This is a genomic window from Arthrobacter sp. P1_D12 (assembly GCF_056406175.1).
The window spans coordinates 56806-113853 of sequence record NZ_JBFUAR010000012.1 but is presented as its reverse complement, the minus strand read 5'-3'; the positions used below and the strand labels follow the sequence as shown (position 1 = coordinate 113853).

Genomic DNA, 57048 nt, shown 5'->3' with positions numbered 1-57048 from the left:
CCGGTCAGCAGCGGCGACAGGATCGCGCCGATCGGTCCCGGGTAGGTGGATCCGTAGGCGTGCCCGCCGGTGCGTTCGTAGACGGGGCAGACGTTCATGCAGGCGCTGCAGCGGATGCAGTGCAGCGCGGAGCGGCCCATCTCGTCGGCCAGGGCGGCGCTGCGTCCGTTGTCCAGCAGGACCAGGTGGACGTTCTGCGGCCCGTCGTCGGGCGTGACGCCGGTCCACAGCGAGGTGTAGGGGTTCATCCGCTCGCCGGTGGAGGACCGCGGGAGCAGCTGCATGAACACTTCGAGGTCCTCCCAGCCCGGCAGCAGTTTTTCGACGCCCATGACGGTGATGAGCGTTTCCGGCAGCGTCAGGCACATGCGCCCGTTGCCTTCGGATTCGACGACGGCGAGGGTCCCGGCGTCCGCAAGGGCGAAGTTCGCGCCAGACACGGCCACCTTGGCGCTGAGGAACTTGCGGCGCAGGTGCGCCCGGGCGGCCGCGGCGAGGCGGGCCGGCTCGTTGGTGAGCTCCGGATCCACCCCCTCCATTTCGCGCAGGAAAATGTCCCGGACCTGGCTGCGGTTCTTGTGGATGGCCGGGACCAGGATGTGGCTGGGCTTGTCGTGGTCCAGCTGGACGATGAGCTCGGCGAGGTCGGTCTCGTAAGCCGCGATGCCCTGTTCTTCGAGGTATTCGTTGAGGCCGATCTCCTGGGTGGCCATGGACTTGACCTTGACTACCTCGGTGGCGCCCTGGTCCCGGATGAGGGCGGCGACAATGCTGTTGGCTTCGCCGGCGTCGCGGGCCCAGTGGATGGTCCCGCCGCGGGCGGTGAAGTTCGCCTCGAACTCTTCGAGCAGTTCCGGCAGCCGGGCCATGACGGATTCCTTGATCGCCCGGCCCGCCTCGCGCAGCTCCTCCCAGTCGGGGAGTTCGGACACGACGGCCAGCCGCTTGTCCCGGATGGTCCGGGTGGCGTGGCCGAGGTTGACCCGCAGCTGGGGGTTGCCGAGCTCGCGGCGGGCGGCTTTCGGGAAGGGCTCGTGTTCGTGCAGGTTGCCGATGCCGAAGACCGGCAGGGACGGCATCCCCAGGAATGTGCCGCTCATCGTGCGGTCCTTCCGGTGGTGAGGCGGACGTCGCCGGAGACGGCGGCGGGATTCTCGAGGGTGCTGGCCAGGATCTCGGCGAAGTGCATCGTGGTGACGCCGCTGCCCTGCCGGGACAGTCCGCCGCCGATGTGCATCAGGCAGGACGCGTCGCCGCCGGCGCAAAGGTCGGCGCCCGTGCCGCAGATGTTGGCGGTCTTGTCCGCCAGCATCGCCGAGGACACGTCCGCGTTCTTCATCGAGAAGGTGCCGCCGAAGCCGCAGCACTGGTCCGCCTCGGGCAGTTCGGCCAGTTCGATGCCGCCGACCGAGCGCAGCAGGTCCAGTTGGCGGTCGCCGAGCCGGAGCAGGCGCATGCCGTGGCAGCTGGGGTGGTAGGTGATCCGGTGCGGGAAGAACGAGCCCAGCTGTGCCGCTGCGTCGGTGACGCCCAGGACATCCACCAGGAGCTGGGAGAGCTCGTAGGTTTTGGCTCCGACGGCGGCGGCCCGGGCTTCCAGCCCGGCGTCCCCGCAGCGGCGGGCGACCATGGGGTGCTGGTGCTTCACGGAGGCGACGCAGGAGCCGGACGGTGCGACGGCGACGTCGTACTCATCTCCTTCGAACGCCTTCACATGGTTGGCGACGACGGGCAGCGCCTCCTTGAGGTAGCCGCTGTTGACGTGCATCTGCCCGCAGCAGGCCTGGCCGGCCGGGAAAATGACCTCATGGCCGAGGCGTTCCAGGATGGACACCGTGGCGCGGGCCGTGGCCGGGTACATGGCGTCAACGATGCACGTGGCGAAAAGCGCGATCCTCACTGGGTGCCTCCGCTGGTGACGGGGCTGGCGGCGGCCCGGGCTGAGGGCACGTACCCCGCCGGGTGCTGGGAGGCACGCACCACGGCGCGCAGCTCCCCCAGCCCGCCGCTGAGCACGCCGGCGGCGCGGGCCTGGACCAGGACGTTGCCCAGGGCCGTGGCTTCCACGGGTCCGGCGATCACGCGTTTGCCGGTGGCGTCGGCGGTGAGCTGGCATAGGAGCCGGTTCTGGGATCCGCCGCCCACAATGTGCACGACGCCGGCCCGGACGTCCGCGAGCCGTTCGGCGTCGGCGATGGTCCGGGCGTAGCCGGCGGCAAGGCTGTCCAGGATGCACCGCACGATGTGCGCGGGATGCTCCGGTAAGACAGCGCCGGTGTTGCGGACCGCGGCCCGGATCCGTTCGGGCATGTTGTCCGGGGCGATGAAATAGGGGTCGTCGGCGTTGATGACCGGGCCGCCGGGCGGAAGAGTCGCGGCCGCGTCGAGCAGTTCCACCAGTTCCGGCCGGTAGCCTTCGGCGGCCCAGGTGCGCTGGCATTCGCTGAGCAGCCAGAGGCCGCCGACGTTGCGCAGGTAGCGGATGGTGCCGTCCACGCCGCGTTCGTTGGTGAAGTTCGCGGTCCGGCTGGCCTCGGTCAGGACCGGGTGGGACAGTTCGACGCCGACCAGGGACCACGTGCCGGAGGAAACGTAGGCGAAATTCCCGGTAGCACCTCCCGCGCCAGCACCTCCGGCGTCCGCCGGTACGGCGGCGACGGCCGAGGCGGTGTCGTGCGAGCCGACGGCTACCACCGCGGTGGTTTCGGGAAGTCCCAGGCGTGCCGCGACGTCCTTGGTGAGGGTCCCGACGGTCTCGCCGGGCTGGATCAGCGGCGGAAACAGGTTCGTGGGGAGGTCCAGCGCGGTGAGGAACTCCGTGGCCCACTCCCCCGCGACGGCATCGAAGAGCCCGGTGGTGGAGGCGTTGGTGGCCTCGGTGCGGCGCTGGCCGGTGAGCAGGAACCCGATGAGGTCCGGGATGAGCAGCGCCTGCAGCCCCTCCAGCGCCGGCTCCGTGGCGAGCTGGTAGATCGTGTTGAACGGCAGGAACTGCAGCCCGGTGGTGGCGTAGAGCCGGGCCGGATCGAGTTTTTCGTGGACCCGGGAGATGGCGGCACGGGACCGGTCGTCGCGGTAGCTGAACGGCGCCGCGACCAGGTCACCGGCGTCGTTGACCAGCCCGTAGTCCACGGCCCAGGTGTCGATCCCGATGCTGGCGATGCTCTCGCCGCGGGCCGCGGCCGCGCGGGCGGCGGCCGCGAGCCCGGCGAGGACCTCGGCGAACAGCGCGTCGAAGTCCCAGCGGAGGCCGCCGTCGAGCTCCTTGACCCCGTTGGGGAACCGGTGCACGGTCTCCAGCTCGGCCCTCACCCCGCCGGGGCTGCCCGCGACCCGGCCCAGGATGACCCGGCCCGAGGACGCACCGATGTCGATTGCGGCAAAAGCCCTGCCGGCAACGACATTCCCGGCGTACAGGCCGCCGCTGGGTGCGGTATCCGCTGGTGGCGCCGTGTTCAGCGCAGGAAGGTTCATCCCAGGAAGGCTCATCGCAGGAAGGCCGCGGCCACGCCGGCGTCCACGGGGATGTGGAGCCCCGTGGTGTGGGAGAGCTCGCTGCCGGTGAGCACGGCGGCGGCGTTGGCCACGTTTTCGGGCAGCACTTCGCGCTTGAGCAGGGTGCGCTGGGCGTAGTACTTGCCCAGTTCCTCTTCCTGCACGCCGTAGACGGCGGCGCGCTTGGCGCCCCAGCCGCCGGCGAAGATCCCGGAGCCGCGGACCACGCCGTCGGGGTTGATGCCGTTGACCCGGATCCCGTACTCGCCCAGTTCCGCGGCGAGGAGCCTGACCTGGTGGGCCTGGTCTGCCTTGGTGGCGGAGTAGGCGATGTTGTTCGGGCCGGCGAACACGGAGTTCTTGGAGGAGATGTAGATGATGTCCCCGCCCATCTCCTGGCCGATCATCACCTGCGCGGCCGCCTTCGCCACCAGGAACGAGCCCTTGGCCATGACGTTGTGCTGCAGGTCCCAGTCCTTTTCCGTGGTTTCCAGCAGCGGCTTGGAGATGGAGAGCCCGGCGTTGTTGACCACCAGGTCCAGGCCGCCGAAGGCCAGGACGGCTTCCTGGATGGCGGCGGCGATCTGGGCTTCGTCGGTGACGTCGGCCTGGACCCCGATCGCGACGTCGGCGCCGCCGAGTTCCGCGGCCACGGCCCGGGCGTTGTCCAGGTTCAGGTCAGCGATGACCACGCACGCGCCGTCGGCGGCGAAGCGGGTGGCGATCGCCTTGCCGATGCCCGACGCCGCACCGGTCACCAGGGCGATCCGGCCAACATGGGATTTCGGCTTGGGCATCCGGGCCAGTTTGGCCTCTTCCAGGGCCCAGTATTCGATCCGGAACTTCTCGGCTTCCTCGATCGGGGCATAGGTGGAGACCGCCTCGGCGCCGCGCATGACGTTGACGGCGTTGAGGTAGAACTCCCCCGCCACCCGGGCGGTCTGCTTGTTCGCGCCGAAGGAGAACATGCCCACGCCGGGCACCAGCACAATCGCCGGGTCCGCGCCGCGCAGGGCGGGGCTGTCCGGGGTCGCGTGCCGGTCGTAATACCCCAGGTAGTCCTCGCGGTAGGCGGCGTGGAGTTCCTTCAGCCGGGCCACGGAGTCCTCAATCGGGGCGTCGGCGGGCAGGTCCAGGACCAGCGGCTTGACCTTGGTGCGCAGGAAGTGGTCCGGGCAGGACGTGCCCAGGGCCCCGAGCCGCGGATGTTCGGCGCTTTCCAGGAACGCCAGGACGGCGGGGTCGTCGCTGAAGTGCCCCAGTTGCGGCTTGTCGGTGGAGGCGAGTCCGCGGATCACGGGCGCGAGGGCGGCGGCCTTCGCGCGGCGCTCGGTTTCCGGGAGGGCGGCGTAGCCGGGCAGCTTGGGACCGAACGGTTCGTTCTTGCCGTGGTCCTTGATGTACTCCTCGGCCTGCTCGATGATCCACAGCGAGTTGGCTTCGGCTTCCTCGCTGGTGGCGCCCCAGGCGGTGATGCCGTGCCCGCCCAGGATGGTGCCGACGGCCTGCGGGTTGGCGTCCTTGATCGCGGCGATGTCCAGGCCCAGCTGGAAGCCGGGGCGACGCCACGGCACCCACGCCACCTTCTCGCCGAAGATCTCCTTGGTCAGGGCCTCGCCGTCGGCGGCCGTGGCAATGGCGATACCGGAGTCCGGGTGCAGGTGGTCCACGTGGGCGGCGTCGACCAGGCCATGCATGGCGGTATCGATCGACGGCGCGGCGCCGCCTTTGCCGTGCAGGCAGTAATCGAACGCGGCGACCATTTCGTCTTCACGCTCGACGCCGGGGTACACGTTCCTAAGCGCCTGCAGCCGGTCCAGCCGCAGCACGGCAAGGCCCTCGGCCTTCAGCGTGCCCAGGTCCCCGCCGGAGCCCTTGACCCACAGGAGCTCGACGTCCTCGCCGGTCACGGGGTCCTTTTCGGTACCCTTGGCGGAGGTGTTGCCGCCGGCGAAGTTGGTGTTCCGCTTGTCCGCGCCGAGGCGGTTGGAACGGGAGATCAGTTCTTCAACAGTCTTATTGGTCATTATTTAAGCGCCCCATCCGGCCTGGTGGCCGCCGACGCGGTCCTCGTTGATCTTCTTCTGGTAACCGCTGGCTTTGAAGGCGGCCATCGGGTCCGCGGGCAGGCCGCGGGATTCACGCCACTGCGCCAGCGCGGGGCGGACATCGGTGTAAAAGGCATCGTTGAAGATGCCGTTGGCGGCCAGGACGTCGCCGCTGCGCTGGGCCTCGGCCAGCGCATCGGTGTCGATCAGCAGGGCGCGGGCGGTCATTTCCTGGACATTGAGCACGGACCGGATCTGGCCCGGGATCTTTTCCTCCAGGTTGTGGCACTGGTCCAGCATCAGGGCGACGGCTGAATTCTCTCCTGCGGACTTGCCGAACCCGCCGCCGCGGATAACCTCGTGCATGATGCGGAAGAGCTGGAAGGGATCCGCCGCACCGACGATCAGGTCATCGTCCGCGTAGAAGCGGGAGTTGAAGTCGAAGGAGCCGAGCTTGCCCAGGCGCAGCAGCTGCATGACGATGAACTCGATGTTGGTGCCGGGGGCGTGGTGGCCGGTGTCGAGGCAGACAAAGGCTTTCTCGCCCAGGGCCAGGGTCTGGGCGTAGGAGGTACCCCAGTCCGGAACGTCGGTGTGGTAGAAAGCCGGCTCGAAGAACTTGTACTCCAGCACCAGGCGCTGCTCGTCGCCCAGGGCCGCGTAGATTTCCTGCAGCGACTCGGCCAGGCGGTCCTGCCGGCCGCGCATGTCGTCCTGGCCCGGGTAGTTGGTGCCGTCCGCGAGCCAGATCTTCAGATCCCGCGAGCCCGTGGCGTTCATGATCTCAAGGCACTCGAGGTGGTGGTCGATCGCGCGGCGGCGGACCGCAAGGTTCGAGGAGGTCAGGGAACCAAACTTGTACTCGTCGTCCTGGAAGGTGTTGGAGTTAATGGTGCCGAGTCCCATGCCGAGCTCCGCCGCGAACGCCTTCAGGGCCGCGTAATCATCCACCTTGTCCCAGGGGATGTGCAGCGCCACGGTGGGCGCGAGTCCGGTGAGTTCGTGGACCTTCGCGGCGTCGGCCAGCTTCTCGTGGACCGTGCGCGGGGTGCCGGGCGTGCCGAACACCTTGAAGCGGGTGCCGGAGTTACCGTAGGCCCAGGACGGGACCTCGATGGCGAGTTCCCCGAGGCGGCCCAGGGCCGTTTCTGTGGTGTTCATGGTTGTTCCTTCTGCGGTTGGTGGTTGTCCCCGGCGGCGTTGGCCGCGGACAACTGGTCCTCGAGATTGAAGATTTCGGTGAGCTGGAGGAAGCCTTGGTCCGGCGCTCCGGCGAGGTCGTCGAAGAAGCCGGCCATCTCGGCCTGCCAGTGGGCGTTGACGTCAGTGGCTGCCATCCGGGCCTGGGCTTCGGTCAGGCTGTCCGTTTCGAAGTAGCCGATCAGGAGCCCGTCGGGCCGGAGGAAGAGTGAGTAGTTGTTCCAGCCCGAGGCCTTCAGGGCCCGGAGCATCTCCGGCCAGACGGCCGCGTGCCGGCGGGTGTATTCCCCGATCAGCGCGGGCCTGACCTGGAGCTGGAAGCAGACGCGTTGCGTGCTCATGAGAGCACCACATGGCGGTGTTCGATGCCCAGCAGGGATGCGGCGGCCTTGATGTCGGCGGCGCGGTGGCCGACGCACAGGGCCCAGTGGTGGCCGATTCCGGTCTGGCTCCAGACGTCCACCCAGAGCCCGGGATCCCCGCCGAAGTCCACCCGGGAGGTCGTGTTGCCGATCTGCAGGAGCGGGCCGGGAACCACCTCGCCCTCGGAGGTGACGAACACGTAGCTTCCGTCCGGGTCCTGGCCGAGGCCGAAGGTGGTGACCGGGCCGTGGCGCACATCGAATTCGACCGAGACGCCCCAGCCGCGCTTGCCGTGGTAGATGCCGAGCCCGCGCAGGAGCGGGTCCTGGGCGGACACGGCCAGGTGGGCCGGGCCGTCGTGTCCCATTTCGACCACGTTGTCGAGGAAGTTCAGCGCCTGGATCTCGGTAAATGAGCCCCCGGCGCCGATCGCCTGGGCCGCCAGCATGGCGATGGAGGTCCGCAGCTCGAACTCGCCGGCCATCGGGATGCCCCGGGCCGTCAGGATGGAGGAGCCCAGGATCATCCCGGCGCCGAGCCGTTCGTGCTGTTCGCCGGCCAGTCCGCGGTGATAGTAGGCCACGGAGTCCAGGTCAAAGTCCTCCACAAGGCGGTCCAGGCCGACGGACACCTTCGCACCCCACGCGAAGTCGTCGTCGTTCACGGAGTCATCCACAACGAAAAGTTCGCGGGCGAGCCCGAGCCGTTCGGTCACCTCCGCCTCCGTGACGGCGTTGACCCGTTCGCGGAGGTCATCGAATTCCAGCACCTCCACGTGGGAGCCGAAGGTGGCGGACACGGTGGTGAGGTCGGTGGCGACATCCAGCATGCCCGGATAGAGGTGGCCCATGAGTCCGTGCCGGGCATTGCGGAGCCGGGCGCGGACGCCGGCGGCGTGCACCCACGCGGTGATCCGCTCCCAGGCGGACTCCTGCTTGAGGTGCCCCGAGACTGAGCGGAAGTCGATTCCGGCCCGGCGGAAGACGTTGGCGACCTCCGGCACCGGGCACTGGCCGCAGTAGGCCAGCCACTTGCCGGTGTCAAAGTTGGCGTGGTCCATCGCTTCGGTTGGCTGCAGGTCGATCACCAGGACGGGGGTTTTCGCGCGCTGGGCGATGGGCAGGACCATGGAGGACGTCAGGTACGTGGTGAGGAAGATGACGATGAGGTCGCAGTCGGCGACGCGCAGCTTTTCGCCGGCCGTCGCGGCTTCCTGCGCGTCAGAGATGAAGCCGGTGTCGATGACGTCGGCGTCGAGTCCCTGGAAGCGGCCGGTGACGTAGCGGACGGACTCCCGCAGCTGCGGCAGCAGCTCCGGAAACTGGGGCCAGTAGGCGCCGAGGCCGCCGGAGACCAGCCCGATGCGGGTGGGGCGGCGCCGATGCGGTTGCAGCAGCCGGTCTGCCGGTTGTTTCTGGTTCATGTGGGGGGCCTTCCGGCATGAAAAGGGGGATCTGGGGCTCCGGAACGTGGTTTCCGGGCACGGCTGTGGAGCAGGCGCCGTAGACCCGGTGCTGCGGCACCGGTGAAGCGGAACGGAGTGGGTGGAAGAGACGAGGTGCCGGGCGGGCTGTCGGCGGCCCGCCCGGCCGCTCGGGATGGGTCAGGAACGGATCAGAAGTTGTACTTGTCGATGTTCTCGGCGTTGAAGACCGTCGGCGGGCCGACGATCACCAGGCCGCCCTTTTCGACCTTGCGTTCGCCCAGTTCGCCCGCGGTGAAGGTATCCCCTTCGGCGCCGGTGATCTTGCCGTCCTTGAGGGCCTTGCCGGCGAACGCCGCCACGTAGCCGAGCTGCGCCGGATCCCAGAGGGCGAACTCCTTGACGGTGCCGTCCTTCACGAAGGGCCGCATTTCATTCGGCAGTCCGAGCCCGGTCAGCGCAACCTTGCCCTTGTACGCGGACGTTGAGAGGTACCGGGCGGTGGCGGCGATGCCCACTGTGGTGGGCGAGATGATGCCCTTCAGGTTCGGGTGGGCCTGCATGAGGCCCTGGGCTTCCTGGAAGGACTTGGTGTCGTTGTCATCGCCGTAGACCTTGGCCACCAGCTTGATGTCCTTGTACGCGGGGTTGGAGGCGAGCTCCTCCTCCATGTACTTGATCCACTCGTTCTGGTTGGTGGCGTTGGCGGTGGCGGACAGGATGGCGATCTCGCCTGTGCCGCCGATCTGCTCGGAAATCAGCTTGGTCTGGATCAGGGCAACGTCCTTGGCGACGACCTGGCTGATGAAGACGTCGCGGCAGTCGGGATTCGTATCCGAGTCGAACGCGACGATCTTGGCGCCGGCGGAACGGGCTTCGCCGAGGGCCGTGCAGACGGCGTCGGGGTCATTGGCGGCAATCGCGATGACGTTCGTGCCGGCCTGCGTCTCGGCGTTGATGAACGAAACCTGGCTGGAGGCGGAGGCTTCCAGCGGCCCGACGACCTGCGAGGAGGCGAATCCTGCCTCGGTGGCGCCCTTCTTGCCGCCGCCCAGGACAACGTCCGTGTACGGGTTGTTCAGCTGCTTGGGGATAAAGGTGATCTTCTGGTCCCCGCCGCCTGCCGAGGGGCTGCTGGTATCGGTCGAGGATGCAGAGCCGCTGTTGCAGGCTGTCAGCGCCAGTGCGGCCACGGCGGTGATGGCCACCATGCTTCCCAGTCGGCCGGTCCGGCCCTTGTTCTTGCGGTTCAACATCATTGTTCTTCCCTTTTCCTTCGTGCGGTCGGTACAGCCGGTCCCAGGCGGGCGCGGTTTGTTGTGGTGGGCAGATTTCAGGTGGCCTTGCGGGTGAAACTTCGGCGGACGCGGCGGGTGTGCCGCCATTGCCTGATGGCGGAGCCGATGCTCGGCGCCACCACTGAGAGGATCAGCAGCAGTCCGGTCACCGTGATGAGGACGACGTCGGACACCCGGGCCAGGCGGAGGGCGTAGTTGAGCGTGCCGATCAGCAGGACGCCGGCGATGACGCCGGGGATGGAGCCCTTGCCGCCGAAGATCGACACGCCGCCAAGCAGGACGGCGGCGATGACGGCCAGTTCCAGGCCGGAGGCGTTGTCGCTGCGGGCGCTGGTGTAGCGCAGCGTCCAGTAGATGCCGGCGAGAGCCGAAACGGCGCCGGACCCGACGTAGAGCCAGAACTTGCTGCGGGCGACGTTGATCCCCACGAAGCTGGCGGCTTCCTTGCTGTAGCCCATCGCATAGAGGCCGCGTCCGAACGGCGTGAAGTGCAGCAGCACGCCGAAGAAGACCATCACCACGACGACGCCGATCATCACCGTGGGGATGCCGGTGCCGCCGATTTTGGAGGTGAAGAAGGCGGTCAGCGCCTTGGGGAAGTTGGCCACGGCGTTGTCGCCGATGATGACCAGGGCCAGGCCGCGGAACAACGCCAGGGTGCCGATGGTGACCGCCAGGGAGGGCAGTCCGAGGACCGCGATCAGGAAGCCGTTGAACATGCCGGCGGCAATTCCTGCCAGCAGGCTGATTGCCAGGGCCAGCCAGATGTCCGTCCCGCCGGCCCAGAGGACGCCCATCAGGGCGCTGGTCAGGCCGGCGGTGCTGGCCACGGACAAGTCGATTTCGCCCGTGATGATGATCAGCGTCATCGGCATGGCAATCAGCAGGACCGGGATCACGTCCAGGAGCAGGAAGCCGGTGGTGACCGGCGAGGCGAAGCGCGGGATGGCGATGGCGGCGTAGATCAGGAAAGCAATCAGGGCGTAGATGGTGACCGCGTCACGGCCCATCAGGATCCGCGCGGCGCCGGTCCGGCCCTTCGGTTCGCTGGCCAGCGGCTTGGTGTTGTCAGCCACGGGAGCCGGCGCCGTGCTGGTGGTGGACGTTTCAGACATTGCGAGCCTCGCTAATCCGCAGTTTCTTGGCTGTGCGCAGACTGGCCACGCGGTCGATGATGATGGCGGTGAGGATCAGCACGCCGACGATCGCCTGCTGCCAGAACTTGTCCACCCGCAGGGCGGTCAGGGAGCTGGTGATGGTGGTCAGCAGGACGGCGCCGAGCGCGGCCCCGGTCACCGATCCGCTGCCGCCGAAGATGGCCACACCACCGACGACGGCGGCCGCCACCACGGTCAGTTCCATCCCGGTGCCGGTGGTGGCGCCGACGGAGTTGAAGCGGCTGGCGTAAAGCACACCGGCCAGGCCGGCGAGCGCGCCGTTGGCCAGGAACGCGAGGAACACGCGCTTGGAGACCTTGATGCCGAAGGCGGTGGCCGCGTCCGGGTCCGAGCCGATGGCGTACAGGTCACGGCCCGGGCGGGTGCCGGACATGTAGATGGCGACCGCAATCACGACGACGATGGCCAGCAGCGTGATGACGGGGAACCCCAGAAAGGTGTTCACCGAGAGGGCGCCGAACTCCTCCGGACGGTCGCCGGCGAAGTACTGCTTGCCGCCGGCCCAGGCATTGTTCAGGCCGCGGTACACGTAGAGCGTCCCGAGGGTGATGACCAGGGCGGGCACTTTGGCCAGGGTGACCAGGGCGCCGTTGACGGCGCCCAGCAGCGCCCCGAAGGCCATGCCGATCACAAAGACTGCGATGATCGGCACGTCGGGCATGGCCGAGAAAAGGGAGCCGGTGCCGAAGGCGACCAGCCCCAGCATGGAGCCGACGGAAAGGTCGATGTTCCTGGTGATGATCAGCAGGGTCTGCCCCACCGCCAGAATCATGATGATCGTGGCGTTGAGCAGCAGGTCCTTCACGCCCTGCGCGGTGAGGAACAGCGGGTTGATCAGGTAGGTGACGAGTACCAGCAGTGCCAGCGCGATCAGCACGGGGAGTTCGCGCATCCGCAGCAGCGAGGCGACGGCGCCCCGGGCGCCGGCGTCGGGTGCCGGCGTCGTTGCGTTCTTGTGGTCCAGAGCTGAGCTCACAGGGTTCCTCCTGCGGAAGACGTGGCGGCGTGCATGACCGATTCGGGGTTCGCGTCGGCACGGTCGAGTTCGGCGGTGATCCGGCCTTCGCGCATGACCAGGACGCGGTCCGCCATGCCGAGGACCTCGGGCAGTTCGGAGGAGATCATCAGGATCGCGATCCCGCGCCCGGCGAGGTCCGATATGAGCCGGTGGACCTCGCTCTTGGTGCCGACGTCGATGCCGCGGGTGGGCTCGTCGATGATCAGCAGCCGCGGGTCCGTGGCCAGCCACTTGGCGAGCACCACCTTTTGCTGGTTGCCGCCGGAGAGCGTGGAGACGGCGTACTCCTGCGAGCCGGTCTTGACCTGGAGCCGTTTGCTCCATTCCTGGGCCGCGCGCCGCTCGGCGCCCCCGTTGATCAGGCCCGCCGTCGTGTACTTGTTGCGCAGCGTGAGCGTGACGTTCCGGGCCACGGACAGGTCCATCACGAGGCCCTGCTTGCGGCGGTCCTCCGGCACGAACCCCATGCCGGCGGTGATGGCCACCTGGGGATTCCGCGGCCTGAGCTTGCGTCCGTCGAAGGTGATATCGCCGGCGTCGTAGGGATCGATGCCAAATACGGCACGGGCCACCTCGGTGCGGCCGGCGCCGACGAGGCCGGCCAAGGCAACGATTTCCCCGGCGCGGACCTCGAAGCTGATATCGCGGAACACCCCGGCGCGGCTGAGGCCGTCCACTTTCAGGACCACGTCGCCGATCTCGGCAGGCGTCTTGGGGAACAGGGCGCCAATGTCGCGGCCCACCATCTCGCGAACGATCTGCTCGACAGTGACGTCTGCCGTGCGGTGGGTGGAGATGTACCGGCCGTCCCGCATCACGGTGATGCGGTCGCACAGGTCAAAGACCTCGTCGAAACGGTGCGAAATGAAGAGGATGCCGGTCCCGCGGTCCCGGAGGCTCCGGGCCACGGAGAACAGCCGTTCCACCTCGACGCCACTGAGGGCTGCCGTGGGCTCGTCCATCACCAGGACTTTGGCGTCCAGCGAAATGGCCTTGGCGATTTCAATGATCTGCTGGTCCGCGATGGACAGGCCTTCGGCGATGCGGGTCGGGTCGATCGGAACGCCAAGGCGCTCGAACAGCTTGCGCGCCTCCCTGACCATGGTCGCTTTACTGATGAGCCCGAAGCGGCCCTTGGGCTGGCGGCCGATGAAAATGTTCTCCGCGACACTCAGGTCCGGGAAGAGCGTGGGTTCCTGGTAGATGACCGAGATTCCGGCGTCCTTGCTCTCGGCAACATTGCGGAACTGGACGCTCTGGCCTGCCACCTGGAAGTCGCCGGAATCGGGGTGGTGCAGGCCTGCGAGGATTTTCACCAGCGTGGACTTGCCGGCGCCGTTCTCGCCGACGAGTGCGTGGATTTCGCCAGCCTCGATGTGGATGGTGCCGTCGGCCAGGGCGACCACCGGGCCGAAGGTCTTGGCTGCGTGGGAGAGCGTGAGAACCGGAACTTGCTCCCCCTCAGCGGGGCCGGACCGGGAACTGTGTGTCTGCTGCATAAAATTGACCGCACCTTTGGGGCTTAGTGAACTGTGCCTAGTGAACACGCAATGAATCGTTTCATAACGAGTTGTGATTTGAATCATAAGGTCTTCAAATCAACACGTCAACTGACGTCAGGCATTCGCGACGCGGCTTTTGATTCGTTTCAATGAAAGGGTTCAAAGTGGACCCCGGACGGGTATCCTGAAGTGACTATTTTGCGTACGCGCCGCCTGGCCCCAAGGGCTGCGGCGTCCACCTTCAGGAGCACAGGAAATGGTTTCAGCGAGCGTCAAGGACGTCGCGGCACTGGCCGGCGTCTCGGTGGGGACGGTCTCCAATGTGCTGAACCGGCCGCAGAAGGTTTCCGCGGAAGTTACCCTGAGGGTCCAGTCCGCCATCGACAAGCTCGGCTTCGTCCGGAACGACGCCGCGCGCCAGTTGCGCGCGGGCATGAGCCACAGCATCGGCCTGGTGGTCCTGGACGCTGCCAACCCCTTCTTCTCGGATCTGGCCCGGGGCGCGGAGGACCGCGCCGCCGCGGAGAACTTCACCGTCCTCGTCGGCAACAGCAACGAGGACGAGGGCCGGGAATCCGCGTATCTGGACCTCTTTGAGCAGCAGCGCGTGCGGGGCGTGCTGCTGTCCCCGGTAGGAAATGTGATTCCCCGGTTGGAGCAGCTCCGGCGCCGGGGCATCCCGACAGTGCTCGTGGACCGGCAGACAGAGAACACGAGCTTCTCCTCGGTGGCCGTGGACGACCTGGCGGGCGGGGAGATGGCTGCGGCCCACCTGTTGTCGCTGGGCAGACGGCGGATCGCGTTTATCGGCGGCCCGGCAAGCATCCGGCAGGTAGCGGACCGTTTGGCAGGGGCGCGGAAGGCCATCGACGCCGTGGCGGGTGCAACGCTCGAGGTCATCGCCACGGAATCCCTGACCGTACTTTCGGGCAGGGCGGCCGGCGAGTCCATCCGTTCCCGGCCCGAAGCCGAACGCCCGGATGCGATCTTTGCAGCCAACGACCTGCTTGCCGTGGGTGCCATGCAGGGCCTGATGCTCATGGGCGGCGTCAAGGTGCCGCAGGAGATCGCCCTGATCGGCTACGACGACATCGAGTTCGCCGCCGCCGCCGTCGTGCCGCTGTCCTCCATCCGGCAGCCCAGCGCCCTCATCGGCTCCACCGCACTGGAACTGTTGCTCCGGGAGGCGGCAGCGGAGGACGGCTTTGCACCCACCCAGGTGGTCTTTCCGCCGGAATTGATAGTGAGGGCATCCACGCAGGGCTGAAACGCAGGGCTGAAAGGAGACCCCGATGGGCAGCACCGATTATGAGTTCCGGACCGTCTGGCGGGTGGCGGGTACGCCGGAGGAGGTCGCGGCCGTCCTGGGCGATGCCACAGCCCTGCCCCTGTGGTGGCCTTCCGTCTATCTCAGCGTCGAGTCCGTGGCCGGCGGCCCGGAGCCCGGGCCCGGCATTCCGCGCCCCACGCGTCTGCACACGACGGGCTGGCTGCCCTATACGCTCCGCTGGACCCTCACGGTTACGGAGCCAATCACCGGCCGCGGCTTCGCCCTCACCGCGGCAGGCGATCTGAACGGCACCGGCCGCTGGACCTTCGAGCCGGACGGGCCGGAAACGGTCATCACCTACGACTGGCGCGTCAGCGCCGCCAAGCCCCTGCTGCGGCGGCTGAGCTGGCTGCTGAAGCCGGCCTTCGCCGCCAACCACCGCTGGGCGATGGCCCGCGGCCAGGAGAGCCTCGCCCTGGAACTGCGCCGGCGCCGCGCGGCAGCGGGGGGCACCTCGGGGAGCAGCGCCGCCGGGGCGGCTGTTCCACCGCCGCCTCCGCCCACCTTTGCCTGGCTGACCCGGCGCACAGCACCCACGGATACGTACCCGGCCGCCTAACGTCCGGACTTCTGCCCGGGACCTCTGCCCTTGGACTTCGGCCCTGGACTTGTGCACAACAGTAGGTCGGTGTCTCATTCACTTGACCATTGAGACGGGAGGCCATTTCGCGGTTAGCTGGGTCACATCCTCGTTTCCCCGTGACCGTTCAGGACTCCTCATGACCTTGCAGAAAAACCGGCCTTCCAGCAGCGCCGCCCATTGGGACGACGTCGAGATCGGCGACGCCGTCCACCTCCACCGTGGCGGCCGCCTTGAGCACGCGGGCCTGGTCGATAACCGCACGCCCGACGGCGACGTCGTATGGGTGCTCTCCGACGGCGGGCACCGGCAGCTGTTCCACGTTGCCGACGGCTTTGAACTGAGCGTGGCAGACCCCGAAGGAGCTGGCCATGCTGGCAACTGACCGGCCAACGGTCCTGGCATGGCAGCCGGAAATCCTGTCGGGGTCCGCGGCCGGGACGGACCCCTGGGCCGCTTCCTGCCCCGACGACTGCCACTACTGCTCGGGGCCCGAGACCGACTAGGGCAGCTGCTCGCCGGCTCCGGGAAAGAGCACGCGGCGCAGTTGACCTCGGCCGATGCCGGGAAATCACAATCCGGACATCAATCGGGCTCCGTCGCAGTGGCATCGTTGACTAAGGCAACGGCGGGGATAATGGTTGAGCCATGAGGTCTCAGCGAATGAAGCACGCACTGGTTGTGACAATGGCTGCCGCGGCGGCCCTCCTTCTCAGCGGCTGCGGGGGCAGCTCGACGCAGGCCCAGTCGGCCACGTCCCCGCCCAGCCCGTCTGCCACGGAAACAAGCCAGCCGCCGGCGACGTCTCCCGCCGCGCCGGAATCCTCTGCGGCCGCCGCACCGTCCGCCGCCAAGGCCGGCCCCGAGCTGTGCAAGGCCGCAAGCCTGACCGGCACCACCGACGCCACGGGCGGCGGCGCGGCCGGCAGCATCTACATGCAGCTGATCCTGACCAACTCCGGCACCGAACCGTGCCTGCTGAAGGGCTTCGCGGGCGTCTCCCTCACAGCTGGGGCCGACGGTGAGCCGATCGGCGCCGCCGCCACCCGCGACGACTCGGGCCCGGTTACCGACGTCACGCTTGCCCCGGGCAAGGCCGGCACAGCCACCCTGCGCTACACCCAGGCCGCCAACTACCCGGACTGCACCAAGACACCGGCGGCAGGATTCCGGGTCTACCCGCCCAACGACACCGCGTCGCTGTTCATCCCGCAGCAACTGGACGCCTGCACGAACACGGAGATCAACCTGCTGACCATCGGTGCCTTCCAGCCCAAGTAACACCCGTCCCCCGCGTCTCTGCTCCAGCGTGCCGGCGCTCCCGCCCGTCCGGGAGCATCTGGCCCCCGCGGGACCCGGCGGGCGCCACGATGGGGCCCGCCGCCCCATGATGGGGCCCGGCCAATAGTGTCGGCGGGTTAGGGCATGATGGAGGAATGAAGGGGCAGGAGCTCGCCGGCGGCACACTCGCGGCCGACGCCATGGACCGGTTCAGCCGGCCGACCCGGGACTGGTTCCTGGGCGCTTTTTCCGCGCCCACCCCGGCCCAGAACGGCGCCTGGAATGCCATCTCCTCCGGTGCGCACGCCCTCGTCGTCGCACCCACCGGCTCCGGCAAGACGCTCGCCGCGTTCCTCTGGGCGCTGGACCGGTTGCTCGTCTCCGCGCCCGCAGAGCCCGACGCCCTGCCCGGCCTGGACCCGGCGGCCAAGGGCGGGCGCCGGAAGCCTGCTCAAGGCAAGGCGCCAAAGCGCAAGACCCGCGTGCTGTATATTTCCCCGCTCAAGGCTCTCGGCGTCGACGTCGAACGCAACCTCCGCGCGCCGCTGATCGGCATCACGCAGACCGCCAAACGCCTGGACCTCCCGGCCCCGCTCATTACCGTGGGTGTCCGGTCCGGGGATACGACGGCGTCGGACCGCCGCTCGCTGCTCAGCCACCCGCCCGATATCCTCATCACCACCCCGGAATCGCTCTTCCTGATGCTGACGTCCAAGGCCCGCGAAACCCTCAGCGAGGTGGACACGATCATTGTCGACGAGGTCCACGCCGTCGCCGGCACCAAGCGCGGGGCGCATCTGGCGGTGTCGCTGGAACGGCTGGACGCGCTGCTGCCCAAGCCCGCCCAGCGGATCGGGCTGTCGGCCACCGTGGAACCCAAGGAGCTGGTGGCGCAGTTCCTCGCCGGCTCGGCGCCGGTGGAAATTGTCGCCCCTCCGTCACGGAAGAACTGGGACCTGACCGTCTCCGTCCCGGTGGAGGACATGTCCGATCTCCAGGGCGCCGCCGGGGCCTTCGACTCCGGTCCGGCCTCCGGGCTGCAGCCCCAGGCCTCCATCTGGCCGCATGTGGAGGAAAAGATCGTGGACCTGGTGCTCGCCAACCAGTCCACCATCGTGTTTGCGAACTCCCGCCGCCTCGCCGAACGGCTGACCGCCCGGCTCAACGAGATCTACGCCGAACGCCAGCTCCTGGCAGCCGGCGGCGGCTGGACAGACTTTGGCGCCGGGGCCCCGGACTTCGACGCCGTGCCGAATGACGTGCCGCGGGGCGTGCCGAGTCCAGTGCCGTCCGGCGGTGTGGGCGTGCCGTCCGGCGGTGCCGCCGCGCAGCCCACGTCCACCGCCACACCGGCCCACATGATGGCCCAGGCCGGGAGCACCGCCGGCGCCGATCCCGTGCTGGCCCGAGCCCACCACGGCTCCGTGTCCAAGGACCAGCGCGCCCTGATCGAGGATGACCTGAAATCCGGGCGGCTGCGCTGCGTCGTGGCCACGTCCTCACTCGAGCTCGGCATCGACATGGGTGCCGTGGACCTGGTGGTGCAGGTCGAGTCGCCGCCCTCCGTGGCCAGCGGCCTGCAGCGGGTGGGCCGCGCCGGCCACCAGGTCGGCGAAGTCTCCCAAGGCGTCCTGTTCCCGAAGCACCGGGCAGACCTGGTCCACACGGCCATCACCGTGGAGCGGATGCTCGCGGGCATGATCGAGCGGCTGAGCGTACCGGCCAACCCGCTGGACATCCTGGCCCAGCAGACGGTCGCCGCCACGGCCCTCGGTGCCATCGACGTGGAGGACTGGTTCAACACGGTCCGGCGGTCGGCGCCGTTCGCCTCGCTCCCCCGCTCCGCGTTCGAGGCCACCCTGGACCTCCTGGCCGGGCGCTACCCCTCGGACGAGTTCGCCGAACTGCGCCCCCGGGTCATCTGGGACCGGAATGCCGGGACCATCGAGGGCAGGCCCGGCGCGCAGCGGCTCGCCGTCACGTCCGGCGGCACCATCCCGGATCGCGGGCTGTTCGGCGTCTACATCATCGGCACCGAGGTCGAGGGCACGGGCGGTAGCGGCTCCTCCGGCGCCAGTGCGGACGGCAGGGCAGCCAGCCCGGCGGCCGCCGCGGCCAAGGGCGGGCGCCGGGTGGGCGAACTCGACGAGGAAATGGTCTACGAATCCCGGGTTGGCGACATCTTCGCCCTCGGCGCCACCAGCTGGAAGATCGAGGACATCACACACGACCGTGTCTTGGTCTCGCCGGCGTTCGGCCAGCCCGGCAAGCTCCCCTTCTGGAAGGGCGACTCCCTGGGCCGGCCGGTGGACCTGGGCCGCGCCCTCGGCGCGTTCATGCGCGAACTGGCGGCGTCCGACGTCGGGCCGGCCACCGAGCGGTGCAAGGCCAGCGGACTGGACGATTACGCCGCGAACAACCTGATCCAGTACCTCGCCGAACAACGGCTCGCCACCGAGGTGGTCCCCAGCGACACGACCCTGGTCGTCGAACGCTTCCACGACGAGCTCGGCGACTGGCGCGTGGTGCTGCACAGCCCCTTCGGCATGCCCGTGCACGCACCGTGGGCCCTGGCCGTGGGCCAGCGCCTGCAGCAGCGCTACGGGATGGACGGCTCGGCCATGGCCGCCGACGACGGCATCGTACTGCGCGTGCCCATGATGGAGGATGAGCCGCCGGGCGCCGAGTTGTTCCTGTTTGACCCGGAGGAAATCGAGCAGATCGTGACGGCCGAGGTCGGCGGGAGTGCCCTGTTCGCCTCCCGGTTTCGCGAGTGCGCGGCCCGCGCGTTGCTCCTGCCCCGGCAGAATCCCGGCAAGCGGCAGCCCTTGTGGCAGCAGCGGCAGCGTTCGGCGCAGCTGCTGGATGTTGCCAGGAAGTACCCGACGTTCCCGATTGTCCTCGAGACGGTCCGCGAGTGCTTGCAGGATGTCTACGACCTTCCGGCGCTGAAGGACATCGCCGCGTCGGTCGAGCGCCGCGAGCTCAGGATCGTCCAGACCACCACCCAGCAGCCCTCCCCGTTCGCGAAGTCCTTGCTCTTTGGCTACGTGGCCCAGTTCCTCTACGAAGGCGACTCCCCGCTGGCGGAGCGCCGGGCCGCCGCCCTGGCCCTCGATTCCACCCTGCTCAACGAGCTCATGGGCCGCGTGGAGCTGCGCGAACTGCTGGATGCGAAGGTCATCGAGGCCACCGAGCGCGAACTGCAGCGGCTGGCCCGCGACCGACAGGTGCGTGGGCTGGAGGGCGTCGCAGACCTCCTGCGCCTCCTCGGTCCGCTCTCGCCGGACGAGGTCGCCGCCCGACTGGAGCCGGTGGCGGGCCCAGCCCCGGGAAGCGAGGCTGCCGGGACCGCCGGGACCGGCCAAGGGGGCCTGCCTGTCGAAGGCCTGCCGGCTGAGCTAGCCGAAACCCCGGAGGTGCTGCCAGCCGAAAGCCCGGCGACGGAGGCCGACGCCGCCGCCCACCTCACGGCCCTGCAGCGTGCCAACCGAGCCATCAAGGTCAACATCGGCGGAGTCGAGCGCTTTGCGGCGGTCGAGGATGCCGCCCGGCTCCGGGATGCCCTCGGCGTGCCGCTGCCCATGGGCGTGCCGCTGGCCTTCATCGAGCCGGTCGCTGACCCTCTCGGCGACCTCGTATCGCGCTATGCCCGCACGCACGGGCCCTTCACCGCCGCCGAGGCCGCGGCGCGGCTGGGACTGGGCGTCGCCGTCGTCGGCACGGCGCTGAAGCGGCTGGCCGCGGACGGGCGCGTGGTGGAAGGAGAGTTCCGCCCGCACGCTGCGCCTCCGGCGGTCACCTCGGCCAGCACGGCAGCCGGCGGTGAAGAATCCGGGGTTGAGGGTTCCGGCGTGGAGGGATCCGGCGAGGAGGCGTTCCAGCCCACTGTTTTGCCTCTCCTTTTGCCTCCGGCCAATGTGAGCGAATGGTGCGACGCCGAGGTCCTCCGCAAGCTGCGCCGCCGTTCCCTCGCCGCGCTCCGCGCCGAAGTCGAGCCGGTGGACGCCGCCGCCTACGGCCGGTTCCTGCCCGCCTGGCAGAACGTGCGGACCCCGGGCGGCCGCGGGCAGTCGGCGCTCCGCGGCCTGGACGGCATTATCACGGCCATCGACCAGCTCTCCGGCGTGCCCATTCCGGCCTCGGCATGGGAGCCGCTTGTCCTGGCCAGCCGCGTCTCCAACTACCAGCCGGCCATGCTGGACGAGCTCATGGCCGCCGGCGAGGTCCTCTGGTCCGGTGCCGGCTCGCTGCCGGGCAACGACGGCTGGGTGAGCCTGCACCTCGCCGATTCGGCCGAACTGACGCTGAACCCGTCCATCGACTTCGAACCCGGCGACGCGCAGCGACGGCTCCTCGAGCACCTGCAGAACAACGGCGGCGGCTACTTCTTCCGGCAGCTGACCGAGGTTGCCGGCGGCATGGATTCGGTGCTCAGCGACCAGGACGTGGTGGCCGCGCTCTGGGATCTCGCCTGGGCGGGCCGGATTACCGGCGACACGTTCGCCCCCGTCAGGGCCCTGATCGCCGGCGGCCACACCGCGCACCGGCAGGTGGGGCGCGCCCCGCGGGCCCGCGCGCCGCGGCTCAGCCGGCTCGGACGGGCCCACGGCACCGGCCTGCTCGGATCACCGGGACTCACCGGCGGCCGGTACGGATCCGTGACCGGCACCGCGCCCGCTCCCCCGCTCGCCGCGGGACGCTGGTCCGCGCTGCCCTCCCCCGAGCTCGATCCCACCATCCATGCGCGCGCCACCGCGGAGCTCCTGCTGGACCGCTACGGCGTGGTCACCCGCGGCTCGGTCATGGCAGAAAACATCCTCGGCGGCTTCGGCCTCATGTACAAGGTCCTGGCCCGGCTCGAGGAAGCCGGACGCTGCCGCCGCGGCTACTTCATCGAACACCTCGGTGCGGCCCAGTTCGCCGTCCCCGCCACGGTGGACCGGCTGCGGTCCTACGTCGAGGACGCCGAACTGCACAAGGCCGAACCGGTGGCCCTGGCCCTCGCCGCGACCGACCCTGCCAACCCGTACGGCGCCGCGCTGCCATGGCCCGCGCTCAACGTCGACGCCGGCACCGGCCACCGCCCGGGCCGGAAGGCCGGCGCCCTCGTGGTCCTGGTCGACGGCGCCCTGGCGCTGTACGTCGAGCGCGGCGGCAAGACCCTGCTCGCGTTCAGCGACGACCCCGACGTTCTGGCCGCGGCCGGCACGGCCCTGGTGGGTGTGGTGACCCGAGGCGCGGTGGACAAGCTGATCATGGAAAAGGTCAACGGCCACGGCATCCTGGACACCCCGGTGGCGGCCGCCCTCGCCCACGCCGGGGCCTATTCCACCCCCAAGGGACTGAGGATCCGTGCCTGAGGGCGATTCGGTCTTCCGCGCCGCCGCGCAGCTGCACGCAGCCCTGGCCGGGAAGGAACTGGTCTCCTCCGACTTCCGGGTTCCGCGCTTCGCCACCCTCAAGCTCGGCGGCTGGACCGTGGCCGAGGTGGTGCCCCGCGGCAAGCACCTGCTGATGCGCGTCCAGGGCCCGACGCCCAGAGACCGGCTCACCATCCATTCGCACCTGAAGATGGAGGGCAGCTGGCAGGTCTACCCGCCCGGGGGCCGCTGGCGGAAGCCCGGCTTCACGGCCCGCTGCGTACTGCGGACCGCCACGGCCGACGCCGTCGGGTTCTCCCTGGGCATCCTTGAGGTGGTCCGGACCGACCAGGAGGACACCATCGTGGGGCACCTCGGCCCGGACCTGCTGGGCCCGGACTGGGACGCGGCCGAGGCCGAACACCGGCTGCTCGCAGCCCCGGACGTACCGATCGGCGTCGCCCTGCTGGACCAGAGCAAGCTGGCGGGGATCGGAAACATCTACCGGTGCGAGGCCTGCTTCCTCGCGGGCGTCCACCCGGCGGCGCCCGTCTCGGCAGTGCCGGACCTTCCCGCCATCATCACCGATGCCCAGGTCCTGCTCTCCGCCAACCTCGGGCCGGGCCGGCGGACCACCGTCCTGAACGCCCGCGGCGTGCCGGTGGGCCGCACCGCCGGGCGTCCCGGCTACTGGGTTTACCGGCGCGAGCACCAGCCGTGCCTCAAATGCGGCACTCCGATCCGCCGCGGCGTCCTGGGCAAGGAGAACGGCGCCGGCACTGTCACCGAGGAACGGGACATCTACTACTGCCCCACCTGCCAGCCCCTGCCGGGCACCGGATCAGAAGGCGCCGGCTGACGGGGCCCACGGGAACTAACCCGCGTGAATCCATCGGCGGGAATCAATCGGCCGGGCCGCTGCCCGCCGCCACCGGGACCGCCACAGGTACCGCCGCCGCAGGAACTGCCGTCCCGGCTACGGCGGCTTCCGCTTCAGTTCCGGCCGCTTCAGTTCCTGCCGCCGGGACCGGACGCGCTTCCGGAACGGTGAACCGCGGCAGCAGCAACTGCACCAGGGGGCCAATGGCCAGCGCGTACAGCACCGTGCCCACACCAACCGAGCCGCCCAGCAGCCAGCCCGCGCCAAGAACCAGCACTTCAATGCCGGTGCGGCACACCCGGACCGGCCAGCCCGTCCGCCGGGCGAGGCCCGTCATGAGCCCGTCCCGTGCGCCCGGGCCCAGGCGGGCGCCGATGTAGCAGGCGGAGGCGACGCCGTTGAGCAGCACGGCCCCGACGAGCAGGCAGATCTGGCCGCCCAGATGCGAAAACTGTGGAATCAGGGCCAGCCCGATGTCCGCGAAGACCCCCACCAGCACCGCGTTGCACAGGGTTCCGACGCCGGGCCATTGCCGGAGCGGGATCCACAGCAGCAGCACCAGGAAGCTGACAACAACCACCACCGTCCCAAGGCTGAGCCCGGACCTGGCCGCCAGCCCCTGGTGGAGCACGTCCCACGGCGCCGTGCCGAGGCTGGCGCGAATGACCATGGCGAGGGAAATGCCGTAAAGAGCGAGGCCGATCAGGAGCTGGAGGAGTCTGCGGGTCAACATGGTCTCCATCCTCCACGAAAACTGGCCTTGCAATCCATAGCCAGTTTGAAATACTGGCTCTATGTCCGTCTCTTTGACTCCGGGGTCGCTGGCCCGCCTGCTGGGCGAGTGGAACGTCGGCGCCGCCCCCGCTTACCGCGAGCTGGCCGACGTCGTCCGCCTGCTCATCCTCGACGGCCGCGTCGCCCTGGACGTCGCCCTGCCGAGCGAGCGCTCGCTGGCAGCGGCCCTTGGCATCAGCCGCACCACGGTGACGGCGGCCTACGCCCTGCTGCGAGAGCAGGGTTTCCTCAGCAGCGGCCAGGGCAGCCGGAGCAGGAGCTGCATCCCGAGCCAGGGGCCCTTGCATGCCGGCGGCCACGACGGAGCCCTGCGGCTGAGTGGCGCGCCCGGCCTGGCGGTGCCGGACGGGATCCTGGACCTGGCTTACGCCTCCCTGCCCGCCAGCGGCGAAGTGGTGCACCGGGCCTTTGCCGCGGCCCTGACCGAATTGCCGGCCCTGCTGCCAGGCTTCGGCTATGACGCCCTGGGCGTGGGCCCGCTCCGGGAAGCCATTGCGGCCCGGTACACCGCCGCCGGGGTCCCGACAACGGCCGCGCAGGTCCTGGTCACCTCCGGCGCCCAGCACGCGCTGAACATTGTGCTCCGCACATTGGCCGGGCGGTCCGGGACCAAGGTGCTGGTGGAGCATCCGAGCTACCCGAACGCCCTCGACGCGATCCGGGCTGCGGGCTGCCGCCCGGTCCCGGTGGCCATGCCTGCCGCGGCCCCCGGCGGCGCACGCCCCAGCGGCAGAGTCCACGGCGGCCGGGTCCACAGCGCAGGCGGCAACGGCCTTGCCCACAACGGTCTTGCCCCGATCGGCGCAGGCGGCTGGGACATCGAGGCCATGGAAACGGCGCTGCTCCAGCAGCGGCCCGCGATGGCGTACGTGGTGCCGGACTTCCACAACCCCACCGGCCGGCTGATGCCCGATTCCCAGCGGCGCCGGCTCGTGAAGGCGGCCGCGGCGTCGGGCACTGTGCTGGTGGTGGACGAGACGCTGCGGGAGTTGAACCTCGACGGCGCCGCCTCGACCCCCATGGCCGCTTTCAGCCCGGCGGTGGTCTCCCTCGGTTCCCTCAGCAAGTCGCACTGGGCAGGGCTGCGCACCGGCTGGATCCGCGCCAGCGAGCCCCTCATCCAGCGCTTCGCCGCCGCCCGCACCACCCTGGACCTGGGCGGGCCGGTGGTGGAGCAGCTCGCCGGGGCGCATCTGGTCAACGCCATGACAGAGCCGCTCCCCGACAGGCTTTCCGCGCTGCGCGAGAACCGGGACACACTGGTGGAACTGATTCGGGAGCACCTGCCGGGCTGGGAGCCCGAATGGCCCGACGGCGGCCTGTCCGTCTGGTGCCGACTCCCGGCGCCGATCAGCACGGCACTGGCGGTTCTGGCCCCCGACGTCGGAATCCGGCTCGCCGCCGGACCCCGGTTCGGCGTCGGCGGCGCGTTTGAGCAGTACTTGCGGTTGCCGTTCACGCTGCCACCGGAGCAGCTGGAGACGGCCGTGCTGGCATTGCGTTCGGCGCAGGACCGGATGGAGGCCTCCCCGCAGCTGCGGCGCAACCGGTGGCGGTAAACTACCTATGGGGCGGTACATTTCCGGGTACTTCGGCCCGTTCCCGGCGAACTCGAACGTTCAGGGCATCGCCAGGCAGGATGCGCGTCGCGGGATCAGGCGTAGACCTTCGTCAGGAACCCGGTCCAGGCTTGGGCCGTCGCCCCGGCGTCCCCGCTGCCGCTGAAGTCGTGCACGGTCATGCCCACCGGCGCGCCGAACGCGTTGCGCCCGAAGAAGCGGTACATCGTATCCGCGGTCCGCAGGCCGAGGAAGTTCTCGTTGGCGAAGTCGATCTCGCCGGCCAGCGGCCCTACGCCGTCGAGCTCCAGTTCCACCGTCTCCCCCGGAGCGGCAGTGTCGACGCCGAGGGCCCGCTTGAGCCGGTCGAAGCCGTCCGGGGTCTGCGACGCGGCGGGTGCCTGGATGTCTGTGAAGACCACGGGCTTGCCGTCGAAGTACTTCAGGTACTGGCCCAGGGTGTGCAGATAGAACGCCGTGTGCTTGCTGGCGCCGTCATACTGCTCATCCCAGTTGTCCGCAAAGATGCCGCTGTGCACGTAGTGCAGCCGGGTCTGGCCACCGTCGAGCGGTTCCAGGACGTGCTCCAGCTGGTTGAACCAGCCATCCGGACCGTCCATCCGGGACACCAGATGGGAGGGGTATTCGTCCACGGTCCGGACCGCCGGCCATTGGTCTGTGGGGAACATCCATGCCGGGGTGTCCTTGGTGACGGCCTCCCACACCCGCTCAGGGGTACCGGGCAGTTCGGTGTCGTAGACGATTTCGAATTTCCGTTGGTCAGTCATTGTCCTGCTCCTTGGCTTGTGGGTTTGTTTGTGGGGTTGCTGTTTGTGGGGTTGCTTTTTGTGGGTCTGCGTGCGCTGCCTTCGGCTGCGGCGACTTGAGCGCCGGGTGCAGCGCGACAACCAGCCGGTGCTTGCGTCCCTCCGGCCGGCGACCTGCCTGGGAACCTGCCCGCGGATCTGCCGGGGAACCTGAGGGGAGGTCACCGCCGTCGTGGTACTTGTCCACGAGCCGGGTCACGGCGACGCCGAGCTCCTCGGCGAAGGCCGCCCGGTCCGCCGCCGAACGGAAGGTGATCTCGCCGTCGATGGCAAAGGTGGCGAGTTTCTGCCGGGCCGCGGCCGCCCCGGCGATCAGCTGCCCCATCTCCTGGACCATGCGGGCAGCGAGTGCCAGCAGCCAGAAGGCGGAAAAGCGGTCCGAGAACCGGTGCGGGTCCGGCGCCACCGAGGCCAGCGCCGCCGGCGAAATCAGGTACGACGCCGCCGTCGCCCGCAGGATGCGTTCGGTCACGTTGCCGCGCCGCCGCTCCTCGACGAGCTCGACGAGCCCATGCCGCTCGAGCGCCTTGAGGTGGTAGTTCACCTTCTGCCGCGGCAGGCCCACCTTCGCGGCGAGCTGCGTCGCAGATCCGGGCTCGGCCAGCTCGCGCAGGATCCGCGTCCGGATCGGGTCCAGCGAGGCCTCCGCCGCGGCCGGATCCTCAATTACTCCGATGTCCAACATGCTTCCAGTCTGCCCCCCGACAATTTTATTTGTCAAGAACTTTTTTCTCGTCGGCGCTCGCGTGCGGGCAGCGGCGCATGGCGAGTTCGCCGGAAGCATCCGAGGTCGCCGGACCTTTCCGGCGACCTGGCCCTGGTCCGGCGAACTGGAGCACGGGCCGCCGGCGGGAGAGGACGGCGGGCGGGCGGGGAGGCGAGGGACATGGACGCGGCAGCGCGCAGGGCGTGACGGGCACAGGGCGGCGGCGCATCGCGAGTTCGCCGGAAGCGTCCGAGGTCGCGGTGTGTTTCCGGCGACCTGGCACGGGTTCGGCGAACTGGAGCACGGGCCCCGCGGGAGAGGACGGCGGGTAGGCGAGGGACACGGACGGCGGCAGCGCGCGGGGCGTGACGGGCACAACTCGGCGGCGCATCGCGAGTTCGCCGGAAGCGTACGAGGTCGCCGTATGTTTCCGGCGACCTCGTAGGTATCCGGCGAACTGGAACTCGCGGGGCGGCGCAGACCCGGTCGCGGCGGCGGGGCTCGGACGAACTGGGGCCGGCCCGGGCGGGGCAGCGGTACTGAGTCGCGGCCGCGGGGGGCTAGCACCGCGCGGGGGCGCGGTAGGCCGGGCCCGTAGAATGGTCGGGTGATGCAATCCCCCCTCCCCGTGCGCGACGGCGTCAACGCGACGCGTCTGCGCCTGCCGGACGAGGGCCCCTGGGAGACCGCGATGGACTACATGATGCACCGCTGGGGGCACATCGATCCGCAGGGCATCGAGGACCGGTTCGACGCCGGCGAGATCGTCGGCGAGGCGGGGATCGCCCTGGACCGCAGCACGCCGATGCAGGACCACACGTTCATCTGGTACTACCGGACCCTGCCGCCGGAGACCCGGATCCCGGTGGAGCTGAACATTCTGCACCAGGACGATCACCTGCTGGTGGTGGACAAGCCGCACTTTCTGCCCACCACCCCCGGCGGGACGTACATCCAGGAATCGGCCCTGGTCCGGCTCCGGAACCAGCTCGGCCTCCCGGACCTGATTCCCATGCACCGCCTGGACCGCATGACCGCCGGCATCCTGTTGCTCTCCACGAACCCCGAGACCCGGGGCAAATACCAGGTGCTCTTCGAAAAGCGCCAGGTCCAGAAGGAATACGAGTGTGTGTCCGCCGCAGAGCCCGCACCGGGCCATCCCGCGGTGGACTTCCCTGTGGTGGTGCGGAACCGGATGACCAAGTCCCGCAGCTACCTGCTGGCCGAGGTTGTCGACGGCGAACCCAATGCGGAAACCCGGATCGAGCGGCTGCGCACGTTTGACGCTTCCGGCGCACCCGACGGCGCACCCGACGCCGACGGCGGCCCGCACCGCCGCGCACTGTACCGGCTGGAGCCGCACTCCGGGAAGACCCACCAGCTCCGCGTGCACATGGCCTCATTGGGCCTCGGGATCGTCAACGATGCGTTCTACCCGCAACTGCTGGACAAGGCTCCGGACAATTACGCCAAGCCGCTGCAGCTCCTGGCCCGCGGGATCCGCTTCGTGGACCCCATCTCCGGGAGCCCGGTGGAATACCGCAGCAGACTGGAACTCAGCGAGGCACGCTAGCGGCTGGAAGTGCGGTACCTTGTGCCCATGGACTTCGGAAATGCGGACAGCTGGGGCGCCGCGATCTATTTCTGGATCTTCCCCTTCGTGATCGGCGATGCGATTTTCCCGCCCGTCCCCTCGGAAATGCTGGTCATCACCGGCGGCGCTCTGTCCGCGGAGGGCCACATCAACGCGTTCCTCGTGGTGCTCCTCGCCGCGGTGTCCTCATGGCTTGGTGACCTTCTCGTCTTCCAGCTGTTCAAACGGCGGCTAAGCCACGTGCTCGACCGCTGGAAATGGGGTCTCCGGTTCCACGCGGCCGTCCACGCGGCGATCGCGAAAGCCGGCCGGTCCTCCACCTACGGCGCGATCATCGGCCTCCGCTTCATCCCCGGCGGGCGGCTGGCCACGACGGCCGCGGCGGGCATCGCCAACGTCTCCACCCGCGGGTTCAGCCTCTGCGCGGCCCTCGGCGGCCTGCTCTGGGCAGCCTGGTCCGTGGCACTGGGCTATTTCATGGGCTCCGCCACCGGGCTGCCCTTCTGGGCGAGCTCCCTGATCGGCGTCGGCGTCGGGCTTCTGGTCGGAGCGGTCGTGGGCGTGATCGTGACGCGGCGCCGGGGCAACCCCTCCCCCGTGGAGTCCGCCGTGGTTGACCCGGACGAGGAACTGGACTTTTAGACGGGCGCCCAGCGGCCGCGGCTGCGGCGCAGCACGGTCAGCGCGCCGGTGAGCGCAACGCGTTCGACGGCGTCGCGCATCATGGCTGCCGACTCCAGCGCCTGGCTGTTTTCGGCGCTGTAGGCGGTGGCTTCGACCAGGAAGCGCAGGTTCAGCTGCGGTACGCCGCCGGCGAGCTCAAGCTGGTGCGATTCGACGTGGTGCCGCGTCCCAAGCGCCTCGATGGCCGCGGCCATGACGGCTTCGGGAGCGGTGCCCGGCTTGAGCCCGGTGATCTTCAGTCTGGTCTGGAACGACGGCATGGAACAACCCTAGCCGCGCCGCCACGCTCCCTCACCTTCCGCACCCAAAACCCCAACGCTCCCTCACCGGGAGAGGGAGCGTCCAGGGAATAACCGCAGGACCTGAGGGAGCGTCCAGGGAATAACCGCAGGACCTGAGGGAGCGTCGGGAGGGGGCTACCCGGTGTTGCGCAGCCCGGCGGCGACTCCGTTGACCGTGATCAGCATGGCCCGCTGGAGCCGTTCGTCGATCTCGGCCCCGGTCATGCCCTCCGCGGCCTCGGCCCGGACGCGGCGCAGCAGTTCCACCTGCAGGTAGCTGATGGGGTCGAGGTACTGGTCCCGGATCTCGAGGGAGCGCTTCAGGGTGGGCTGGGCATCGAGAATTACGTGCTCGCCGGTAAGGTTCTGGATCTCCTCGACCGTGAGATCATATTCGGCCCGGATGGCACGGAACAGGTGGTGCAGTTCCGCCGGCACCAGGGTGGAGACGTAGTAGCCGGCAATGTCCATGTCCGTCTTCGCCAGGGTCATCTCAACATTGGAGAGCACCGAGCGGAAGAAGTGCCAGCCCTCGATCATCTCCTTGAGCTGGGCCGAGTTACCGGCCTCGCGGGCGGCTTTGAGGCCGGAGCCCACACCGAACCAGCCCGGCACGATCTGCCGCGACTGTGTCCAGCCGAACACCCACGGGATGGCGCGGAGACCCTCCAGCCCGGCGCCGGAGTCGGGGCGCTTGGACGGACGGGATCCGATGTTGAGGGATCCCAGCTGCTCCACCGGGGTGGAGGCCATGAAGTAGGCGGGCAGATCGGGGTCATCAATCAGCGTGCGGTAGCGCGCAAACGCGGCGTCGGAGACGGTTTCCATGACGTGGCCGTAGCGCACACGCTGGTCCTCCGAGGTGCGCGGGGTGCGGTGCAGGGCCGAGCCCTGCAGCACCGCGGCCAGGGAGAGCTCGAGGTTTTCGCGGGCCAGCTCCGGCAGGGAGTACTTGTCCGAGATGACCTCGCCCTGCTCGGTGAACTTGATCTCGCCCTCGAGCACGCCGTTGGGCTGGGCCATGATGGCATCATAGGTCGGCCCGCCGCCGCGGCCCACCGAGCCGCCGCGGCCGTGGAAAAGGCGCACGCGGACGCCGTGCTTGGCGGCCACGTCGCGGAGCTTGCGCTGGGTCTTGTAGATTTCCCACTGGCTCGTCATGACGCCGGATTCCTTGTTGGAGTCCGAGTAGCCGAGCATGATTTCCTGCACGTCGCCGCGGAGCCGGACGAGTTCGCGGTAGGACGAATCGGAGAGCAGCCGGTCCACGATTTCGGCCGAGGCGCGGAGTTCGTCGACGGTCTCCAGCAGCGGCGCGAAGCCGATCTTGGCGTAGGGCGCCTCGCCGAACAGGCTGACCAGGCCGGCCTCGCGGGCCAGCACGGCGGCGGCCAGGACGTCGTCTGCGCCGCGGGTCATGGAGATGATGTACGTCTCGATCACGTCGGGGCCGTACGTGCGCAGGGCGCGGCGGATCTCCCGGAAGACGTCGTAGGTGCCGTCGGCGACGCCGTCGAGCTTGATCGGGTGGCCGGAGAGCGGGCGCCGGGACGCAAGTTCGGAGCCCAGTACCTCGAGCCGCTCGGCGCGGCTGAGTTCCGCGTACCGGACACCGGGCCCGCCAAGGCGGTCCATGAGCTGCCCGACGGCGTCATGGTGGTGGTCGGCGTGCTCGCGGATGTCGAGGGTGGCCAGGTGCAGGCCGAAGGAGGCGATGGCGCGGCGGACCCGGGACAGGGCGCCGTCGGCGGCGAGGGCCGCGTGGTGGTTCCGCAGCGACCGTTCGAGCAGGCCGAGCTCGGCGAGGAGCTCCGCGGTGGCGGTGTAGTCGCGGCCGGGCTCGTGCGCGGATCCGGCCGCGACCCGGCGGCCGGTGTTGATCAGCTTGGCCTTGATGCAGGTGAGTTTGAGCCGGTAGGGCTCCTGAGCGTTCAGCTCGAGCACGCGGCGGTCCAGGCCAGGCAGGTTCCCCAGGTCGACGTCGATCGAGTCCAGGAGCTCCTGGTCCGCCCCGGCCAGCGCGGTCGAGTTGGACAGGATGGAGATGAGCCCGTCGATCAGGCCGATGCTGATCCGCACGGCGTGCTGGTTCTGGATCTGGAGGATTTCGCGGGTGACGGCGGCCGTGACGTTGGGATTTCCGTCGCGGTCCCCGCCGATCCAGGAGCCGAAGCGGATCGGGGCCTTCTGTGGCGGCAGCGTGACTCCGTGCTCGGCAAGCAGCTCGGAGAGGTCCGAGAGCATTTCCGGCATGGCGTCGCTGAGGATGCCGGTGAGGTAATAGATGGCGTTCCGGGCCTCGTCCACGGGGGTGGGCCGGACCTGACGGAGCTCGTCCGTCTGCCACATCTGGTCGATCACTTCGGACAGGTGGCGGTCCTGGCGGCGGCGCGCGGAGGTGCCCTCCGCCGTGGATTCGGACAGGATGTCCGAGAGCCGGCGGATTTTGTCCAGCACGGAGCGGCGGGAGGCCTCGGTGGGGTGTGCGGTGAAGATGGGGCGGACGTCGAGTTCGTTGACGACTTCCTGCAGCACGGAGTTGCCCGCCTGGTCCGCGATCTCCTCCACGGCTTTGGCGAGCCAGCCGTCCTTCTCCTGCCGGGTGCGCAGCCCGCGGACCCGGTGGACCTGCTCGGCGGCGTTCGCCAGGTGGAAATAGAACGCGAAGGCGCGGACCAGGTCGGTGGCCTGCTCCAGCGGCAGGGAACCGAGCAGTTCGCGGACCTGGGCGACGACGTCGTACGAGCTCCACGGCCCGGTAGCGTCAGCGCCGCCGCGGGCGGCTTCCTTGGATTCCTTGGTCAGCAGGCGCACCTGCTCCACCAGATCCAGCAGTTCGGGGCCGTGTTGGCGGACCAGGGATTCGCCGAGGAGGGTGGAGACCCGGCGGACATCAGCCCGGAGTTCGGCGGCAAGATCGGTGTCGGAATGCATTGCAGTGTCTGCCATGGAAACTATCTTTCGAGGGTTCGACTTGGCTCGTACACTGCGCTGGATACTGTGAGCCCGATTACTTCTTCCCATGGGATGTTACCCGCAGGCACTCCCTGCTGGAATTCCGTCTCAGATAGTGTCACGCCCCGCCGCGCCGGCCCGACGCCCCTCCCCCACGGACCCCCCGGGACCCCAACCAGTTCGCAACAGGGGCCGTTCTGAGCTCCCGGAACGGCCCCTGCTGCGGGCTTGGCGGGTGAAGGGGTTAGCGCGCGATCTTGAAGTTGAACTCGCCGGTGCCCAGCGCGCCCCAGATCCGCAGCCAGATCGGCAGGATCATTTCCGCACCGCGGGCACTCGTGATGTCGCCGAGGTCGATCACGTCGCGGTGGCCGAAGCCCTTGAGGAGTTCCGTTACGGCCGCCTTGGCGCCGGCGTCGTCCCCGGAGACGAACACCGTGTGGTCACCGCCGGCCACCCGGGCCGGATTGACCATCACGGACGCGGTCATGGTGTTCAGCGTCTTCACCACCTTGGCCTCCGGGAAGGACCGCTGGATCTCTTCGCCGAGGCTGTCCGTGTTCACCGGGTTCAGCGACGGCGGCATGCCCTGCGAGAAGTCCAGCGGGTTGGCGATGTCCATGATGATCTTGCCGGCCAGGTTCGGGGTCCCCGCTGCGGCCAGCGCGGCCAGCGAGCCGGCACCGTTGGTGGCATTGACGATCAGCTCGGCGCCGGACGCCGCGTCAGCAAAGCCGGCGACGTCGACTCCGGCGTTTGCGGCGTGCCACTCGGCGAACGGCGCGGTGCCCATCATGTCCGGTTCGGTCCGGGCGAGCGTCGCCTGCGGGTCGCGGGTGCCGATCACGACGTCGTGCCCCAGCCCCGCCAGTGCGCCGGCAATCGTGCGCCCAACCATGCCGGTTCCCAGTACTGCAATCTTCATGGCGTCCTCATTCTGAAGTCGTGGAGTAGACAGGTTCGTCTACGTGTGGGCATGACGCTATCAGACAGACCTGTCTACGGCAATAAGCGCACGCCGACGCCCCGCCCGTCTCATCTCAGCTGACAAAGTTTGAAATCTGTCAGATGATTGTTGTATGGTCACGGCATGACAACTTCTACTCTCGGCACCCCCCGCACCCTGGGCTCCACCGGCCCCAGCACCGCCGCCATCGGCCTCGGCCTGATGGGCATGTCCGATCTTTACGGCCCCGCCGACGACGCCGAGAGCGTCGCCACGATCCAGGCCGCCCTCGACGCCGGCGTGACCCTGCTGGACACCGGCGACTTCTACGGCATGGGCCACAACGAAATGCTGCTGTGCGACGCGATCCGCGGCCGACGGCGCGAGAGCGCCCAGATCAGCGTGAAGTTCGGCGTCCTGCGCGATGCCCGGGGCGGATGGAACGGCGTGGACACCCGTCCGGTGGCCATCAAGAACTTCCTGGCCTACACCCTCCGGCGCCTCGGCACCGACTACGTGGACATCTACCGGCCGGCCCGCCTGGATCCGTCCATTCCGGTGGAAGAAACCGTGGGAGCACTGGCCGAGCTCGTGCAGCAGGGTCTGATCCGCCACATCGGCCTCTCGGAGGTCGGCGCCGACACCCTGCGCCGCGCCAACGCCGTCCACCCGGTCTCGGACCTCCAGATCGAGTACTCCCTCCTCTCCCGTGGCATCGAGCAGGACATCCTGCCGGTGGCCCGCGAGCTGGGCATCGGCATCACGGCATACGGCGTGCTGTCCCGCGGCCTGGTTTCCGGCCACTGGCCGGCCGCCGGAACCGGGAACCGGCGCGACTTCCGGGCCCACCTGCCCCGGTTCTCCGGCGAGAACCTGCAGCGGAACCTCGAGCTCGTCGAACGGCTCCGCGAAATCGCCGACCGCAAGGGCGCGACCGTCGCCCAGCTCGCCATCGCCTGGGTCCTGTCCCGCGGCGAGGACATCGTCCCCCTCGTTGGCGCCCGCCGTCGGGAACGGCTTTCCGAATCGCTGGGCGCGGTCGATCTGCTCCTCTCCGCCGAGGACCTGGCAGCGATCGAGGCCGCCGTCCCCGCCGACTCGGCCGCGGGCACCCGCTACGACGCCGGCCAGATGGCCATGCTCGACAGCGAACGCCGGTGACCCCTGTGGCCGCCGTCCTGACCCAGGAGCGCATCCTCGACGCCGCCGAAGACGTGCTGCGGCGCTTCGGACCGGCCAAGGCCACGGTGGTGGACGTCGCGAAGGCCCTGGGTGTCAGCCACGGCAGCGTCTACCGGCACTTTCCCACAAAGGTGGCGCTGCGGGACGCGGTGGCCCGGCGCTGGCTGGACCGCCTCGCGGAGCCGCTGGATCCTGCCCGCGATACGGAGGGCCCTGCCGCGGAACGCCTGCTCCGCTGGCTCGAACGCCTCGCGGCCATCAAGCAGGGCATGGCGCTGAACGATCCGGAGCTGTTTGCCACGTTCGGCCAGCTGACCGCCGAGGCGCGGGAAGTGGTGGCGGCCCACGTTGACCACCTGGCCGCAGCGCTGACCGAGATCATTGCCGACGGCGTCCGCAGCGGCGAATTCGCCGTCCCGGATCCGGTGCCGGCCGGCCGTGCCGTCCTGCACGCCACGGCGCGGTTCCACCACCCGCTGCACGCTTCGGAATGGTCGGACCCGGCCATCGGGGCCGAGCTGCGCGAGGTCTGGCGGCTGCTCGTGCGGGGTCTGGCCGCCCGCCCGTAGCCGCCGGATCAGGCGGAGGCGGGCCGGCGGTCCGTCGTTGACGAGCCACAGGGCGAATGACACTGCGGCGTAGACAGACTTGTCTGTGTACGATTGAGCCATGACCTCGCCAGCAGCCACCGCCGCCCCGGCTGCCCGCACCCCTGCCGGGCATGCCAGGGAGAAGATCCTGGCCACGGCCTTCCGGCTCTTCTACGCGCAGGGTTTCCGGGCCGCCGGCATCGACACCATCATCGCCGAGTCCGGCGTCGCGAAAGCCACGTTCTATAAGTACTTTCCGGCCAAGGACGACCTCATGCTGGCCTACCTGGAGAAGGTGGACGGCGTCTGGACCGGGCAGCTGCACGCCGCCGCCGAGGCCGCCGGCGAGGACCCGGCCGCGCAGCTCGTGGGCCTGTTCGATGCCCTGACAGCCGCCTGCCGGCGCGACGGCTACCGCGGCTGCGCCTTCATCAACGCGGCCGCCGAGTCGGCCGCCGGCACCCGCGTCCACGACCGGACAGTGGCCCACAAGCGGCAGATCCGCGCCTGGATCCGGGACCTCGCCGCACGCGCCGGCGCCGGGGACCCGGACCAGCTCGCCCGCAGCCTGACCCTGGTACTCGACGGCGGCCTGGCAAGCGGGGTGCTCGACGGCGACCCGGCCGCGGCCGCCGCAGCCGGAACCACCGCGGCCCAACTCGTGGCGGCCAGCCTCAAAACCCCACCCGCCACCAGCTGAAACCCCCTTGGAGGTGCCCATGACCACCCCTGACCCTGAAACCGGGACTGGCTCGAAGCCCACGCCTGATGCAGTGCAGAACCCGCAGCTGGCCCGCTGGCAACGCTTCCGGAACAGCCGCAACACGGCCCTCGCCAGCGAGCACGGCTGGCTCACGCTGACCTCCTTCCAGTGGCTGGAAGGCGAGCCGGCCGCCGTCGAGCTCGCCCCCGGCCTCTGGTCCACAGACGGCACCGCGGCGTTCCTCACCGCCGCCGCGTCCGACGGTCTGACCCTCGTCGAAACCGGCGAACCCGTGGACGGGACCATCAGCGCCGTGCTCGCCGACGAGGAATCACTGATGTGGGTCCAGTACGGCGGCGACGACGGCCGCCAGGTGGTGGTGGAGCTCGCCATGCGGGCGGACAAGTACGCCATCCGCACGCGCGACTCGCAGTCGCCGGCGTTCACGGAGTTCGACGGCGTGCCCACTTTCGACTTCCGCCCGGACCTGGTCATCGAGGCCAGGTTCGTGCCCTATCCCGAGCCTGTGGATGTCCCGATCGGCACGGCCAACCCGCTCGTGGACGGGGTCCACCGCTCGGTCGGCGAGCTGGTCTTCCGGCTTCCCGGCGCGGACCACGAGTTCCACCTGCAGGCCGAGGAGGAGAAGCTCGGCGCCCTGACGGTGACGTTCCACGACGAGACCAACGGGGAAAGTACTGACGAGTGGCGGAAGGTCTCCACCGCGAGGCCCCGCGTCGACTCCTTGGGAAATAGGTCGGTGGTCCTGGACTTTAACCGGGCCATCAACTACCCCAGCGCCTTCACCCCGTACGGCACCTGCCCCATGCCGGTGCGGAACAACAGCCTCGATGTGAAGATTGAGGCCGGCGAGAAGGAACCCGGCCTCTTCTAAACGGGTCTAAACGGTCTAAACGGTCAAAGCCGTCTTCTAGACGATCGCGGACACCCCGGTGATGGCGCGTCCCGTGATCAGGGTGTTGATCTCGAACGAGCCCTCGTAGGTGTAGATCGCCTCGGCGTCGGAGAAGATCTTGGCCATCCGGTAGTCGGTGACGATCCCGTTGCCGCCCAGCAGGGACCGGCCCATCGCGACGGTTTCGCGCATCCGGGCGCTGACATAGGACTTGGCGAGGGCCACCTGCGGCATGTCCGCGGCGCCGGCGTCCTGCAACTGGGCGATCCGGACCATCATGCCCATGCTGGCCACGGCGTTGCCGAGCATGGTGACCAGCTGCTGCTGGACCAGCTGGAACTTCGCCAGCGGGCGGCCGAACTGCTGGCGTTCGACGGCGTACTGCCGGGCGACGTCGAACGCCGCGAGCTGCTGCCCCACCCCCTGCCAGGCCACCATGATCCGGGAACCGCGCAGGAGCTCATTGGTGTCCTCGAAGCTGCTGATCCCGGCGAAGCGGTCCGTTTCGGCCACCCGGACGTCGGTGAAGACGATGTCCGCGTTCTGCACCGTGCGCAGGGCAATCTTGTTTTCGATCCGGCTCCGGCTCACGCCTGGCAAGGTGGCGTCGACGATGAAGCCGCGGATGCCGCCGTCGGCCTCGTCCCGGGCCCAGACCAGCATGTAGTCGCAAAACGTCCCGTTGCCGATCCAGCGCTTGGCGCCATTGAGCACCCAGGCGTCGCCGCCGCCGGCCGCGCCGCCCGGGACCCGGCGGGCCCGGGTTTCCATGCCGCCGGCAACGTCCGAGCCGTGGTCCGGTTCGGTGAGGGCAAAGGCACCGGTGGTGCGCAGGCTTGCCGCGTCCTCGAGCAGGCGCGCCTTCTGCTCCTCGGAGCCGAAGCCGTAGAGCGACTCCACGAAGAGGTCGTGGTGGACCAGGAAGAAGGTGGCGAGCGAGGTGTCCACCCGGGTCATCTCGGCGATGACGATCCCGGCGAACAGGTTGCTGTAGCCGCGCTGGGCCGGGGCGCTGAGCTCCAGGGCGGCCAGCTTGGGCAGGATGTGGGCCGGGAATTCGGCCTTGTTCCACCAGCCCGTGGCGAACGGGGCGACCTCGGCGGCCAGGAACTCACGCAGCTGCGCCAGCTTGGCCCGCTCCGCCGTGCTGAGCAGGGCCTCGTAGTCGAAGAAGTCCGCCGTGGGCAGCCCCGCCACAGACGGGGCGGCCGGCCCTGTCTCGGTCACTTCGGCAGCGACCATCTCAGACCCGGTCATTTCGGGCCCATGCGGATGGCACCGTCGAGGCGGATTGTCTCGCCGTTGAGCATGGCGTTCTCCACAATGTGCGCGGCGAGGTTCGCATATTCGGCCGGCCGGCCCAGCCGCGAGGGGTGCGGCACCTGCTGGCCCAGGGAGTCCTGCGCCTCCTGGGGCAGGCCGGCCATCATGGGAGTCTCGAAGATGCCCGGCGCGATGGTGACCACCCGGATCAGCGAGCGCGCGAGTTCGCGGGCAATCGGCAGCGTCATGGCGGCGACGGCACCCTTGGAGGCGGCGTAGGCGGGCTGGCCGATCTGCCCGTCGAACGCGGCAACGGAGGCGGTGTTGATGATGACGCCGCGTTCGGGGCCGCCGAGTTCCGTGGCGGCGGGCTCGGTGGCTGCCATGGCGGCTGCGGCGAGGCGGATCACATTGAAGGTGCCCACGAGGTTGATCTGGATGACGCGGTTGAAGGCCTCCAGCGGGAGGACGCCGTCGCGGCCCAGGACCTTGCCGGGGGTGGCGATCCCCGCGCAGTTGACCACGATGCGCAGCGGACCAAGGGCGGCAGCGGCGTCGACGGCGGTCTGCACCTGCGCCTCGTCCGTGACGTCGGCCGGGACAAAGACGGCCCTGCGGCCGCCTCCGGCAGCAGCTTCTCCGCCTCCGACAGCAGCCTCTCCAGCGCCGGCAGCGGCGGACGCGGTCAGTTCGGCGGCAAAGGCGTCCCCGGCGGAACCCGGCAGGTCCACGAGGACCACCGACGCGCCGGCGTCGAACAGGCGCCTGGCCGTGGCCGCTCCGAGACCGGAGGCCCCGCCCGTGATCAGCGCGACAGTACCCTTGATGTCCATCCATCCTCCTTGATGTGGAACCGAACCCCGGCGGCGAAGCCTCGACGCGGGCGGCGCCTGCAGAGGCGGCCCGCGGGGAACATTAGTTAGTGAATGTTAACTGGAATGCGGCCAATGCGCACCTTTGGCCGCACACGCCGAGGGCGCGGTCACAGTCGCGGTCCGGACGGGCTCCCGCGATTACGCTTGAGCCATGACCCGAGCCGACGCCTCCGCCCCCAACTGGTCCTTCCGCGCGGACGAGGCCGCCCGCTCAGTGACCAGGCTCTTCGGGCAGCGGCTCTTTTTCCTCCCAGGGACCCACATCGCCGCGATCCTCCGGCCCTCGGGCCGGCTGAAGAACCTGTCCCGGCCCTGGCACTACTGGTGGCAGGCACACTACCTGGACTGCCTCGTGGACGCCGGCCGCCGGGAACTGGGGTCCCCTGGGAATCCGGGAGCCAAGTTCGACGGCGGGAACCGGCCCAGCGCCGGCCGGCTCGCCTCCCGGCTCGTCACGGGCATCCGGCTGCGCAATTTCCTCACGGTGGTCAACAACTATTACGACGACATGGCCTGGCTGGCCCTTGCCACGCTCCGGCTGGACAAGCTCGCCGAGGACACCCGCAAACATACCGGCCGGGAGCGCAACGCCCAGGTTCTGCAAAGCCTGACCCTGCAGTTCGACTCCGCTTCCACGGACGACCTCGGCGGCGGTACATTCTGGAGCACGAAGCGCGACTTCAAGAACACCCCGGCCACCGCCCCCGTGGCCCTCTACTACGCGCGGACCGGCAACCGGACCAAGGCGCAGTCCCTGCTGGACTGGCTGGATGCCAGGCTGTACGAGCCCGGACAGGGCCTGTACCGCGACGGCCTCCGGATTTCCGGGACGGGCGAGGCGGTGCTGGTAGAGACGATCTACACCTACAACCAGGGGCCCGTCCTCGGCGCCCTGCTGGAACTCGGGGGCGAGCCCAACCTCGGGCGTGCGGCCGCATTGGTGGACGCCGTGGCGGCCAACCTCACGCAGCCGGCCCCGCTGCTGGGCCGCACCTCCGCGGTGCTGCGCTGCGAGGGGACGGGCGACGGCGGGCTCTTCACCGGGATCCTCGTCCGCTACCTGGCCCTCGCCGCCGTCGACGAACGCCTCCCAGCCGAAACCCGGGCCGCGGCGGCGGCGCTCGTGAACGATACGGCCGAGGCCCTCTGGGAGGGCCGCCGGATCCTCCCTCCGCACGACCGCCTCGCGAGCCGCGGTAGCCATCTGGTCTTCTCCGACCGCACCGACGCGCCGGCACGCCGCAGCTACCCGGAAGGCGCCGCCGTCGAGCTCTCCACGCAGCTGCAGGCCTGGATGGTGCTGGAGGCGGCCGCCTCGATCGCGCAGGCGCCCGCCCCATAACCCGGCGACAATTACGTCACGCAATAGTATCGTAATTGATGTGATCCTCATCACTTAAACCAGCCTCAGGTTGGTCGCTTAGGTTTGGCTAACCTACAGTCTTTCTTAGTGAGCATGCCCTAACTTCCCCGCTCACGGGGGGCAGGGCACTACGACGACTTCCTTGTAGAAAGTAGCCCCATGAAGATCCGCACCAACGTGCTGGCGGGAATCGCCCTGGCCGCCACTGCCGCCCTGGGCCTGGCCGCCTGCGGCTCCGGTTCCTCCGCCACGGCCGGCAGCAGCGCCGCCGCCAACGGCTCCTCCGCCGGTGAGATCACGGTCTATAACGCCCAGCACGAATCCCTGACCAAAGAGTGGATCGACGCCTTCACCGCCGAGACCGGCATTAAGGTGACCGTGCGCCAGGGCGACGACACCGAGATGTCCAACCAGATCGTGCAGGAAGGCCAGGCCTCACCGGCGGACGTCTTCCTCACCGAGAACTCCCCGGCCATGGCCCAGGTGGAGAACGCCGGCCTCTTCGCGGATGTGGACAAGGCCACCGTGGACCAGGTCCCCGCCGAATTCCGCCCCTCCACCAACAAGTGGACCGGCATCGCGGCCCGCTCCACCGTGCTGGTCTACGACAAGAACAAGATCAGCGCCGACAAGCTGCCCAAGTCCATGCTGGACCTGGCCAACCCCGAGTGGAAGGGCAAGTGGGCCGCCTCGCCGTCGGGCGCCGACTTCCAGGCGATCGTCTCGGCCCTCCTCGAACTCAAGGGCGAAGCCGCCACTGAGGCCTGGCTCAAGGGCATGAAGGAAAACTCCAAGCCGTACAAGGGCAACAGCACGGCCATGAAGGCCGTCAACGCCGGCGAAGTCGACGCCGCCCTCATCTACCACTACTACTACTACGGCGATCAGGCCAAGACCGGCGAGAACTCCAACAACGTCGCGCCGTTCTACTTCAAGAACCAGGACCCGGGCGCCTTCGTCTCCATCTCCGGCGGCGGCGTGCTGAAGTCTTCCAAGAACGCCGCAGCGGCCCAGTCCTTCCTGAAGTTCATCACCGGCAAGAAGGGCCAGGAAGTGCTCCAGAAGGGCACCTCCTTCGAATACGCTGTCGGCTCGGACGTCCCGTCCAACGACAAGCTGGTTCCGCTCAAGGAGTTGCAGGCCCCCACCGTGGATCCCGCCAAACTCAATTCCGCCAAGGTCACCGAGCTGATGACCCAGGCAGGACTGCTGTAGCCGCAGTGACTAACAAGCTGGCGGTCCCCGGTCCCTCTGGGGATTTGACGACTGACACGCCGACGGCGGGCAGGGGTAAACGCCCCCGCCCGCCTTTCGGCGTCTCTGTCGTGTCCATCATCGCGGTCCTCATCGCCCTCTTTTCCCTGGTGCCCCTGGCCTACGTGGTCTTCATGACAGCCTCCACCGGCTGGGACACCGCAATGGCCCTGATCTTCCGCCCGCGCGTGGGCGAACTCCTGCTGAACACGGTGCTGCTGACCGTGGTGACGGTGCCGCTGTGCCTCGTCCTGGGCGTCGGCGGCGCGTGGCTCGTCGAACGCACCAGCCTTGTTGGCCGCAAGTGGTGGGCCGTGCTGCTCGCCGCCCCGCTGGCCATCCCCGCCTTCGTCAACAGCTACGCGTGGGTTTCCGCGGTGCCGTCCCTTGGCGGGCTGTGGTCCGGGGTCCTGATCGCCACCCTGTCCTATTTCCCGCTCGTGTACATCCCGGCCGCCGCGACGCTCAGCCGCCTGGACCCGGCGATCGAACAGTCCGCCGCCTCCCTCGGCCTCGGCGCCTGGCGCGCGTTCTTCCGCGTGGTGCTCCCGCAGCTGCGCATCGCCATGACCGGCGGCGGGCTGCTGGTCGCGCTGCACCTGCTGGCCGAATACGGGGCCTTCGCGATGATCCGCTTCGACACCTTCACCACCGCGATCATGGTCCAATACCAGTCCACGTTCAACGGCACCGCCGGGAACATGCTGGCCAGCGTGCTGGTGTTCCTCTGCCTGATCCTGCTGCTCGTGGAGGTCCGCAGCCGCGGCAGCGCCCGGTACGCCAGGATCGGCTCCGGGGCCCAGGCGCGCGCCTTGCGCCTGCCCCTGCACGCCTACCAGCTCCCCGCCCAGCTGTCCCTGATCGCCCTCACCGGGCTGGCGTTCGGGCTGCCGCTGACGTTTGTGCTGCGCTGGATCGTCGCCGGCGGGCCGGAAATCTGGGCTGCCGAGGAATTCATGCCGGCCCTCCTGCAGACCTTGGCCTACGGCCTCGCGGCGGCCGTCGCCACCACCGTGGTCGCGTTCCCCATGGCTTACCTGGCCGTGCGGCGTCCCGGCTGGTTCAGCAAGTCCCTGGAGCTGTCCAACTACATCACCAGCTCCATGCCCGGGATCGTGGTGGGCCTGGCCTTCGTGACCGTGAGCATCCGGATGGTTCCCAGCATGTACCAGACCTCAGCGCTACTCATCGCGGCCTACGTGCTGCTGTTCCTCCCCCGGGCCCTCGTGAACATCCGCTCGGGGCTGTCCCAGGCACCGAAGGAACTCGACGAGGCCGCCCAGGTGCTCGGCAAGCCGCCGCTGCTGGCCTTCCTGCGCGTGACGCTGCGGCTCACGGCCCCCGCCGCGGCCGGCGGCGCCGCCCTGGTGTTCCTGGGGATCGTCAACGAGCTCACCGCCACCCTCCTGCTCTCGCCCAACGGGACCCGCACCCTCGCCACCGAGTTCTGGAGCAAGAGCAGCGAGATCGACTACGCTGGCGCCGCCCCCTATGCGCTGCTGATGATCCTGATCTCGGCGCCAATGACCTATCTCCTCTTCCAGCAGTCCAAGAAAGTAGCCGGACAGTGACCGATGTTTACCCGTCGCGTGAGGCCCCGTCGCGCCTCCCCGAGCCGCGGGTCGCGGCTTCCGTGGCCACCAGCACCAACAGCCACCTGGAAATCGACGCGGTCACCAAGAACTTTGGGCCCCAGGCCGTCCTCAAGGGCGTCAACCTCTCCGTCGCCAAGGGCGGAACGACGGCGATCGTGGGACCCTCCGGCTCCGGCAAGACCACGCTCCTGCGCCTGATTGCCGGCTTCGAGCACCCGGACACCGGCAGCATCTCGCTCAACGGGAGCAAGGTGGCCGGGGAGAACGCCTGGGTCCCCGCGCACAAGCGGCACGTCGGCTACGTCGCCCAGGACGGCGCCCTGTTCCCGCACCTGACGGTCGGGCAGAACATCTCCTTCGGCCTGGACGCCACCCAGCTGCCCGGCGGGCGCCGCGGCGTCAAGGCGCGGGTGGGCGAGCTGCTGGAAATGGTCTCACTGGACCCGGCCATGGCCAAGCGCCGCCCGCACCAGCTCTCCGGCGGCCAACAGCAGCGGGTTGCCCTGGCCCGGGCGCTGGCCCGCAAGCCCGCGCTCATGCTGCTGGACGAGCCCTTTTCCGCCCTGGACGCCGGCCTGCGGGGGGCCACCCGCCGCGCCGTGGCCCAGGTCCTGAAGGACGCCGGCGTCACCACGATCCTCGTCACGCATGACCAGGCCGAGGCGCTGTCCTTCGCCGACCAGGTGGCCGTGATGCGCGGCGGCAAGCTGGCCCAGATCGGCAACCCGTTCGTCGTCTACACGCGCCCGGCTGACCGCGCCACCGCCGAGTTCCTGGGCGACGCCGTGATCCTGGATGCCTGGATGGAAGGCTCCCTGGCCACGTGTTCGCTCGGCGGGATCCCCGTGCGCCGCCCGCCGGCCCAGGGCCGGGTCCAGCTGATGCTGCGGCCCGAGCAGATCCGCATTTCCGAGGACGGCCCCATCCGCGGCACGGTGGTGGACACGGACTACTTCGGCCCCGAAACCACGGTGCGGCTCCAACTCCCCGTCCCGCCGGTCCTTGCCGCCGGCGCCATCCCGGACCACCGCTACCCCGGCGGCGGGGAAATCATCACGATCCGGCACTGGAACGCCTCGATCGCCCGCCCCGGCACGGAGCTGCGGCTCCGCGTGGTGGGTGAGGCCGTCGCCTTCCCGATGGATGAGCAGCCGTAACGTCGAGATTCGGCATCCTGAAGCCGCTGTGCCCCGAATGCTCACCCGCGACGGGCGATTCCAGAGTGACTGCAGCGGCTGTCCGGGCGATGGGTTGACCGGTGATGCCCCGCGCACGAGAATGCGAACCATGAGTGATCATCGCGGCCTTTCCGAGCCGGCTCCGTTCACCGCCGATGACTTCGCCGAGCGGTTGCGGCGAGCAGCCCACGCCGCCCAGGATGCCGGGCTCGACGGCATCCTGGTCACTCCCGGACCGGACCTGCTGTACCTCACCGGGTATGCACCCGTGGCCATCACTGAACGCATCACCATGCTCGTGATCCCCGTCGACGCGGAGCCCGCCATGATCGTTCCGAGGCTCGAGAGGCCCGACGCGGAAGCGGCCGCCGGCGCCTCGAATCTGCGGATCACCGACTGGACCGACGGGAGCGACCCCTACACGGAATCTGCGACGCTGATGGCCGGCACCGGACGTTATGCCGTCTCTGACTCGGCCTGGGCCATGCACCTCCTCGGCCTGCAGGATCGACTGCCCAAGTCGTCCTACGTCTCGATGACGACCGCCCTGCCGATGCTTCGGGCGATCAAGGATGTCGACGAGATCGAGCGGCTGGCGGCGGCCGGCGCGGCCGCAGACCAGGCGTACGAGGAGATCGTCACCGTGCGGTTCGCTGGGCGCAGCGAGACCGACGTCGGTTCTGATCTCGCCGACCTGCTTCGGCAGTTCGGTCATTCGCAGGTGGACTTCACCGTCGTCGGTTCGGGTCCGAATGGAGCCAACCCTCACCACGAGATCGGCCCGCGGATCATCGAGGACGGAGACATGGTGGTGCTCGACTTCGGCGGCCTCAGACACGGCTACGGATCAGACACGACGCGGACCGTGCACGTCGGCGAGCCCACCGCCGAGGAGCGCGAGGTTCACGACGTCGTCAGACTCGCGCAGCAGGCCGGGTTCGAGGCCGTGCGTCCAGGCGTCGAGTGCCAGGAGATCGATCGCGTGTCCCGGGCGGTGATCACTGAAGCCGGCTACGGCGACTACTTCATTCACCGCGTCGGGCACGGAATCGGGCTGACGACTCACGAGCCGCCGTACATGGTCGAGGGCGAAACCCAGATCCTCCACCCCGGCATGTGCTTCTCGATCGAACCCGGGATCTACCTGCCGGGCAGGTTCGGCGTACGGATCGAGGACATTGTGACGGTCGTTCCCGACGGCGGACGGCGACTCAATCAGACCTCGCACGAGATGAGAATCGTCCACTAGTTAGCCGACCTGGTCCACGATCTGACGTGGCCTCGTCGAGGGTCGTTTCATTCAGTGTTGTGGTCACGGTGGATGCGTCTCTGTTTCGCCTGCAGCCTGCCGGCCTGCTCTGATCCCAGAACACAACCAGCGTCCCCGCGGTATCACTGGTCGGTGAAGCAAAAAGGATCCTCGGTGGCTAAATGGCCACGCGACGTCCCAAAGGCTGGGCACCTATCACCCGAACTTCTTCCATTGTCCTTCGGAAACCACCTCGACGGAGCCGTCGGCGACCTTGATAGCTGTCTGTTCGTCGATGGCGTAGGCAGGGACGCCTATGACGGCGGCCCACCGCTCTGCGTGGGCCAGGGTGTTGCCCGGGAAAGCGTCCAGGTGCGGAAAGATCGAAAAATCCACCACCCCCAGAGTCCGATCATCCGGAGCGGACGGCCACTCGACGAAGTATTCCCCGATCCGGGGCGTCATCACCATGCTTCCGGCACTCACTCCCACCCACACCGTGTCGGGAAGTGACGGCAGCAGCTCGGCCAGCCCGGACTCCCGCATCCAATGGGACAGGTACGTCGCGTCGCCGCCGTCGACCAGGAGCACGTCGGCCTCCCGGAGCCAGGGGACCCACCGGTCCGCGCCGATGGTGGGCAGCGCGGTGAGCTCGAGGACGCCGAGCGACGCCCAGCCAAGGCCGGACAAATGACGGAAGTCGTGCTCGGCGGCCAGGAGGCCCCGCACCGATGCCGGTCCGCACATCGGGTGACCCCACTGCGCTGTCGGGACGACCAGGGCGCGGCACTGGGCGACCGGCTTGTCGAGAAGCTGCACGAGCGCCGAGTGAATGCTCGGGTTCGTCACACCGCCTGAGGTAAGCAAGAGCTTCAAACGTGCCTCCAGAGTCCGCGCGTGGATGGTGGATGTGCCCGGTGCCGCGGGAACGGGCTGGAACTCATCGACAGATCTGGTAAGCACGCCCGTCTGGTGCTCGGCCCTTCAATAGGTACACACCCAGTAAAAACTTTGTCCACAGTTCGGTCGTAGTCTCGACCCGAGCAGGCATCGTAGGTCGGTTGTCAGCCCAGCTCGGCTCGGCGGCGAGGCTCGGCTCCGTACTCTGACCACCCGCCTGCGTAGAGACGGCCGCGGCCGAGACCAGCGTGCTCGAGAGCGAGAAGGTTGTGGCAGGCCGTGACGCCTGAGCCACAGTAGGAGATGACGGCAGTCGCGTCTTCGATCCCAACCTTCGCAAACGCTCGTCGGACCTCTGCGATCGGGCGCAGGCGTCCATCAGAGGCGAGGTTCCCACGGCACGGGACGTTCACTGCGCCGGGGATGTGTCCGGCTTGGGGATCGGTGGGCAGCTGGAGGCTTCCGTCGAAGCGGTCGGCATTGCGGGCGTCGACGATGATCCCGTCAGCCCCTGCCGTGATGTCCGCAAGCTGGGCGAGACGGGCCTCGGGCCACGAAGACGGCGTGAAGGTCGCGGGCGTCGGCTTCACGGGTGTCTTCTCCAGCGGTCCCGTCCATGCGGCAATCCCCCCGTCGAGCAGCGCCGCCCGATGCCCGAGCGCACGCAGCATCCACACGAGCCGCGCGGCGATGACTCCTCCCGCGTCGTCGTAGGCGATGACGGTCGTGTCGTCGCCGATTCCCAGGGAAGACATTCCATGTGCGAACACTGCAGAGTCGGGAAGCGGGTTCAGCCCGTGTGGTCCCGAACTGCCCGACAGCCATGCGTCCAGGTCCACGAACACTGCATCTGGAAGATGCCCGCCGTCGTACGCTGCACGGCCCGACGCACCGTCGAGGTACCAGCGAACATCAGCGGTGACAACGTTGCTTCGGTGCGCCTCGAGCCACGCGCCATCAATAAAGGCTGGAAGATCTTCTTGGGTTATCCGGCTGTCGTCCATACAGTGCAGGCTAAATGATGTGTCCATAATTCGAGCAAAAATGTCCCACGTTGTGGACAACCCGCAGAGGATGCGCCGCTCCACTGCAGGCGCCCGTTAGCCGGTCGTCCACCGGTCGGCCCAAAGCTGAACTACGGGCTTGTCTCACAACCCTAGGGATACGAGGCGTCTCGTCGACCCGGCGACCGCTGCGGCGCGGTGCGCACGCGCATTTCGACGCGGCCGCAGTCCACCGCCCGGCAGCCGGCGGACCTTCCGGCCGCCGGCGGCCGACGCCACGACCGCTTCGGCGGTCGGCAGCGGGCTGTGGCGCATTGAGACCGCCCAGTGCCCGGCATAGGGTAGGCGGATGACTGTTCAGCCAGGCCTGCACCGCCAGCACTGCTCCGTTGCCGCCCCCACCCAGCTGTGGCTCGACCCTGACGGCCGCCTGGCCGGTGAGGTCAAAGCGCCCGGAGCCGGTGACTCCGCTGATCCGGCCGGGTTCACCGGGCTGCTCCACGGCGATACCCGGATGCTCTGCCGGGCGCTGGTGCGCGTCAACGGCCTGGAACCCGAACCGGCCACCGTCGAGACGGAGCCCGGCGGCGTCCTGCGCGTCCGGGGCCTGGTCCGGGGCATCCCTGGACCCACGGAGGATCCCGCCGTCGAGCTCCTCCAGACTTGGACGGTGACGCCGGGCGTGGTGCGGCACACCCTGCAGCTGCGCACCTCGCTGGATTCCCTCGACGTCGAAATCGACGTAGCCCTCGCGGCCGACTTCACCGACATGGCCCAGATCCGCCTCAGCCGCTTCCGTGACCCGTCCGCGCCGGTCTCTGCCGATGAGTCCACGCTGCGCTGGCAGGAGGGTGGCAAGACCCTGGCGGTCGCGGCCCCCGGCGCCGTCACCCCGGAAGGCCACCTCGCCTGGCGCGGAACCCTGGGCCGGGGCCGGCCGTTCGAGGCCGAATGGCAGGCCGTCCTCACCGACCATGACGACGCCGTGGTGGCTGCCCGCCCGCCCGGTGCCCGGCCGCCGCGGACCGGACCGGCCGGGGCCCTGGGCCTGCTCCTGGATAACTCCCTCGATGACGTGGCCGGGCTCCGCCTGGCCACCCGCCAGCTGCCGGACGCCCCGTTCATCGCCGCCGGGGCGCCCTGGTATTTCACGCTGTTCGGACGGGATTCGCTGTGGGCTGCGCGGCTGCTGCTGCCTCTGGACACCGGCACGGACAACGGGCTGGCGGCGGGCACCCTGCGCGCGCTGGCGGCGTTCCAGGGCACCCGGACGGACGCGGCGGCCGCCGAGGAACCCGGCAAGATCCTGCACGAACTGCGGTCCAAGGAACTGGTGCTGGAGAGCCAGAACCTGCGCCTGCCGCCGGTGTACTTCGGGGCGGTGGATTCCACCCCGTTGTGGCTTTGCCTGCTCGGTGAACTCTGGCGCACCGGCCGGGACGAGGACGCCGTCCGGTCGCTGCTGCCGAACGCGGCACGCGCCGCGGAGTGGCTGCTGTCCGCCGGCGCCACCGGAACGGACGGCGCAGCGGACGATTCAACGGACGGCGCAGCCGGCAACGGCGGGTTCCTCAGCTACCGTGACTCCACGGGCCACGGCCTGAGCAACCAGGGCTGGAAGGATTCCCGGGACGCCATGCAGTTCCGCGACGGCCGGCAGGCCGAGGGGCCTATCGCCCTGTCAGAGGTGCAGGGCTACGCGTACCAGGCAGCCATGGAGACGGCGGAACTGTTCGACGCGTTCGGGGAACCGGGCGCTCAGGCGCTGCGCGACTTCGCCGCGGCCCTCCGGCTCAGGTTCCGGGAGCGCTTCTGGGTTGAGGACGACGGCGGGCCGTTCCCGGCCATGGCCCTGGACGGGCACGGGGTCCCCCTGGACATCCCGGGCTCAAACATGGGACATCTGCTGGGCACGGGCATCCTGGACGCGGCCGAAGCCCGGATCGTCGCGGACCGGCTGGTGAGCCCCGAGCTGTTCTCCGGCTACGGCGTGCACACGATTTCGCGGCGGGCCGCAGGGTTTTGGCCCTTCAGCTACCACTGCGGCTCGGTCTGGAGCCACGACACCGCCATCGCGATCCGCGGCCTCCTGGCCGACGGTTTCGTCGCAGAGGCACGCACCCTCGCCGACGGCCTGATCGCGGCGGCGGCCTCCTTCGGGCACCGGTTGCCGGAGGTGTTCGCCGGGGTGCGGGCCGAGGACTCGGCCGTCGCGGTACCGTATCCGGCGTCGTGCCACCCGCAGGCGTGGTCCTCAGCCTCGGCGGTGGTGATCGCCCAGGCGATGGGCGTCGGACTCTGACGGCCCCGCTGCCGCTGGGTGTTGCCCGGAAGGGGCCGCGGCGGCGCGCAGCCCGTCGGCCAGGATAACGATCCCGGTAACGGCGAGCGCCAGGCCCATGGAGGCGAGCACGTCCGTCAGCCAGTGATACCCCAGGTACAGGCGGCTGAAGGCAACCACCAGTGTCCCGGCAGCCGCTGCCGCGAAGCCGAGCACCGACGTCGTCCGTTTGCCCGTCCGCGTGCCGCGGGCCGCCAGCAGCAGGTAACTGAGGACGCACAGGAAGACGCCGGCCCCGAAGGTATGGCCGGAGGGAAAGGACAGGGCGTCGTCCGGTCCCAGCATGAAGCCGCTGGCGGCGGGCCGGCTCCGGCCGACGTCGTGCTTCACCAGCGTGGACACCGCGAAGGTGGCCGCCATAGCGCCGACCAGCAGGGCTGGACGCCAGACTTCACGCTTGAAGACCGCCCAGGCCAGTGCCACGGCGCAGCCGATCACCGTCATCCACAGCGGCGACGTCACCGTGGTCACGGCCGCCAGGATGGCGGTGGCCAAGGGGGTCCGGGACGCCACGATTCCGTCGTGCACGGGCCCGTCCAGGTCAGCCACGCCGCTGTTCGACTGCACGGCGGCGAGCACGGTCCAGAAGATCGTCTCACCCGCAATTAACAGGCCCGCTGCCACGAAGAAGAGCCGTTGTTGGGACGGCAGCGGCAGGCGGGCAGGGGGTCGCGGGGCACGCTGGGCAAGGAGCATTCGCCCAATCCTGCCAGAGGCAACTCCCTGCAGCCAGCAAGGCCGCTGGGAATTCTCTGGGATGCGCGGCGGGCGAGCGCTACGGTTCCGGGGGCCGCCTGGTCTGCGGGTACGGCGTGTCGAACCTGGCCAGCATCTCCACGAACCCGGCGATCTTCCTCTCCCGGGTGGAGGCCTGCTTGACCGAGTTGGTGCGGTAGATCAGGGCATACCGGTTCACGGACGTCAGGACCTCGAACATCGCCTGCGCCCGCGGGTCCGCCGCGATGGCGGCGGCGAGGTCATCCGGGACCTCCGCCGTCGCCGCGCCCGAATAGGCGGCCTCCCAGCGCCCGTCCGCCTTGGCGGCGGCGACGACCGCCTGCCCGGCGGGGGCCATCCGCCCCGCCGCCTCCAGGCGGTCAATTCGCTCCACGTTCCGGGCCGACCACACGCTCTTGGGTCCCCGCCGGGTCATCCGCTGGAATGAGCTTTCCTCGTCCCGGCGCCGTCCCTGCCCGTCGATCCAACCGAAACACAGCGCCTCCTGCAGCGCGGCCTCGTAGTCCAGCTCCGTCACCGATCCGCCCTTTTTGTGCAGCACGAGCCACACGCCGGGACTCTGCGCGTGGTGCTGCTCCAGCCAGGCGCGCCACTCGGCGGCGTCCTTCACCAGCAGTTCCTCAAGTTCAGCAGCCATGGCCCCATTGTGCCCTGCTGTGCTGACCGGAGGGGTGCTTTGGTGGCACCATGTCAGGAGGAGCCAAAAACCGTCCCTCGCAAGGAGATCCCATGCTGCGCGTCCGCCCGATCCACTACACCTCCCGCATGGACCAGTGGGAGGGCTTGCTGTCCGCCCTCGGCATGGTCCGGACGGTCGACGACGGCGACTGGCAGGAGTTCGACGCCGGCTCGGGCCGCCTCGCACTGCACCGGGTAGCGGCGGGTGCCGCCGGGGCTGATGCCAGGGACGGTGCCGGTGCCGGAATGGTGCTGGATGGAAAGACTGACTTCGGCGTCGAGGTCGGGGATCTGGCGGAGTTCGCGCGCCGCACCAATCTGGCCGGCGCGGAGGACGGGACCACCCCGGCCGAGCTGGTCAGCGCCCGCCACGGCGATACCTGCCGCATCACGGGCGAGGACGGGTTCGGCTTCTTCGCGGACAAGGCCGCCCACGGCGCGCAGTGCGCGGACGCCGATCCGGCCCTGGCCGTCGTCGAAGTCTGGTTCACGCCGGACGCGGCCGCCGCCGCGCAAACCCTGCGGAACGTGGGCGCCCGGCTGCGGCCGGCCCCGGACGACGACGAAACCGCGGATTTCACGGCGAAGAACGGCGGTGTGCTGATGGTCCGGCCCGCCAGCGGCGCCGCCCGGACCGGCCTGGGGTTTGAATACACCGGCGACCTCGCCGGCCTGCGGGACCGCCTCGCGGCCGCCGGCCACCGGGTCAGCCTGACGGAAGAGGCCTTCGGGCGGACCCTGCACGTGGCCAACCCTGACGCGGCTGACCTGCCGGAGAACCCCAACGGGGCGATGCTCTGGATCTCGCAGAAGCCCGACGGCGCCTGAGAAGGCACTGGCCAGGCGCCTGGGGGTTCCGGGGCGGCCGTGGAGGACCTGTGGAGTTCAGCCCTTGGTGGCCGCGGTCAGTCCTCCAGCGCCCCGTTGCAGAGCCGGTTCACTACCTCGGTGAGCATCGCCAGGCCGGCAACGATGTCCTCGTCCGTGGTGTATTCGTGCTCGTTGTGGGAGATCCCGTCCACACTGGGCACAAACAGCATCACCGTCGGGACCAGGTCCTTCATGTTGGTCGAATCGTGCCCGGCCAGGGTCATGACCTGCTTGTTCGCCAGGCCCAGGTCCGCCGCCACCTTGGCTGCGAGTTCCACGCCTTCGGGCTGGTAGGGGGTCACAGGCCAGGTGTGGGCGTGGTTGCGCTCCACCGTGACATTCGCCAGCCGTTCGATCCCGGCGATCCGCTCGTCCAGCAGGGCGTCGGCCTCGGCAAGGACAGCCTCGTCGGCGCTGCGCAGGTCCAGCAGCAGGCTCACCCGGGACGGCACCACCACGGGCGAGTTGGGGTAGACGTTCAGTTGTCCCACGGAGGTGTGCAGCACGCCGGGGAAGGTGTCGGCGAGTTCCCGCGCGGCGACCACCATCATGGACGCACCCAGCAGCGCGTCCTTCCGGTCCGCGATCACGGTGGAGCCGGTGTGGGCCTGCTCGCCGTGGACCACGAACTCGTATTTGTTGGCCGCCCAGTTGGAGTTCACCAGGCCGATGGTGATCCCTTCGCGTTCCATGCTCCGGCCCTGTTCAATGTGGATTTCGGCGCAGTACGCGGCTTCGGGGCCCTCGTAGCTGCCCCGGCAGCCGATCGCGTCCAGGGCCTCGCGGACCGTGACTCCGGCCGCGTCCGTGGTGGCCAGCGCGGTTTCGAGTTCGAGCTTTCCGGTGTACACGGAGGAGCCCATCATGGACGGCTTGAAGCGGGAGCCCTCCTCGTTGAACCAATTGACCACCGCGATGTTGAACCGGGGCTGCCCGGCGTCCCCGGCCGCGGCCCACTGCTCCACGAGGCGGAACGCCGCGTGGGCTGCGGCGAGCACGCCGTACGCGCCGTCGTAGCGTCCCGCCGTCGGCTGGGAATCCATGTGGGAACCCACCACCACGAAGGGGGCACCCGGGACGGCCTCGTACAGGCCCCACTGGTTGCCGGCCCGGTCGAACCGGACGGTGAAGCCGTTGGCCTCCAGCAGGCCGGTGAGCCATTGCCGCTGCTGGCCGTCCGGCACGCTGGCGGCCTGGCGTTCCACGCCGCCGTTCTCGGTGGCGCCGAATTCGCTCATGATGTGGAAGTCCCGCACGAACGCGGCGTCGCGGGTGCTGAAAGAGGTCTGAGTGGTCACGGTTTTCCCCTAGGAACGATTGGTGGCTGTGCTGAAGAATGGACCGGTTGCGGCCGAATCGACCGCAACCGGGGACGTGAGGCCGGGGCTCCGGAACGTGAAGTTCCCCCCGACGGCGGTGGCCAGCACCTGGAGTTCGGCGATGCTGTCCGCGGTAAGCGGGGACCCCGACAGGACGGTGAAGTCGGCCAGCTTCCCGGCCGTCAGTGAGCCTTTGACGCCGGAGGCGCCGGTGGCTGCGGCGGCTCCGGTGGTGTAGGCCGCCAGGGCCTGGAACGGGCTGAGCCGTTCGTCCGGGTTCCCGAACACGGCCCCGGAGGCGGTGCGCCGGTCCACGAACGCCTGCATGCCGCGGAGCACGTTTCCGTCGGCCACGGGGCGGTCGGAGCTGCCGGCGAGTGTCACACCGGCGGACAGGAACGACGCCGCCCGGTAGGCCCAACCGAGCCGTTCCGGGCCGAGGGACAGCGTCATGCCGTCCCCGCCGTCGGCGAAGAAGCTCGCCTGAGGGGTGACGGCGATGTCCGCGGCGGCCAGCCGTTGCAGCTGTTCCGGCCGGGTCATCGAGGCGTGTTCGATCCTGTTGGGCACGGCCCGGGGGCCGTATTTGGCGGCGCAGCCGGTGATGATGTCGATCGCGAGGTCAACGGCGCGGTCGCCGATGGCGTGCGCCGCGATCGACCAGCCGGCCGCGTAGGCGGCCTCGATCTTTGCCCGGAGCGCGTCCGGTTCGGCCTGGAAGTAGCCGGTGTTGCCGGTGTTGTCCGTCCCGCCGTGGCTGCAGTAGTCATGGCTGACCGCGGCCGTTTCGCCGAGCAGCGACCCGTCCAGGAACACCTTCGCCGGGCCCAGGGACAGGAAGTCGCCGCCGAAGCCGCTGGCGATGCCCAGATCCAGTCCGGCCGGCGTGGTGCCCGGCGGGTGCTGCCCGCCGAGCGGGTGGAGCACATCCAGAACGGGCATCAGCTGCGCCCGGGCGTGGAGCCTGCCCGCGGAGGCCGCCCGCTGGTAGGCGGCCAGCTCCACGGGGCTGTGGCCGATCCAGCCGCCGCCGATCCCGGCCTCGGTGAAGCTCGTGATGCCCTCCGCGGCGTAGTAGGTGGTGGCCCGGTCCAGTGCGGCTTCGATCGCCTCGGACGAGTACGGCAGGATCAGCTGCTGGATCAGCTGCTGCGCGGTTTCCTGGACCAGCCCGGTGGGGCGGCCGTCGGCGTCGCGGACAATGACGCCGCCGTCGGGGTCCGGAAACGACGCCGGTTCGGCGCCGGCCAGCCGGAGCGCGGCCGTGTTGACTACGGCCATGTGCCCGGAGTTGTGCCGCATGAACAGCGGCCGGTTTCCCGTGATCCGGTCCAAGACGGTGATGTCCGGGAACTCGCCGCCGTGCTGCTGCTGGCTGAAGCCGGTGGCCAGCAGCCAGTCCGGCGCCGGTCCGGTCCCGGGCTCCGGCCCTGCCTCCGGCCGCGCGCTGTCTGCCGCCATGCCGGCCTCCAGCAGGGCGTAGAGCTGCGTCCGGCCGCGCGCGGCGGAGACGTCCAGTTCGCCCAGGCCGAGCCCGAACCAGGTGGTGTGGCAGTGGGCGTCGATGAAGCCGGGGGTCACGGTGGCGCCGCCGAGGTCCAGGACTTCGGCCGCGTCCAGGCCGGCCAGGTCGTCGTCGAGGCCCACAATCCGGCCCTGCCAGACTCCCAGCGAGGTGGCATGCGGGCGGCGCTCATCCATGGTGATGATGTCCGCGTTGCGCAGCAGCAGATCGAGTTTCAAGGGTTACCTACGTGGTTCTTTAGCGGTGGGAGGTGGTGACTGACTTGATGCGGGTGTAGTCCTCCAGGCCAAAGACGGAGAGGTCCTTGCCGGTCCCGGAGTGCTTGAAACCGCCGTGCGGTGCCTCGGCCGGGATCACCTGGTGGCAGTTGATCCAGACGGCGCCGAAGTCCAGCTCATTGGAGACCCGGGTGACCACTCCGTGGTTGTTGGACCAGACGCTGGAGGCCAGCGCGTACTTGGTCCCGTTGGCCAGCTCCAAGGCTTCGGCCTCGTCCCGGAAGGGCTGGATGGTGACGACGGGTCCGAAGATTTCCTCGCAGACCACCTCGTCGGCCTGGAACACCCCGTCGATGACGGTGGGTTCGAAGTGGAAGCCGGCGCCCGTCCGCTTGCCTCCGGCCAGGACCCTGGCGTTCGCGGGCAGCCGGGACATGAAGCCTTCCACCCGGTCAAGCTGGGCGGCGCTGTTCAGCGGGCCCAGGTCCGCGGCGTCGCCGCCGACCTGCAGCCCTGCGGCTGCCGCGGCGAGCGCGGCGCCGAACTCCTGGTGGATGGAGTCCTCGACGAGCACGCGGGTCACGGCGGTGCAGTCCTGCCCGGCGTTGAAGAACGCACCGAGCGCGATCTCCCTGGCCGCCACGTCAATGTCGGTGTCGGCAAAGACGATCGCCGGTGCCTTGCCGCCGAGTTCCAGGTGGACGGCCTTGAGGGTCTTCGACGCCGCGGACATCACCTGAGCCCCGGCCCGGGTGGAGCCGGTGATGGACACCATTTCCGGGATCTCGTGATCCACCATGGCGGCACCGGTCCCCCGGCCGCCGCAGATGACGTTGACGACGCCGGCGGGGTAGGCCTCCTGCGCCAGTTCGCCCAGCACCAGGGTGGACCAGGGCGTGGTGTCGGCCGGTTTCAGGACCAGCGTGTTGCCGGCGGCGAGCGCCGGTCCGATCTTCCAGATGGCCATCATGAACGGGTAGTTCCACGGGGTGATCTGGGCGACCACGCCGAGGGGTTCGCGCCGGACGGTGGAGGAAAAGCCGCGGACGTATTCGGTCTGGGCGGTCCCGGACACCACGCGGCAGGCGCCGGCGAAGAAGCGCAGCTGGTCCGCGCCGCGGAGGATCTCGATCTCGCGGGTGATCTGGCGCGGCTTGCCGGTGCAGGCGACCTCGGCGTCCAGGAGCCTGTCGACGTTGGCCTCGATGAGGTCGGCGAGTTTGAGCATCATGGCCTGGCGTTCGGCCGGGGTGGTCCGCTTGTAGCTCTGGAAGGCGGTGTGGGCGGCCTGGAAGGCGCGGTCCACGGTGGCGGCGTCGCTGTCCGGGGCGGTGCCGAGCTGGACTCCGGTGGCGGGGTCGAAGAACGGCAGGGTGGCCGCGTCCGAACCGTCGCCGGCACTGCCGGGGACGATCTCACCGTTGATGATGTTGTGCAGGGTGATCATGACAGGCTCCGGTCAGTTGCTGGCGGTCTTGGGCGAGCGGGTGGTGGGGTCCTGCGGGAGGTGCAGGACTGCCGGCAGCCCGGAGTCGACGGCACGGCGGAAAGCGGCGCGGAAGTCCTCTGCCTTCTCGACCCGTTCGCCGTAGCCGCCGTAGGACCGGGCCAGTGCGGCGAAGTCCGGGTTGGTCATGTGTGTGCCCGAGGGCCGGCCCGGGTAGTGGCCTTCCTGGTGCTCACGGATCGTGGCGAAGATGCCGTTGTCCACCACGAGGGCGATGAACTTCCCGCCGTGGCCCATGGCCGTGGCCATTTCCTGGCCGTTCATCATGAAGCAGCCGTCACCGGCCACGGAAATCACCTGGCGGCCGGGGTAGGCCAGGGAGGCAGCCACCGCCGCCGGGATCCCCATGCCCATGGCCCCGTTGCGGGGTGCGGCGAGTGAGTTCGCGGTGTTGTGCTTCAGGTAGCGGGCCGGCCACAGCGAGTGGTTCCCCGCCCCGTAGGTGATGACGGCGTCGTCGTCCATTTCCTGCTT

48 protein-coding genes (2 of these 48 cut by a window edge) are annotated in these 57048 nt (G+C 69.3%); 21 read left to right on the top strand and 27 right to left on the bottom strand.

What is annotated here, in order from left to right; all coding sequences use genetic code 11:
• From AC1DZV_RS10625 to AC1DZV_RS10575, 11 genes are all read right to left on the bottom strand, one after another.
• A protein-coding gene (locus AC1DZV_RS10625; protein WP_476949843.1) for a LutB/LldF family L-lactate oxidation iron-sulfur protein crosses the window boundary here: on the bottom strand, positions 1-1100 show its 5' portion. The gene continues 481 nt to the left of window position 1, outside the view; the window shows 1100 of its 1581 coding nt (coding positions 1-1100); it begins with the start codon at positions 1098-1100; its stop codon lies off the left edge, out of view.
• Positions 1097-1900, bottom strand: coding sequence for a (Fe-S)-binding protein (locus AC1DZV_RS10620; protein WP_476949844.1), 804 nt, complete (start codon positions 1898-1900; stop codon positions 1097-1099). Before AC1DZV_RS10620 ends, AC1DZV_RS10625 begins: the two co-directional genes overlap by 4 nt.
• Positions 1897-3474, bottom strand: a complete 1578-nt coding sequence (locus AC1DZV_RS10615; protein ID WP_476949845.1) for a rhamnulokinase — start codon at positions 3472-3474, stop codon at positions 1897-1899. The genes AC1DZV_RS10620 and AC1DZV_RS10615 overlap by 4 nt, the downstream gene beginning before the upstream one ends.
• 11 nt (positions 3475-3485) lie before the next feature.
• On the bottom strand, positions 3486-5522 hold the full coding sequence (locus tag AC1DZV_RS10610; RefSeq protein ID WP_476953680.1) for a bifunctional aldolase/short-chain dehydrogenase: 2037 nt from the start codon (positions 5520-5522) through the stop codon (positions 3486-3488).
• Between the two features lie 3 nt (positions 5523-5525).
• The gene (rhaI, locus tag AC1DZV_RS10605) at positions 5526-6704 is read right to left on the bottom strand and encodes an L-rhamnose isomerase (protein ID WP_476953679.1); all 1179 of its coding nucleotides are present in this window, start codon (positions 6702-6704) and stop codon (positions 5526-5528) included.
• Positions 6701-7084: an L-rhamnose mutarotase gene (locus AC1DZV_RS10600; RefSeq protein ID WP_476949848.1), complete on the bottom strand. Its 384-nt coding sequence runs from the start codon at positions 7082-7084 to the stop codon at positions 6701-6703. Before AC1DZV_RS10600 ends, rhaI begins: the two co-directional genes overlap by 4 nt.
• On the bottom strand, positions 7081-8529 hold the full coding sequence (locus tag AC1DZV_RS10595; RefSeq protein ID WP_476953678.1) for an arabinose isomerase: 1449 nt from the start codon (positions 8527-8529) through the stop codon (positions 7081-7083). Before AC1DZV_RS10595 ends, AC1DZV_RS10600 begins: the two co-directional genes overlap by 4 nt.
• Positions 8530-8720: 191 nt before the next feature.
• The gene (rhaS, locus tag AC1DZV_RS10590; protein ID WP_476953677.1) at positions 8721-9788 is read right to left on the bottom strand and encodes a rhamnose ABC transporter substrate-binding protein; all 1068 of its coding nucleotides are present in this window, start codon (positions 9786-9788) and stop codon (positions 8721-8723) included.
• Positions 9789-9862: 74 nt separating this feature from the next.
• Positions 9863-10942, bottom strand: coding sequence for an ABC transporter permease (locus tag AC1DZV_RS10585; protein ID WP_476953676.1), 1080 nt, complete (start codon positions 10940-10942; stop codon positions 9863-9865).
• A complete protein-coding gene (locus tag AC1DZV_RS10580) occupies positions 10935-11981 on the bottom strand; it encodes an ABC transporter permease (RefSeq protein ID WP_243182157.1) in 1047 nt (348 codons plus the stop codon). The genes AC1DZV_RS10585 and AC1DZV_RS10580 overlap by 8 nt, the downstream gene beginning before the upstream one ends.
• Positions 11978-13522 carry a sugar ABC transporter ATP-binding protein gene (locus tag AC1DZV_RS10575; protein WP_459383810.1) on the bottom strand — a complete coding sequence of 515 codons (1545 nt, stop codon included), beginning with the start codon at positions 13520-13522 and terminating at the stop codon, positions 11978-11980. Before AC1DZV_RS10575 ends, AC1DZV_RS10580 begins: the two co-directional genes overlap by 4 nt.
• A gap of 259 nt (positions 13523-13781) precedes the next feature.
• Here AC1DZV_RS10575 and AC1DZV_RS10570 point away from each other — a divergent pair, with 259 nt between their 5' ends.
• The 7 genes from AC1DZV_RS10570 (at position 13782) to AC1DZV_RS10540 (ending at position 22938) form a co-directional block, all read left to right on the top strand.
• Positions 13782-14792, top strand: a complete 1011-nt coding sequence (locus tag AC1DZV_RS10570) for a LacI family DNA-binding transcriptional regulator (protein ID WP_476953675.1) — start codon at positions 13782-13784, stop codon at positions 14790-14792.
• A gap of 25 nt (positions 14793-14817) precedes the next feature.
• Positions 14818-15414: an SRPBCC family protein gene (locus tag AC1DZV_RS10565; RefSeq protein WP_476953674.1), complete on the top strand. Its 597-nt coding sequence runs from the start codon at positions 14818-14820 to the stop codon at positions 15412-15414.
• A 160-nt stretch (positions 15415-15574) separates the two neighbouring features.
• The gene (locus tag AC1DZV_RS10560) at positions 15575-15820 is read left to right on the top strand and encodes a hypothetical protein (protein WP_476949854.1); all 246 of its coding nucleotides are present in this window, start codon (positions 15575-15577) and stop codon (positions 15818-15820) included.
• The gene (locus tag AC1DZV_RS10555) at positions 15807-15941 is read left to right on the top strand and encodes a hypothetical protein (RefSeq protein WP_476953673.1); all 135 of its coding nucleotides are present in this window, start codon (positions 15807-15809) and stop codon (positions 15939-15941) included. The genes AC1DZV_RS10560 and AC1DZV_RS10555 overlap by 14 nt, the downstream gene beginning before the upstream one ends.
• 157 nt (positions 15942-16098) lie before the next feature.
• Positions 16099-16716, top strand: coding sequence for a DUF4232 domain-containing protein (locus tag AC1DZV_RS10550; RefSeq protein WP_476953672.1), 618 nt, complete (start codon positions 16099-16101; stop codon positions 16714-16716).
• Positions 16717-16871: 155 nt separating this feature from the next.
• The gene (locus AC1DZV_RS10545; protein WP_476953671.1) at positions 16872-22079 is read left to right on the top strand and encodes an Lhr family helicase; all 5208 of its coding nucleotides are present in this window, start codon (positions 16872-16874) and stop codon (positions 22077-22079) included.
• Positions 22072-22938 carry a DNA-formamidopyrimidine glycosylase family protein gene (locus AC1DZV_RS10540; RefSeq protein WP_476949858.1) on the top strand — a complete coding sequence of 289 codons (867 nt, stop codon included), beginning with the start codon at positions 22072-22074 and terminating at the stop codon, positions 22936-22938. The genes AC1DZV_RS10545 and AC1DZV_RS10540 overlap by 8 nt, the downstream gene beginning before the upstream one ends.
• Positions 22939-22981: 43 nt before the next feature.
• Here the strand turns inward: AC1DZV_RS10540 and yczE are convergent, their stop codons facing one another.
• On the bottom strand, positions 22982-23692 hold the full coding sequence (gene yczE, locus AC1DZV_RS10535) for a membrane protein YczE (protein ID WP_476949859.1): 711 nt from the start codon (positions 23690-23692) through the stop codon (positions 22982-22984).
• A gap of 61 nt (positions 23693-23753) precedes the next feature.
• Between yczE and yczR the strand changes: the two genes are divergently transcribed.
• Positions 23754-25313: a MocR-like transcription factor YczR gene (gene yczR, locus AC1DZV_RS10530; RefSeq protein ID WP_476953670.1), complete on the top strand. Its 1560-nt coding sequence runs from the start codon at positions 23754-23756 to the stop codon at positions 25311-25313.
• 95 nt (positions 25314-25408) lie between these two features.
• On the opposite strand, the gene AC1DZV_RS10525 is transcribed toward yczR, so the two are convergent.
• Complete coding sequence (locus AC1DZV_RS10525; protein WP_476953669.1) at positions 25409-26101, bottom strand: SRPBCC family protein; 693 nt, start codon at positions 26099-26101, stop codon at positions 25409-25411.
• On the bottom strand, positions 26094-26825 hold the full coding sequence (locus tag AC1DZV_RS10520; protein ID WP_476949862.1) for a helix-turn-helix domain-containing protein: 732 nt from the start codon (positions 26823-26825) through the stop codon (positions 26094-26096). Before AC1DZV_RS10520 ends, AC1DZV_RS10525 begins: the two co-directional genes overlap by 8 nt.
• A gap of 631 nt (positions 26826-27456) precedes the next feature.
• Here AC1DZV_RS10520 and AC1DZV_RS10515 point away from each other — a divergent pair.
• Together AC1DZV_RS10515 and AC1DZV_RS10510 are read left to right on the top strand one after the other, a co-directional pair.
• Positions 27457-28419, top strand: a complete 963-nt coding sequence (locus AC1DZV_RS10515; RefSeq protein WP_476953706.1) for an RluA family pseudouridine synthase — start codon at positions 27457-27459, stop codon at positions 28417-28419.
• A gap of 27 nt (positions 28420-28446) precedes the next feature.
• The gene (locus tag AC1DZV_RS10510; protein ID WP_476953668.1) at positions 28447-29082 is read left to right on the top strand and encodes a DedA family protein; all 636 of its coding nucleotides are present in this window, start codon (positions 28447-28449) and stop codon (positions 29080-29082) included.
• Here AC1DZV_RS10510 and AC1DZV_RS10505 read toward each other — a convergent pair.
• From AC1DZV_RS10505 to AC1DZV_RS10495, 3 genes are all read right to left on the bottom strand, one after another.
• Positions 29079-29384, bottom strand: coding sequence for a hypothetical protein (locus tag AC1DZV_RS10505; protein WP_223914453.1), 306 nt, complete (start codon positions 29382-29384; stop codon positions 29079-29081). The two genes, AC1DZV_RS10510 and AC1DZV_RS10505, sit on opposite strands and share 4 nt — an antisense overlap.
• A 156-nt stretch (positions 29385-29540) precedes the next feature.
• Positions 29541-32354, bottom strand: coding sequence for a phosphoenolpyruvate carboxylase (gene ppc / locus AC1DZV_RS10500; protein ID WP_476949864.1), 2814 nt, complete (start codon positions 32352-32354; stop codon positions 29541-29543).
• Positions 32355-32604: 250 nt separating this feature from the next.
• A complete protein-coding gene (locus AC1DZV_RS10495; protein ID WP_476949865.1) occupies positions 32605-33285 on the bottom strand; it encodes an NADPH-dependent F420 reductase in 681 nt (226 codons plus the stop codon).
• A 165-nt stretch (positions 33286-33450) separates the two neighbouring features.
• Between AC1DZV_RS10495 and AC1DZV_RS10490 the strand changes: the two genes are divergently transcribed.
• From AC1DZV_RS10490 to AC1DZV_RS10475, 4 genes are all read left to right on the top strand, one after another.
• A complete protein-coding gene (locus tag AC1DZV_RS10490) occupies positions 33451-34467 on the top strand; it encodes an aldo/keto reductase (RefSeq protein WP_476949866.1) in 1017 nt (338 codons plus the stop codon).
• Positions 34464-35057 (top strand): TetR/AcrR family transcriptional regulator, encoded by a 594-nt coding sequence (locus AC1DZV_RS10485; RefSeq protein ID WP_476949867.1) that lies wholly within the window; start codon positions 34464-34466, stop codon positions 35055-35057. Before AC1DZV_RS10490 ends, AC1DZV_RS10485 begins: the two co-directional genes overlap by 4 nt.
• A 100-nt stretch (positions 35058-35157) precedes the next feature.
• Positions 35158-35778: a TetR/AcrR family transcriptional regulator gene (locus tag AC1DZV_RS10480; protein ID WP_476949868.1), complete on the top strand. Its 621-nt coding sequence runs from the start codon at positions 35158-35160 to the stop codon at positions 35776-35778.
• Positions 35779-35797: 19 nt separating this feature from the next.
• Entirely contained in the window at positions 35798-36676 is an 879-nt protein-coding gene (locus AC1DZV_RS10475; protein ID WP_476946059.1) for a DUF1684 domain-containing protein, read from the top strand.
• A gap of 36 nt (positions 36677-36712) precedes the next feature.
• Here the strand turns inward: AC1DZV_RS10475 and AC1DZV_RS10470 are convergent, their stop codons facing one another.
• On the bottom strand, positions 36713-37939 hold the full coding sequence (locus AC1DZV_RS10470; RefSeq protein ID WP_476949992.1) for an acyl-CoA dehydrogenase family protein: 1227 nt from the start codon (positions 37937-37939) through the stop codon (positions 36713-36715).
• Positions 37940-37950: 11 nt separating this feature from the next.
• The gene (locus tag AC1DZV_RS10465; protein ID WP_476953667.1) at positions 37951-38793 is read right to left on the bottom strand and encodes an SDR family NAD(P)-dependent oxidoreductase; all 843 of its coding nucleotides are present in this window, start codon (positions 38791-38793) and stop codon (positions 37951-37953) included.
• A 193-nt stretch (positions 38794-38986) separates the two neighbouring features.
• On the opposite strand from AC1DZV_RS10465, the gene AC1DZV_RS10460 reads away from it, so the two are divergent.
• The 5 genes from AC1DZV_RS10460 (at position 38987) to AC1DZV_RS10440 (ending at position 45474) form a co-directional block, all read left to right on the top strand.
• Positions 38987-40177 carry a glycoside hydrolase family 76 protein gene (locus AC1DZV_RS10460; RefSeq protein WP_476949870.1) on the top strand — a complete coding sequence of 397 codons (1191 nt, stop codon included), beginning with the start codon at positions 38987-38989 and terminating at the stop codon, positions 40175-40177.
• Between the two features lie 180 nt (positions 40178-40357).
• A complete protein-coding gene (locus AC1DZV_RS10455) occupies positions 40358-41413 on the top strand; it encodes an iron ABC transporter substrate-binding protein (protein WP_476953666.1) in 1056 nt (351 codons plus the stop codon).
• Between the two features lie 110 nt (positions 41414-41523).
• Complete coding sequence (locus tag AC1DZV_RS10450) at positions 41524-43023, top strand: ABC transporter permease (protein WP_043436715.1); 1500 nt, start codon at positions 41524-41526, stop codon at positions 43021-43023.
• Positions 43020-44204: an ABC transporter ATP-binding protein gene (locus AC1DZV_RS10445; RefSeq protein ID WP_476953665.1), complete on the top strand. Its 1185-nt coding sequence runs from the start codon at positions 43020-43022 to the stop codon at positions 44202-44204. Before AC1DZV_RS10450 ends, AC1DZV_RS10445 begins: the two co-directional genes overlap by 4 nt.
• Before the next feature lie 130 nt (positions 44205-44334).
• Entirely contained in the window at positions 44335-45474 is a 1140-nt protein-coding gene (locus AC1DZV_RS10440; protein ID WP_476953664.1) for an aminopeptidase P family protein, read from the top strand.
• A gap of 216 nt (positions 45475-45690) precedes the next feature.
• On the opposite strand, the gene AC1DZV_RS10435 is transcribed toward AC1DZV_RS10440, so the two are convergent.
• Together AC1DZV_RS10435 and AC1DZV_RS10430 are read right to left on the bottom strand one after the other, a co-directional pair.
• Positions 45691-46350 (bottom strand): Type 1 glutamine amidotransferase-like domain-containing protein, encoded by a 660-nt coding sequence (locus AC1DZV_RS10435; protein WP_476953663.1) that lies wholly within the window; start codon positions 46348-46350, stop codon positions 45691-45693.
• A 188-nt stretch (positions 46351-46538) separates the two neighbouring features.
• On the bottom strand, positions 46539-47378 hold the full coding sequence (locus tag AC1DZV_RS10430) for a sulfurtransferase (RefSeq protein WP_476953705.1): 840 nt from the start codon (positions 47376-47378) through the stop codon (positions 46539-46541).
• A gap of 349 nt (positions 47379-47727) precedes the next feature.
• Between AC1DZV_RS10430 and AC1DZV_RS10425 the strand changes: the two genes are divergently transcribed.
• Positions 47728-49680, top strand: coding sequence for a glycogen debranching N-terminal domain-containing protein (locus AC1DZV_RS10425; RefSeq protein WP_476949879.1), 1953 nt, complete (start codon positions 47728-47730; stop codon positions 49678-49680).
• On the opposite strand, the gene AC1DZV_RS10420 is transcribed toward AC1DZV_RS10425, so the two are convergent.
• Together AC1DZV_RS10420 and AC1DZV_RS10415 are read right to left on the bottom strand one after the other, a co-directional pair.
• Positions 49633-50415, bottom strand: a complete 783-nt coding sequence (locus AC1DZV_RS10420) for a phosphatase PAP2 family protein (protein WP_476949880.1) — start codon at positions 50413-50415, stop codon at positions 49633-49635. The genes AC1DZV_RS10425 and AC1DZV_RS10420 overlap by 48 nt on opposite strands.
• Positions 50416-50494: 79 nt before the next feature.
• Positions 50495-51094, bottom strand: coding sequence for a YdeI/OmpD-associated family protein (locus tag AC1DZV_RS10415; RefSeq protein ID WP_476953662.1), 600 nt, complete (start codon positions 51092-51094; stop codon positions 50495-50497).
• Positions 51095-51186: 92 nt separating this feature from the next.
• Between AC1DZV_RS10415 and AC1DZV_RS10410 the strand changes: the two genes are divergently transcribed.
• Positions 51187-51963, top strand: coding sequence for a VOC family protein (locus AC1DZV_RS10410; RefSeq protein WP_476953661.1), 777 nt, complete (start codon positions 51187-51189; stop codon positions 51961-51963).
• A 77-nt stretch (positions 51964-52040) separates the two neighbouring features.
• Here AC1DZV_RS10410 and AC1DZV_RS10405 read toward each other — a convergent pair whose 3' ends face one another.
• The 4 genes in view from AC1DZV_RS10405 to AC1DZV_RS10390 are tightly spaced (at most 19 nt apart) and all read right to left on the bottom strand, a layout consistent with a single transcriptional unit that may run on beyond the window.
• Positions 52041-53303 carry a M20 family metallo-hydrolase gene (locus AC1DZV_RS10405; protein ID WP_476953660.1) on the bottom strand — a complete coding sequence of 421 codons (1263 nt, stop codon included), beginning with the start codon at positions 53301-53303 and terminating at the stop codon, positions 52041-52043.
• A gap of 9 nt (positions 53304-53312) precedes the next feature.
• Complete coding sequence (locus AC1DZV_RS10400) at positions 53313-55067, bottom strand: amidohydrolase (protein WP_476953659.1); 1755 nt, start codon at positions 55065-55067, stop codon at positions 53313-53315.
• 19 nt (positions 55068-55086) lie between these two features.
• The gene (locus AC1DZV_RS10395; protein WP_476953658.1) at positions 55087-56514 is read right to left on the bottom strand and encodes a gamma-aminobutyraldehyde dehydrogenase; all 1428 of its coding nucleotides are present in this window, start codon (positions 56512-56514) and stop codon (positions 55087-55089) included.
• A gap of 12 nt (positions 56515-56526) precedes the next feature.
• A protein-coding gene (locus tag AC1DZV_RS10390) for a thiamine pyrophosphate-dependent enzyme (protein WP_476953657.1) crosses the window boundary here: on the bottom strand, positions 56527-57048 show its 3' portion. Its footprint extends 1104 nt past the window's final position; the window shows 522 of its 1626 coding nt (coding positions 1105-1626); its start codon lies beyond the right edge, outside the window; it ends in the stop codon at positions 56527-56529.

Bases quoted from the DNA above. Each gene is read 5' to 3' on its own strand.
- AC1DZV_RS10615 (WP_476949845.1), bottom strand. From the start codon at position 3,474: ATGAACCTTCCTGCGCTGAACACGGCGCCACCAGCGGATACCGCACCC.
- AC1DZV_RS10610 (WP_476953680.1), bottom strand. From the start codon at position 5,522: ATGACCAATAAGACTGTTGAAGAACTGATCTCCCGTTCCAACCGCCTC.
- rhaI (WP_476953679.1), bottom strand. From the start codon at position 6,704: ATGAACACCACAGAAACGGCCCTGGGCCGCCTCGGGGAACTCGCCATC.
- AC1DZV_RS10600 (WP_476949848.1), bottom strand. From the start codon at position 7,084: ATGAGCACGCAACGCGTCTGCTTCCAGCTCCAGGTCAGGCCCGCGCTG.
- AC1DZV_RS10595 (WP_476953678.1), bottom strand. From the start codon at position 8,529: ATGAACCAGAAACAACCGGCAGACCGGCTGCTGCAACCGCATCGGCGC.
- rhaS (WP_476953677.1), bottom strand. From the start codon at position 9,788: ATGATGTTGAACCGCAAGAACAAGGGCCGGACCGGCCGACTGGGAAGC.
- AC1DZV_RS10585 (WP_476953676.1), bottom strand. From the start codon at position 10,942: ATGTCTGAAACGTCCACCACCAGCACGGCGCCGGCTCCCGTGGCTGAC.
- AC1DZV_RS10575 (WP_459383810.1), bottom strand. From the start codon at position 13,522: ATGCAGCAGACACACAGTTCCCGGTCCGGCCCCGCTGAGGGGGAGCAA.
- AC1DZV_RS10570 (WP_476953675.1), top strand. From the start codon at position 13,782: ATGGTTTCAGCGAGCGTCAAGGACGTCGCGGCACTGGCCGGCGTCTCG.
- AC1DZV_RS10565 (WP_476953674.1), top strand. From the start codon at position 14,818: ATGGGCAGCACCGATTATGAGTTCCGGACCGTCTGGCGGGTGGCGGGT.
- AC1DZV_RS10560 (WP_476949854.1), top strand. From the start codon at position 15,575: ATGACCTTGCAGAAAAACCGGCCTTCCAGCAGCGCCGCCCATTGGGAC.
- AC1DZV_RS10555 (WP_476953673.1), top strand. From the start codon at position 15,807: ATGCTGGCAACTGACCGGCCAACGGTCCTGGCATGGCAGCCGGAAATC.
- AC1DZV_RS10550 (WP_476953672.1), top strand. From the start codon at position 16,099: ATGAAGCACGCACTGGTTGTGACAATGGCTGCCGCGGCGGCCCTCCTT.
- AC1DZV_RS10545 (WP_476953671.1), top strand. From the start codon at position 16,872: ATGAAGGGGCAGGAGCTCGCCGGCGGCACACTCGCGGCCGACGCCATG.
- yczE (WP_476949859.1), bottom strand. From the start codon at position 23,692: ATGTTGACCCGCAGACTCCTCCAGCTCCTGATCGGCCTCGCTCTTTAC.
- yczR (WP_476953670.1), top strand. From the start codon at position 23,754: ATGTCCGTCTCTTTGACTCCGGGGTCGCTGGCCCGCCTGCTGGGCGAG.
- AC1DZV_RS10525 (WP_476953669.1), bottom strand. From the start codon at position 26,101: ATGACTGACCAACGGAAATTCGAAATCGTCTACGACACCGAACTGCCC.
- AC1DZV_RS10520 (WP_476949862.1), bottom strand. From the start codon at position 26,825: ATGTTGGACATCGGAGTAATTGAGGATCCGGCCGCGGCGGAGGCCTCG.
- AC1DZV_RS10515 (WP_476953706.1), top strand. From the start codon at position 27,457: ATGCAATCCCCCCTCCCCGTGCGCGACGGCGTCAACGCGACGCGTCTG.
- AC1DZV_RS10510 (WP_476953668.1), top strand. From the start codon at position 28,447: ATGGACTTCGGAAATGCGGACAGCTGGGGCGCCGCGATCTATTTCTGG.
- AC1DZV_RS10505 (WP_223914453.1), bottom strand. From the start codon at position 29,384: ATGCCGTCGTTCCAGACCAGACTGAAGATCACCGGGCTCAAGCCGGGC.
- ppc (WP_476949864.1), bottom strand. From the start codon at position 32,354: ATGGCAGACACTGCAATGCATTCCGACACCGATCTTGCCGCCGAACTC.
- AC1DZV_RS10495 (WP_476949865.1), bottom strand. From the start codon at position 33,285: ATGAAGATTGCAGTACTGGGAACCGGCATGGTTGGGCGCACGATTGCC.
- AC1DZV_RS10490 (WP_476949866.1), top strand. From the start codon at position 33,451: ATGACAACTTCTACTCTCGGCACCCCCCGCACCCTGGGCTCCACCGGC.
- AC1DZV_RS10480 (WP_476949868.1), top strand. From the start codon at position 35,158: ATGACCTCGCCAGCAGCCACCGCCGCCCCGGCTGCCCGCACCCCTGCC.
- AC1DZV_RS10475 (WP_476946059.1), top strand. From the start codon at position 35,798: ATGACCACCCCTGACCCTGAAACCGGGACTGGCTCGAAGCCCACGCCT.
- AC1DZV_RS10470 (WP_476949992.1), bottom strand. From the start codon at position 37,939: ATGGTCGCTGCCGAAGTGACCGAGACAGGGCCGGCCGCCCCGTCTGTG.
- AC1DZV_RS10465 (WP_476953667.1), bottom strand. From the start codon at position 38,793: ATGGACATCAAGGGTACTGTCGCGCTGATCACGGGCGGGGCCTCCGGT.
- AC1DZV_RS10460 (WP_476949870.1), top strand. From the start codon at position 38,987: ATGACCCGAGCCGACGCCTCCGCCCCCAACTGGTCCTTCCGCGCGGAC.
- AC1DZV_RS10455 (WP_476953666.1), top strand. From the start codon at position 40,358: ATGAAGATCCGCACCAACGTGCTGGCGGGAATCGCCCTGGCCGCCACT.
- AC1DZV_RS10440 (WP_476953664.1), top strand. From the start codon at position 44,335: ATGAGTGATCATCGCGGCCTTTCCGAGCCGGCTCCGTTCACCGCCGAT.
- AC1DZV_RS10430 (WP_476953705.1), bottom strand. From the start codon at position 47,378: ATGGACGACAGCCGGATAACCCAAGAAGATCTTCCAGCCTTTATTGAT.
- AC1DZV_RS10425 (WP_476949879.1), top strand. From the start codon at position 47,728: ATGACTGTTCAGCCAGGCCTGCACCGCCAGCACTGCTCCGTTGCCGCC.
- AC1DZV_RS10420 (WP_476949880.1), bottom strand. From the start codon at position 50,415: ATGCTCCTTGCCCAGCGTGCCCCGCGACCCCCTGCCCGCCTGCCGCTG.
- AC1DZV_RS10415 (WP_476953662.1), bottom strand. From the start codon at position 51,094: ATGGCTGCTGAACTTGAGGAACTGCTGGTGAAGGACGCCGCCGAGTGG.
- AC1DZV_RS10410 (WP_476953661.1), top strand. From the start codon at position 51,187: ATGCTGCGCGTCCGCCCGATCCACTACACCTCCCGCATGGACCAGTGG.
- AC1DZV_RS10395 (WP_476953658.1), bottom strand. From the start codon at position 56,514: ATGATCACCCTGCACAACATCATCAACGGTGAGATCGTCCCCGGCAGT.